This is a genomic window from Dactylosporangium sp. NPDC048998 (assembly GCF_043197855.1).
In the GTDB taxonomy this organism is placed as follows: domain Bacteria; phylum Actinomycetota; class Actinomycetes; order Mycobacteriales; family Micromonosporaceae; genus Dactylosporangium.
Map to the genome: position 1 here is coordinate 56,000 of NZ_JBICTV010000024.1, position 56,680 is coordinate 112,679.

At 72.3% G+C, this 56,680-nt stretch carries 49 protein-coding genes (2 of these 49 cut by a window edge); 24 read left to right on the forward strand and 25 right to left on the reverse strand.

Going from position 1 to position 56,680, the window contains the following annotated elements:
- A protein-coding gene (locus ACGFI8_RS35610) for a S9 family peptidase (RefSeq protein ID WP_392811360.1) crosses the window boundary here: on the forward strand, positions 1-1,730 show its 3' portion. The gene continues 349 nt to the left of window position 1, outside the view; the window shows 1,730 of its 2,079 coding nt (coding positions 350-2,079); its start codon lies beyond the left edge, outside the window; its stop codon occupies positions 1,728-1,730.
- Positions 1,731-1,873: 143 nt separating this feature from the next.
- Here the strand turns inward: ACGFI8_RS35610 and ACGFI8_RS35615 are convergent, their stop codons facing one another.
- The 8 genes from ACGFI8_RS35615 to ACGFI8_RS35650 all read right to left on the reverse strand — a co-directional run bounded on the left by ACGFI8_RS35615 (position 1,874) and on the right by ACGFI8_RS35650 (position 14,290).
- Positions 1,874-2,842 carry a threonine/serine dehydratase gene (locus ACGFI8_RS35615; RefSeq protein ID WP_392811362.1) on the reverse strand — a complete coding sequence of 323 codons (969 nt, stop codon included), beginning with the start codon at positions 2,840-2,842 and terminating at the stop codon, positions 1,874-1,876.
- A 71-nt stretch (positions 2,843-2,913) separates the two neighbouring features.
- On the reverse strand, positions 2,914-3,882 hold the full coding sequence (locus ACGFI8_RS35620; protein WP_392811363.1) for a TAXI family TRAP transporter solute-binding subunit: 969 nt from the start codon (positions 3,880-3,882) through the stop codon (positions 2,914-2,916).
- Between the two features lie 8 nt (positions 3,883-3,890).
- Entirely contained in the window at positions 3,891-4,301 is a 411-nt protein-coding gene (locus ACGFI8_RS35625) for a roadblock/LC7 domain-containing protein (RefSeq protein WP_344610691.1), read from the reverse strand.
- Complete coding sequence (locus ACGFI8_RS35630; protein WP_392811364.1) at positions 4,301-6,886, reverse strand: nitrate- and nitrite sensing domain-containing protein; 2,586 nt, start codon at positions 6,884-6,886, stop codon at positions 4,301-4,303. The genes ACGFI8_RS35625 and ACGFI8_RS35630 overlap by 1 nt, the downstream gene beginning before the upstream one ends.
- A 305-nt stretch (positions 6,887-7,191) precedes the next feature.
- Entirely contained in the window at positions 7,192-7,632 is a 441-nt protein-coding gene (locus tag ACGFI8_RS35635; protein WP_392811365.1) for a hypothetical protein, read from the reverse strand.
- A 102-nt stretch (positions 7,633-7,734) separates the two neighbouring features.
- Entirely contained in the window at positions 7,735-7,959 is a 225-nt protein-coding gene (locus ACGFI8_RS35640) for a hypothetical protein (protein WP_392811367.1), read from the reverse strand.
- A gap of 50 nt (positions 7,960-8,009) precedes the next feature.
- Positions 8,010-13,754 carry a pullulanase-type alpha-1,6-glucosidase gene (gene pulA, locus ACGFI8_RS35645; protein ID WP_392811369.1) on the reverse strand — a complete coding sequence of 1,915 codons (5,745 nt, stop codon included), beginning with the start codon at positions 13,752-13,754 and terminating at the stop codon, positions 8,010-8,012.
- Between the two features lie 86 nt (positions 13,755-13,840).
- The gene (locus ACGFI8_RS35650) at positions 13,841-14,290 is read right to left on the reverse strand and encodes a MarR family winged helix-turn-helix transcriptional regulator (RefSeq protein ID WP_392811370.1); all 450 of its coding nucleotides are present in this window, start codon (positions 14,288-14,290) and stop codon (positions 13,841-13,843) included.
- A gap of 75 nt (positions 14,291-14,365) precedes the next feature.
- On the opposite strand from ACGFI8_RS35650, the gene ACGFI8_RS35655 reads away from it, so the two are divergent.
- The 5 genes from ACGFI8_RS35655 (at position 14,366) to ACGFI8_RS35675 (ending at position 18,640) form a co-directional block, all read left to right on the forward strand.
- Positions 14,366-14,707: a PadR family transcriptional regulator gene (locus ACGFI8_RS35655; protein WP_392811372.1), complete on the forward strand. Its 342-nt coding sequence runs from the start codon at positions 14,366-14,368 to the stop codon at positions 14,705-14,707.
- Positions 14,704-15,186: an HAAS signaling domain-containing protein gene (locus ACGFI8_RS35660; protein WP_392811374.1), complete on the forward strand. Its 483-nt coding sequence runs from the start codon at positions 14,704-14,706 to the stop codon at positions 15,184-15,186. The genes ACGFI8_RS35655 and ACGFI8_RS35660 overlap by 4 nt, the downstream gene beginning before the upstream one ends.
- 805 nt (positions 15,187-15,991) lie before the next feature.
- Entirely contained in the window at positions 15,992-16,540 is a 549-nt protein-coding gene (locus tag ACGFI8_RS35665) for a hypothetical protein (RefSeq protein WP_392811376.1), read from the forward strand.
- Positions 16,541-16,574: 34 nt separating this feature from the next.
- Positions 16,575-17,009 (forward strand): YbjN domain-containing protein, encoded by a 435-nt coding sequence (locus tag ACGFI8_RS35670; protein ID WP_392811377.1) that lies wholly within the window; start codon positions 16,575-16,577, stop codon positions 17,007-17,009.
- Between the two features lie 74 nt (positions 17,010-17,083).
- Positions 17,084-18,640 carry an aldehyde dehydrogenase family protein gene (locus tag ACGFI8_RS35675; RefSeq protein ID WP_392811379.1) on the forward strand — a complete coding sequence of 519 codons (1,557 nt, stop codon included), beginning with the start codon at positions 17,084-17,086 and terminating at the stop codon, positions 18,638-18,640.
- Positions 18,641-18,749: 109 nt separating this feature from the next.
- Here the strand turns inward: ACGFI8_RS35675 and ACGFI8_RS35680 are convergent, their stop codons facing one another.
- Entirely contained in the window at positions 18,750-20,084 is a 1,335-nt protein-coding gene (locus ACGFI8_RS35680) for an MFS transporter (RefSeq protein ID WP_392811381.1), read from the reverse strand.
- Positions 20,085-20,103: 19 nt separating this feature from the next.
- Here ACGFI8_RS35680 and ACGFI8_RS35685 point away from each other — a divergent pair, with 19 nt between their 5' ends.
- Both ACGFI8_RS35685 and ggt read left to right on the forward strand, forming a co-directional pair.
- Positions 20,104-21,090 (forward strand): GlxA family transcriptional regulator, encoded by a 987-nt coding sequence (locus tag ACGFI8_RS35685; protein WP_392811383.1) that lies wholly within the window; start codon positions 20,104-20,106, stop codon positions 21,088-21,090.
- Between the two features lie 6 nt (positions 21,091-21,096).
- Positions 21,097-22,935 (forward strand): gamma-glutamyltransferase, encoded by a 1,839-nt coding sequence (gene ggt, locus ACGFI8_RS35690; protein ID WP_392811384.1) that lies wholly within the window; start codon positions 21,097-21,099, stop codon positions 22,933-22,935.
- A gap of 118 nt (positions 22,936-23,053) precedes the next feature.
- Here the strand turns inward: ggt and ACGFI8_RS35695 are convergent, their stop codons facing one another.
- From ACGFI8_RS35695 to ACGFI8_RS35710, 4 genes are all read right to left on the reverse strand, one after another.
- The gene (locus tag ACGFI8_RS35695) at positions 23,054-25,090 is read right to left on the reverse strand and encodes a glycosyl hydrolase family 28-related protein (protein ID WP_392811385.1); all 2,037 of its coding nucleotides are present in this window, start codon (positions 25,088-25,090) and stop codon (positions 23,054-23,056) included.
- A gap of 265 nt (positions 25,091-25,355) precedes the next feature.
- Positions 25,356-26,624, reverse strand: coding sequence for an adenosylmethionine--8-amino-7-oxononanoate transaminase (locus ACGFI8_RS35700; protein WP_392811460.1), 1,269 nt, complete (start codon positions 26,622-26,624; stop codon positions 25,356-25,358).
- A 68-nt stretch (positions 26,625-26,692) separates the two neighbouring features.
- Positions 26,693-27,100 (reverse strand): VOC family protein, encoded by a 408-nt coding sequence (locus ACGFI8_RS35705; protein ID WP_392811386.1) that lies wholly within the window; start codon positions 27,098-27,100, stop codon positions 26,693-26,695.
- An 83-nt stretch (positions 27,101-27,183) separates the two neighbouring features.
- On the reverse strand, positions 27,184-28,152 hold the full coding sequence (locus ACGFI8_RS35710) for a DUF5937 family protein (RefSeq protein ID WP_392811387.1): 969 nt from the start codon (positions 28,150-28,152) through the stop codon (positions 27,184-27,186).
- Between the two features lie 79 nt (positions 28,153-28,231).
- On the opposite strand from ACGFI8_RS35710, the gene ACGFI8_RS35715 reads away from it, so the two are divergent.
- The 3 genes from ACGFI8_RS35715 to ACGFI8_RS35725 all read left to right on the forward strand — a co-directional run bounded on the left by ACGFI8_RS35715 (position 28,232) and on the right by ACGFI8_RS35725 (position 32,021).
- Entirely contained in the window at positions 28,232-29,485 is a 1,254-nt protein-coding gene (locus ACGFI8_RS35715; protein WP_392811388.1) for an MFS transporter, read from the forward strand.
- 458 nt (positions 29,486-29,943) lie between these two features.
- On the forward strand, positions 29,944-31,158 hold the full coding sequence (locus tag ACGFI8_RS35720) for an RNA polymerase sigma factor (RefSeq protein ID WP_392811390.1): 1,215 nt from the start codon (positions 29,944-29,946) through the stop codon (positions 31,156-31,158).
- 56 nt (positions 31,159-31,214) lie between these two features.
- Positions 31,215-32,021: a hypothetical protein gene (locus ACGFI8_RS35725; RefSeq protein ID WP_392811392.1), complete on the forward strand. Its 807-nt coding sequence runs from the start codon at positions 31,215-31,217 to the stop codon at positions 32,019-32,021.
- Positions 32,022-32,073: 52 nt separating this feature from the next.
- Here ACGFI8_RS35725 and ACGFI8_RS35730 read toward each other — a convergent pair whose 3' ends face one another.
- The 5 genes from ACGFI8_RS35730 to ACGFI8_RS35750 all read right to left on the reverse strand — a co-directional run bounded on the left by ACGFI8_RS35730 (position 32,074) and on the right by ACGFI8_RS35750 (position 37,457).
- Entirely contained in the window at positions 32,074-32,535 is a 462-nt protein-coding gene (locus tag ACGFI8_RS35730) for a DUF1996 domain-containing protein (protein ID WP_392811394.1), read from the reverse strand.
- Positions 32,536-32,539: 4 nt separating this feature from the next.
- Positions 32,540-34,033: an NADH-ubiquinone oxidoreductase-F iron-sulfur binding region domain-containing protein gene (locus ACGFI8_RS35735; RefSeq protein WP_392811395.1), complete on the reverse strand. Its 1,494-nt coding sequence runs from the start codon at positions 34,031-34,033 to the stop codon at positions 32,540-32,542.
- Positions 34,030-35,220, reverse strand: a complete 1,191-nt coding sequence (locus ACGFI8_RS35740) for a hypothetical protein (protein WP_392811396.1) — start codon at positions 35,218-35,220, stop codon at positions 34,030-34,032. The genes ACGFI8_RS35735 and ACGFI8_RS35740 overlap by 4 nt, the downstream gene beginning before the upstream one ends.
- 550 nt (positions 35,221-35,770) lie before the next feature.
- Complete coding sequence (locus tag ACGFI8_RS35745) at positions 35,771-36,232, reverse strand: MarR family winged helix-turn-helix transcriptional regulator (RefSeq protein WP_392811398.1); 462 nt, start codon at positions 36,230-36,232, stop codon at positions 35,771-35,773.
- Between the two features lie 67 nt (positions 36,233-36,299).
- The gene (locus ACGFI8_RS35750; protein WP_392811399.1) at positions 36,300-37,457 is read right to left on the reverse strand and encodes a glutathione-independent formaldehyde dehydrogenase; all 1,158 of its coding nucleotides are present in this window, start codon (positions 37,455-37,457) and stop codon (positions 36,300-36,302) included.
- A gap of 60 nt (positions 37,458-37,517) precedes the next feature.
- Here ACGFI8_RS35750 and ACGFI8_RS35755 point away from each other — a divergent pair, with 60 nt between their 5' ends.
- The 7 genes from ACGFI8_RS35755 to ACGFI8_RS35785 all read left to right on the forward strand — a co-directional run bounded on the left by ACGFI8_RS35755 (position 37,518) and on the right by ACGFI8_RS35785 (position 43,632).
- Positions 37,518-38,888 carry a glutamate decarboxylase gene (locus ACGFI8_RS35755; RefSeq protein WP_392811401.1) on the forward strand — a complete coding sequence of 457 codons (1,371 nt, stop codon included), beginning with the start codon at positions 37,518-37,520 and terminating at the stop codon, positions 38,886-38,888.
- Between the two features lie 12 nt (positions 38,889-38,900).
- Complete coding sequence (trxA, locus tag ACGFI8_RS35760; protein WP_392811402.1) at positions 38,901-39,371, forward strand: thioredoxin; 471 nt, start codon at positions 38,901-38,903, stop codon at positions 39,369-39,371.
- Positions 39,368-41,218 (forward strand): glycoside hydrolase family 15 protein, encoded by a 1,851-nt coding sequence (locus ACGFI8_RS35765; RefSeq protein WP_392811403.1) that lies wholly within the window; start codon positions 39,368-39,370, stop codon positions 41,216-41,218. The genes trxA and ACGFI8_RS35765 overlap by 4 nt, the downstream gene beginning before the upstream one ends.
- Before the next feature lie 153 nt (positions 41,219-41,371).
- A complete protein-coding gene (locus ACGFI8_RS35770; RefSeq protein ID WP_392811404.1) occupies positions 41,372-41,989 on the forward strand; it encodes an Hsp20/alpha crystallin family protein in 618 nt (205 codons plus the stop codon).
- 25 nt (positions 41,990-42,014) lie between these two features.
- Positions 42,015-42,776, forward strand: coding sequence for a DUF2267 domain-containing protein (locus tag ACGFI8_RS35775; protein ID WP_392811406.1), 762 nt, complete (start codon positions 42,015-42,017; stop codon positions 42,774-42,776).
- A 67-nt stretch (positions 42,777-42,843) separates the two neighbouring features.
- The gene (locus ACGFI8_RS35780; RefSeq protein ID WP_392811462.1) at positions 42,844-43,335 is read left to right on the forward strand and encodes a general stress protein; all 492 of its coding nucleotides are present in this window, start codon (positions 42,844-42,846) and stop codon (positions 43,333-43,335) included.
- Between the two features lie 3 nt (positions 43,336-43,338).
- A complete protein-coding gene (locus tag ACGFI8_RS35785) occupies positions 43,339-43,632 on the forward strand; it encodes a hypothetical protein (RefSeq protein WP_392811408.1) in 294 nt (97 codons plus the stop codon).
- Between the two features lie 35 nt (positions 43,633-43,667).
- Here ACGFI8_RS35785 and ACGFI8_RS35790 read toward each other — a convergent pair whose 3' ends face one another.
- Positions 43,668-44,576, reverse strand: a complete 909-nt coding sequence (locus tag ACGFI8_RS35790; protein ID WP_392811409.1) for an expansin EXLX1 family cellulose-binding protein — start codon at positions 44,574-44,576, stop codon at positions 43,668-43,670.
- 128 nt (positions 44,577-44,704) lie between these two features.
- On the opposite strand from ACGFI8_RS35790, the gene ACGFI8_RS35795 reads away from it, so the two are divergent.
- Positions 44,705-45,205 (forward strand): DUF5709 domain-containing protein, encoded by a 501-nt coding sequence (locus ACGFI8_RS35795; RefSeq protein ID WP_392811464.1) that lies wholly within the window; start codon positions 44,705-44,707, stop codon positions 45,203-45,205.
- A 2-nt stretch (positions 45,206-45,207) separates the two neighbouring features.
- On the opposite strand, the gene ACGFI8_RS35800 is transcribed toward ACGFI8_RS35795, so the two are convergent.
- The gene (locus tag ACGFI8_RS35800; RefSeq protein WP_392811410.1) at positions 45,208-46,551 is read right to left on the reverse strand and encodes an NAD(P)/FAD-dependent oxidoreductase; all 1,344 of its coding nucleotides are present in this window, start codon (positions 46,549-46,551) and stop codon (positions 45,208-45,210) included.
- Between the two features lie 77 nt (positions 46,552-46,628).
- Positions 46,629-47,138, reverse strand: a complete 510-nt coding sequence (locus tag ACGFI8_RS35805; RefSeq protein WP_392811412.1) for a DinB family protein — start codon at positions 47,136-47,138, stop codon at positions 46,629-46,631.
- Between the two features lie 181 nt (positions 47,139-47,319).
- On the opposite strand from ACGFI8_RS35805, the gene ACGFI8_RS35810 reads away from it, so the two are divergent.
- The 3 genes from ACGFI8_RS35810 (at position 47,320) to ACGFI8_RS35820 (ending at position 50,027) form a co-directional block, all read left to right on the forward strand.
- Positions 47,320-47,898 (forward strand): RNA polymerase sigma factor, encoded by a 579-nt coding sequence (locus tag ACGFI8_RS35810; RefSeq protein WP_392811415.1) that lies wholly within the window; start codon positions 47,320-47,322, stop codon positions 47,896-47,898.
- Complete coding sequence (locus ACGFI8_RS35815) at positions 47,885-48,466, forward strand: hypothetical protein (protein WP_392811417.1); 582 nt, start codon at positions 47,885-47,887, stop codon at positions 48,464-48,466. The genes ACGFI8_RS35810 and ACGFI8_RS35815 overlap by 14 nt, the downstream gene beginning before the upstream one ends.
- Before the next feature lie 196 nt (positions 48,467-48,662).
- A complete protein-coding gene (locus ACGFI8_RS35820) occupies positions 48,663-50,027 on the forward strand; it encodes a S8 family serine peptidase (protein WP_392811418.1) in 1,365 nt (454 codons plus the stop codon).
- An 86-nt stretch (positions 50,028-50,113) separates the two neighbouring features.
- Here the strand turns inward: ACGFI8_RS35820 and ACGFI8_RS35825 are convergent, their stop codons facing one another.
- Entirely contained in the window at positions 50,114-50,908 is a 795-nt protein-coding gene (locus ACGFI8_RS35825; protein WP_392811420.1) for an LPXTG cell wall anchor domain-containing protein, read from the reverse strand.
- 271 nt (positions 50,909-51,179) lie between these two features.
- Between ACGFI8_RS35825 and ACGFI8_RS35830 the strand changes: the two genes are divergently transcribed.
- Positions 51,180-52,457: a lipopolysaccharide biosynthesis protein gene (locus ACGFI8_RS35830; RefSeq protein ID WP_392811422.1), complete on the forward strand. Its 1,278-nt coding sequence runs from the start codon at positions 51,180-51,182 to the stop codon at positions 52,455-52,457.
- A gap of 239 nt (positions 52,458-52,696) precedes the next feature.
- Positions 52,697-54,280: a BTAD domain-containing putative transcriptional regulator gene (locus tag ACGFI8_RS35835; protein WP_392811423.1), complete on the forward strand. Its 1,584-nt coding sequence runs from the start codon at positions 52,697-52,699 to the stop codon at positions 54,278-54,280.
- A 5-nt stretch (positions 54,281-54,285) separates the two neighbouring features.
- Here ACGFI8_RS35835 and ACGFI8_RS35840 read toward each other — a convergent pair whose 3' ends face one another.
- From ACGFI8_RS35840 to ACGFI8_RS35850, 3 genes are all read right to left on the reverse strand, one after another.
- Complete coding sequence (locus tag ACGFI8_RS35840) at positions 54,286-55,008, reverse strand: glycosyltransferase family 2 protein (RefSeq protein ID WP_392811424.1); 723 nt, start codon at positions 55,006-55,008, stop codon at positions 54,286-54,288.
- A 170-nt stretch (positions 55,009-55,178) separates the two neighbouring features.
- Entirely contained in the window at positions 55,179-56,567 is a 1,389-nt protein-coding gene (locus ACGFI8_RS35845; protein ID WP_392811426.1) for a hypothetical protein, read from the reverse strand.
- A protein-coding gene (locus ACGFI8_RS35850; RefSeq protein WP_392811427.1) for a hypothetical protein crosses the window boundary here: on the reverse strand, positions 56,564-56,680 show its end. The gene runs 300 nt beyond the window's last position; the window shows 117 of its 417 coding nt (coding positions 301-417); its start codon lies beyond the right edge, outside the window; the stop codon is at positions 56,564-56,566. Before ACGFI8_RS35850 ends, ACGFI8_RS35845 begins: the two co-directional genes overlap by 4 nt.

Genomic DNA, 56,680 nt, shown 5'->3' on the forward strand with positions numbered 1-56,680 from the left:
ACGGCGCCGCGCTGCCGGGCGAGGAGATCCTGCTCGACGGCAACGAGCTGGCCGGCGACTCCGAGTTCTTCGCCCTGGGCACGTTCGACCTCAGCGTCGACGGAAACCTGCTGGCGTACAGCGCCGACTTCTCCGGCGACGAGCGCTTCACGTTGCGGGTCAAGGACCTGCGCACCGGCGAGGTGCTGCCCGACGTCATCGAGGACGCCTTCTACGGCTCGGCCTGGTCGGCGGACGGCTCGACGCTGTTCTACGTCAGGGTCGACGAGGCCTGGCGGCCCTACCGCGTGTGGCGGCACACGATCGGCACGCCGGCCGGCGACGACGTGATCGTGCACGAGGAGCTCGACGAGCGGTTCTGGGTCGGCGTGGAGCTGACCCGCTCCGAGCGGTTCCTGCTCATCGACATCCACAGCAAGCTCACCAGCGAGGTGCTGGTGATCCCGGCCGACGCGCCGGCCACCGCGCCGCGCTCGATCGCGCCGCGCCGGCAGGGCGTCGAGTACTCGGTGGAGCACCACGGGCACCGGTTCCTGATCCTGCACAACGACGGCGCCGAGGACTTCGCGCTGTCGTACACCTCGGTCGACAACCCCGGCGACTGGACCACGCTGATCGAGCACCGGCCGGGCACCCGGCTGCTGCAGGTCGACGCGTTCTCCGGGCACCTCGTCGTCTCGCTGCGCCGCGACGGGCTGACCGGCCTGCGGGTGGTGCCGCTGCACGGCGCCGCGCCGTACGACATCGTCTTCCCCGAGCCGCTGTACTCCGTCGGGCCCGAGGCCAACCTGGAGTACGACACCACGTCGTTCCGCCTGCACTACGTGTCGATGGTGACGCCCGACTCGGTGTACGACTGCAACCTGGACAGCGGCGAGCTCACGCTGCGCAAGCAGAAGCCGGTGCTCGGCGACTTCGACGCGTCCCGCTACGAGCAGCACCGCGAGTGGGCGATCGCCGACGACGGCACCCGGGTGCCGATCTCGATCGTGGCCAAGGCCGGCACACCGCGGGACGGCTCGGCGCCGGCGGTGCTGTACGGCTACGGCTCGTACGAGTCGTCGATGGACCCGTGGTTCTCGATCCCGCGCCTGTCGCTGCTGGACCGCGGCGTGGTCTTCGCGATCGCGCACATCCGCGGCGGCGGCGAGATGGGCCGGCGCTGGTACGACGAGGGCAAGCTGCTGGCGAAGAAGAACACGTTCACCGACTTCCTCGCCTGCGCCGAGCACATGGTCAAGGCCGGCTGGACGGCGCCGGAGCGGCTGGTGGCCCGCGGCGGCTCGGCCGGCGGTCTGCTGATGGGCGCGGTGGCCAACCTGGCCCCGGGGGCGTTCGGCGGGATCGTGGCGCAGGTGCCGTTCGTCGACGCGCTGAACACCATCCTCGACCCGTCGCTGCCGCTGACGGTCACCGAGTGGGAGGAGTGGGGCAACCCGCTGGAGGATCCGGAGGTGTACGTCTACATGAAGTCGTACACCCCGTACGAGAACCTCGCCGCCGTGCCGTATCCGGCGATCCTGGCGGTGACCAGCATCAACGACACGCGGGTGCTCTTCCACGAGCCGGCGAAGTGGGTGGCCCGGCTGCGCGCGGTCTCGCCGTCGTCGCACGTGCTGCTCAAGACCGAGATGGGCGCCGGGCACGGCGGGCCGAGCGGGCGCTATGACGCCTGGCGCGAGGAGGCCTTCATCACGGCCTGGCTGCTCGACCGGGTCGGGAAGGCCTGAATCCACAGCGTTGTCCACAGGCGGCGCGCCTGCCTGTGGACAACGCGCCGGCCGCCTGTGGATAACCGCCGGACGACCGCCCAGGGCAGGGCGTAACGGCCCCTATCCACACAGGCGTTACCCACAGGCTGTGGATAAGTGCCTCAGGCCCCGAAGAGTCGGGCCGCCAGCTCGGGCGCGATGTTGCCGCCGCTGATCACCGCGACGGTGCGGCCGGCGGGCAGCTCGTCGCGGCGGTGCAGCACCGCCGCGGTGGCCACAGCGCCGCTGGGCTCGACGATCAGCCGGGCCTTGCGCGCGAGCGTGCGGACCGTGTCGAGGATCTCCTCCTCGCTCACGGTGACGATGGCGTCCAGGTAGGTCGACAGGTGCGCCAGCGTCAGCTCGGACAGCGCGGTGCGCAGCCCGTCGGCGACGGTGCTGAGCATCCGCTCCTCGGGCCACACCCGGACCATGCCGGCGGCGAGGCTCTCGGCCGCGTCGGCGGCGACCGCCGGCTCCACGCCGATCACGGCGACGTGCGGGGCCAGCGACTTGACCGCGGTCGCCACGCCGGAGGAGAGCCCGCCCCCGCCGACCGGCACCACGACCACGTCGACGTTGGAGAGGTCCTCGAAGATCTCCAGGCCGACGGTGCCCTGCCCGGCGATGATGTCCGGGTGGTCGTACGGCGGGATCAGCGTCAGCCCGCGGTCGGCCATCAGCTGCTTCGCCACCACCTCGCGCTGCGACTGGGGCACCAGGATGACCTCGGCGCCGTAGCCGCGCGTCGCCTCGATCTTCAGCGGGGTGGAGACGTCGGGCATGACTACGGTCACCGGCACCCCCAGCGCCCGGCCCGCGTAGGCGAGGGCCTGGCCGTGGTTGCCCGACGAGTGGGTCACCACGCCCGCGCGGCGGCGCTCCAGGTCGAGGCGGTGCAGCGCGTTGGTGGCGCCGCGAAGCTTGAAGGCGCCGATCGGCTGCAGGCTCTCGGGTTTGAGCCACAGCTCCTCGGCCCACGGGCTGGGTAGCAGCGGGGTGCGCACCACGAGACCCGAGACGCGCGCGGCGGCGTCTCGGATGTCGTCCAGGTGAACAAGGTTTTGCTTGGTGCCGGTCACGTCGCTCATCCTGACATCACCCGACCTGGTCCGCCCTCGTCGCGGACGCCGAATGAGAGATCCATAACGCGCGAGCCGCACTAGCCGCTGCTGTAGAAGCGGGCTGCGCCGGGGTGCAGCGGTATCGGATCGGTCTGCGTCGCGGTGGTCTTGTCGTAGTTGTTCCCCTCGGGGTGCACCTTGCCCAGTTCGGGCTGGTACTCGAACAGCACCTTGGTCAGGTCGTGGGCGAGCTGCTCGGGCATGTCGGGCGAGACGACGATGAAGTTGCCGATGACGATCGTGTCGATGTCGGTGGGGGTGTTGTACGCCGCCTTCGGGATCTTCGCGCCGGCGTAGATCGGGCCGTAGCGGTACATCAGCGGCTGCAGCAGCGAGTTGAGCGGGAGCAGGATGAATCCGCCCGGCGAGCTCTTGAGCAGGTCGCTGATGCCCGGCGTGGGGAGGCCGCCGGTGAAGAAGAAGGCGTCGGTGGTGCCGCTCTGCATGCTCTTGGTCGTCTCGGGCAGCGAGAGACGCTGGCGGACGATGTCGGCGTCGGGGTTGATGCCGCCGGCGAAGAGGACCCGGCCGGACACGATGTCCACGCCGGAGCCCGCCGAGCCGGTCGAGACGCGCTTGCCGCGCAGGTCGGAAAACTTGTTGATGTTGGCGGACTTGCGCACGACGAGGTGGATGTAGCTCTTGTACACCCGGGCCAGCGCGACGACTTTCTGCGGCTCGCCCTCGAAGGGACCCTTGCCCGCGTAGGCGTCGGCGGCGACGTCGGCAAGGGTCAGCGCGATGTCCATGTCGCCGCTCGCGACGCGCCGGATGTTCTCCCCGGACGCGCCGGTCGGCTCGGCGCGGGCCTCATAGCCGGGCACGTGCTTGGAGATCAGGTCGGCGTAGCCGCCGCCGATCGAGTAGTACACGCCGGTGCTGTTGCCGGTGGCGATGAAGAGCCGGCCACCGTGCCAGAGCCCGGCGCCGGGCCGCTGGGGCAGGCTGGAGCAGGCGGCGAGCAGCAGCGCCGCCGCCAGCACCAGCGCCAGATTCCTGATCTTCAAACGGATCATCACCTGGACAGTGCGTCACGCGGGAGCGGGTCGAGGGCGTCGGCGACACGGTGGACCAGCATGGCGGTCTCGTAACCGACCTGGCCCAGGTCGCAGCCCGGCGCGGCCAGGACGCCCAACAGGGCCCGGTCGCCGACGGACATGACGATCATGACGCCACCATCCATGTCGACGATGGTCTGACGCACGTGGCCGGCCTGCATGACGCGGGCGGCGCCGAAGACCAGGCTCGCCAGCCCGCTGATCACCGCGGCGAGGTGATCAGCCTGATCCACCGGCAGGTCGGCGGAGGCGGCCAGGCGCAGCCCGTCACCGGAGACGGTGATGGCGTGCGCCACGTCGGGGACCTGCCGCGCGAAGCTCACCATCAGCCAGTCGAGCTGTCCGGCGCCGTGCGGTTGCTGAGACATCATGAATCCTCTTGTCCTGGGGCTGTGCTGTTGGTACGTCGTGCGGCGGCCGAGACGCCCTCGGCGAACGCGGACAGTCGCGACCGGATGAGCTCCGGGTCGACCGGCGCGCCGCCACGGGACTCGGCACGTGGTTCGGCGGTTTCCGGCACGAGCTGTGCGCCGGGACGACGGCGAGGAAGATGCTCTTGCTCCGACATCGGGCCACCTCCGGCACTGGACAGGCCCCCGAGCCGTGGCGGCCACGTGCCGGGGGTTCCCCAGGTGGGTTGAGCGCTGTACTGCGGCGGCGCGGGCCGGTCGGCCGGCGCCGGGGCGACGGGGGCCACCTGGGCCACGCCGCGCGGCGGGTTGTGGCCGCCCGGCTGGACCGTCTGGGGCGCGTGAGGCGGGGTCCAGCCGCCGCTCGCGGGAGATCCGGAGCCACCGGCCGATCCACCGGAGGCGAGCCCGGAACCGGCGCTGTCGCCGGTGCTGCTCAGGTACGGGCGGAACCAGGGCGTCGCGCCGGCGGGCGCGGCGGCGCCCGCGTGCACGGCCATGGGGATGGCCGGCTCGGGTCGGCGCTGCTGCGGCACTTGGGGCTGGGTACGGCCGATCGGCGCACCGACCGTGGAGGGGACCTGCACCGGCCGGGACGGCGCCTGCACCGCCGGGACCGTCTCCACCCGCGCACCCCGACCCGCGGGCAGCGCGCTCATCTGCTCCAGCAACCGGTGCGGCAGCGCGACGTACGCGACGGTGCCGCTGCCGGTGCCGTGCAACTGCACCCGAATGCCATGCCGGGCGGCGAGGTGGGAGACCACGTGCAGGCCCATGGTGCCGGCCGCGGCGCTGCTCAGAACGCTCGGCACGGCCAGCCGCGAGTTGATCTCGGCGAGGCGGGCCGGGATGATGCCGATGCCGCGGTCGTGGACGCGGATCAGCGCGCCCTCGATGGTCGGCCGCGCGTCGACGACGACCTGCTCGGTCGGCGGCGAGAAGGCCGTGGCGTTTTCCAGCAGCTCGGCGAGCAGGTGCACGAGGTCGCCGACGACCGGGCCGGAGATGGCCAGGTCGGCGGGCTGGAACTCGACCCGGGCGAAGTCCTCGATCTCCGACGCGGCGGCCGAGATGACGGCGCCGAGCTGCACGGCCGCGGTCTGCGGGCGGCCGGGCTCGCCGCCGGAGAGGACCAGCAGGTTCTCCCCGTTGCGGCGCAGGCGGGCGGCGAGGTGGTCGAGGGCGAAGAGCCGGGCCAGCACGTCCGGGTCGGTCTCGTCGCGCTCGAACTCGTCGAGCAGGCGCAGCTGGCGGGTGATCAGGGTGCGGATGCGGCGGGCGAGCACCTCGGCCATCCGGGCCACGTCGACGCGCAGCTCGGCCTGCTCACCGGCCAGGCGCAGCGCGGTGTGGTGCACCGTGCCGAACGCCTCGGCCACCTGGCCGACCTCGTCGTTGAGGCCCGCGATGCCGCGGGTTACCGCGGCCGCGGTCTGGCCGCCCTCCATCAGCGACGGCGCGGGCGCGGCCGAGCCTGCGGTGACCGAGCTGATCGCGTCGGGCAGGTCGCGGCGGGCGACCTGCAGGGCCGCGCCGCGCAGCAGGTTGAGCCGGCGGGCGGTGCGCACGGCGAGCACGATCGCGATCGCCAGGGCGGTCAGGCCGAGCAGGGCGGTGCCGAGGCCGGTGGCCCAGGCCTGCCGCGCGGCGTTGACGGCGATCTGCTCGGCGCGGGCGTCGAGCTCGTCGGCCAGCTCGACGCTGACGATGTTGACCCGGCGGATCACCCCGCTCTGCGCCACGAACCAGGCATCGGCGTCGCTCCGCAGGCCGGACGAGTCGCGCTCGGCGTTGCGGGCCGCGGCGCCCATGCTGTCGGCGTTGTCGATGTCGATGCCGCGCATCTCCGTCTGGTACAGCGCGAGCTGCTCTGGCGTGGCCACCCGCCGGAACTGCGCCTCACGCTGCGCCCGCGCGCCCTGGACCTGCGAGAGGCTGCCGAGGTCGCCCGGCTGCAGGTTGCCGCGGCCGAAGACGGTGCGCAGCAGGTCACGCTCGACCGACGAGTAGTGCTCCATCGCGGCCGTGGCGGCCAGCGCGCGGGCCGTGTTGGCCAGATCGATGTTCTCGATCTGGCCCGGAACGGAGTCGGCGACGGCGAGCAGGGCGTCGGAGAGGCCGCCGTAGACGATGTCGGTGACGATCACCATCGTGGCGGTGCCGTTGTCGACGGCCTGCCGGGTGAACGGCAGGTGCGCGTAGTTGTCGCGGGCGACACGCACCGGCGTGGTGAGGGCGGGCACCGCGTCGACGGCCCTGGCGGCGTTGGTGAAGAACTGCGCCGCGGCTTCGTCGGTGCGGGCGCGCTGGGCGGTGACGAGCGGCGAGGCGCCCTTGCCCGCGCGCTGGCCGGCCGCCGCGGTCTCGGCGAGCTCGCGCTCGAGCTCGTGCACGAAGAGGACGGCGCTGCCCGCGGTGAGCGTCAGGGCACGGGCGTGGCCGGCGTCGCGGGCCGCGGAGACGGCGCCGGTCGTCTGGATGCTGGCGAGGACGACGAGGCCGACCATCGCGATGACGATCGGCGCCAGCAGCTGTGTGCGCACGGAGCGCAGACGGCTGGGGCGCGGGCCACCACCGCGGCGGTGCCCGGCCACCGAAGTGTCCGTGCCCGCCGTGCGGCGCGTCCGGCCGCCAGAGCCGGCGCCGTGACGCGGCACGGGGGCGCGGGATTGGCCGCTGCCTGCCAACGCCTGGCCTCCTAACAGTAGCGGCTCCATAGCGGAGCGTGCCTGCGAGAGCGCTCCAATGCAGTGACGTCATCGGATCCACTACGGAACACGATCAGGCACGCTACTGGAAGAGGTCGGATCCCTAAAGAGTCCTTAGCCGAACGGCCTAGTCGTTCTGACTATGCGTGACGCTGACGTTGCGCAAACAACCACATGGCAGCCCCGGCGAGCACCACGACGACGCCGAGACCGATCCATGCGATCCATGGCCCCGCGCCGCGCGACGCGCGAGCGGCCGGCTCGGGGCTCGCCGAGGGGCTCACAGAGGGTGCGCCGACGGTCGGCCCCGGCGTGGACGCGGACACCCCGGCGGACGGCGTCCCTGGGGCCGCCGGGGATGTCTCCAGGTGCCGGCCGGAGGGCTCCGGCAGCGTCGCCAGCGGCGGAATCGCGCCCGGCCCGGTCGGCACCGCGGTGATCCCTGGCAGCGTCGGCGACGGGCCCGGCGGCTCCATGATCGCCGGTGGGCCGGGCAGCGGCGGGCCGGGCGGCGGCGCCGGGCCGGGTGCGGCGCCGACCGCGAGGCCGCCGATCAGCAGCGCGATCAGCAGCGGCTTCACGCCGGTCCCAACGGCATCGTCGGGACCGGCTTGAGCCTTTTGCGGCGATGAAGGCCGCCTTTGCTGAGATTCTGCCGAGCGGCTTAAGCCCGGCTTTGCCGGTCAGCGGCGCCGGTCGTCGCGCACCCGGACCGGCACCGCCTCGCGCTCGGGGAGGTTCTGCACGAACTTGCCGAACAGCGCGGCGGAGATGACCACGCAGACGGCCAGGACCGTCGCGGCGGTCAGGGCGGCGCGCGAGGTCGCCACCCAGCCGGCGTCGGCGAGCAGGACGAGCAGCCACATGACGGCCGTCGCCTTCATGACGCGGTTGCGGTATCGACTCATGCAGGGGTGGTTACCCCGGCCGCGCCGCCCTCACTCCTCTCGAGCAACCCTCAAGCGGCCTGAACGAAGACCGCTACCGTGCGTGCCGGGACCGTGAACGATCCGTGTGTGCTGTCGAATGTGGACTGGCGGGCCACCGGGTCCACCGAGGCGGCCTGCACGGGGTGCAGCGCCACCTGCGCCCCGCGGTAGGCCGCGACCGTCTGCGTCGTGGCCGTGGCGCCCGCGTTGAACACGACCACCACCGACTTCCAGCGCCCGTCCAGCCCGCGCGCGTCGAGCACCATGGTGATGACGCCGGGGGTGGCCTGCGCGCCGGAGAGCGGGAAGCTCAGCCGCTGCTGGACCTGCGCCGCGCTGCTCAGCGCGAACACCGGCGAGCCGGCCCGGATGCGCAGCAACTCCTGGAAGCGCGCCGAGGCCAGGTCGATCGCGGAGCAGCCCGGCACGAGCGCCGGGTCGGCCAGCAGCGGCTGGGCGTACTGCCACTTGTCCCGGTTGTCGGCGGCCGGCGGCAACCCGGCGCCGAAGCCGTTGCCGGCGGCGCAGTCCCACCTGATCTGGTTGAACCAGTCGCCGGAGTTGAACGAGTTGCGGTCCAGCGACTTGGAGCGCAGCCGGTCCGAGCCCGCGGTGACGAACCCGACACCCTGCCCGAACACCGTCGTGGACAGCGCCAGGACCTGTAGCCGGGCGCGCTGCTCGGCGGTCGTGCCGGCGGGCAGCTTGTACGCCATCGCGTCATACAGGATCTCGTTGTCGTGCGCGTCGACGTATGTCACCGCCTCGCTCGGCGAGCGCGTGTAGCCGGCCGGCGAGCCGTTGTAGTCGACCTGTGCGCCGGTGACCCGGTGCCCGGTGGAGTCGGTGAACTCGTACGCGGCCAGGTTGCCGGTCAGCCCCACCTGGATCAGGTCCTGGTAGTGCAGCAGCCGGGCCCGCTGCTGGTCGGCGGTGCCGTTGACCGGGTCGCCGTTGGGGTCGGTGTACAGGCCGGTGGCGAAGCCCTGGACGCGCGGGTTGCCGTCGAACGGCCCGCCGCCGCGCACGGCGTCGCGGAGCCGGTCGTTGAACGTCGCGACGCCGGTGCCGGCCATGTTGGCCTGCGTGGCCTGCACGAACCGGGCGTTGTCGGCCACCTCGCCGAAGTTCCAGCCCTCGCCGTACAGCAGGATCTTCTTGCCGTCGACCCCGTCCTTGGCCACGGTGAGCTGATCCAGGGCGGCCCGCACGGCCAGGATGTTGGCCTTCGGGTGGTGTCCCATCAGGTCGAAGCGGAAGCCGTCGACCTTGTACTGCTTGGCCCACTGCACGATCGAGTCGACGACGAGCTTGCCCATCATCGCGTTCTCGGGCGCGGTGTTGGCGCAGCAGGTGGAGTTGGCGACCGTGCCGTCGTCCAGCAGGCGCTGGTAGTACCCCGGCACGATCTGGTCGAGCACCGAGTACTGGTCGGTGCCGGCCGCGGTGGTGTGGTTGTAGACGACGTCCATCACCACGCGCAGGCCGGCCTGGTTGAGCCCGGCGACCATCTGCCGGAACTGCGTGATCCGCGGGGTGCCCTGCGGATCGGTCGCGTACGAGCCCTCCGGCGCGTTGTAGTGGAACGGGTCGTAGCCCCAGTTGTACCCGTCACGGTCGGCCACCTGCGCGATGCAGGCCTGCTGCTGCGACGAGTCCGGCGGCAGCGCCGCCAGGTCGCACGGCGGCTGCGCCTGGTCGGAGCGCACCTCGGGGATGGTGGAGATGTCGAAGACCGGCAGCAGGTGCACGTAGGAGGTGCCGGCCTGCGCCAGCTGCCGCAGGTGCTGCATGCCGGCCGAGCCGGACTGGGTGAAGGCCAGGTAGGTGCCGCGCTGCTCGGCCGGCACCGTGGTGTCGGCGATCGAGAAGTCGCGCACCGACAGCTCCTGGATCTGCGGTCGCGACGGGGCCGACGGCTTGCGCAGGTCGCTCCAGCCGGCCGGGCGCAGCCCCGGGTCGGACAGGTCGGCGATCTGGCTGTGCGTGCCGTTGGCCGACAGCGACACGCTGTAGGGGTCCGTGACGCTGGCCGTGGTGACGGCGCGGACGGCGGGCTGATAGGCGGTGACGCGGAACTTGTAGTAGCGGCCCTTCCAGGACTTGTCGCCGGTGACGCTCCAGACGCCCGTGCGGTCGTCGCGGGTCATTGCCACGATGTCCGGATTTTTGTTGATGTCCTGGTAAAGCTCCAGGGTGAGCTGCTGCGCGGTAGGCGCCCAGACGCTGATCGTGGGGCGCTGGCCGTCGAACGTGGGGCCGAGCCTCGCGCTCAGCGCCGCGCCGTAGAGGTCGTCGAGCGCGCCGGCCAGCTGGACCCCGGTCGCCTCGGTGACCTGCCCGGCGACGTCCCGCTCGACCGCCACGACCTGCCCGCGCAGGGCCGCGGCGAGCGCCGCGCGGTCGCCGTCGACGTGGAAGGTCTGGTACGCCCACAGGTGCGGGAACTTCGCCCGCTGCGCCTCGGTCAGGTTGCCCGGCACGGTGCTCATCGCGAGCTTCGTGCCGTTGCCCACGACCTGGCCGTCGACGACCTGCAACCCGCCGGCCGGCGCGGACCACAGCTCGTAGCTGTGCCCGTCCGTCGGGCCGGCGCGCCAGGCCACAGTGTTGCGGTCGATCCAGACCGCCTTCGCCTTGTTCACGTCGGTGTCCGGCGTGCCCTGGGCCGGGATCGGCAGCAGGTACTTCTCCTGGCCCGACAGGATCCACACCTCGTGGCCGACGGTGACCAGGTCGAGCGTCTGGTCGGCCGGGAGGTCCTTGGTGTCGCCCTTGTGCACGATGTAGTTGAGCAGCGGCGCGTTGTCGGCCAGCGGCACGGTGAACCGCACGCCGAACGCGTCCGTGCCCGACGGCATCATCGGGCTGCCCCAGTCCGTGCCGGCCGCGGCGCCGGTCCACAGGTGCAGGCCCCAGCCGTCATAGTCGCCGCCGGGGCGGCGGTAGTGCAGCACGGCGGTGTGCTCGGCCGCGGCCCGCGTCGGGTGCACGGTCGCCTCCCCGGAGCGGATCCACGCCTCGCCCTGAATGCTGGGCAGGACCGACTGGTCCGGGCCCGGATCCTTGGCGTCGCCCTTGTGCACGATGAAGTTCACCGGCTTCGCGGGGTCGGTCACCGGCACGTGCCAGTACGCGCCGAAGTCGTCGACGCCGTCCGCCGGGCGGGGGCTCGCCCAGTCGGTCGCGGTACCCGGGGCAAGGCCGTCTCCCCAGAGGTGCAGACCCCAGCCGGTGTAGCCGCCGTCCGGCCGTCCATAGTGGACCGACACGCTGCCGGTGGCGGCTGCCTGGGAGGTGTAGATGGTCGCATCTCCTTGTTTGAGCCAGATCTCCGGATGCTTCGTCGGGTCGAGGGAGCGGTCCGCGGTGACGTCCTTCACGCCGTTGGCGTCCACCACCAGGAAGCCGACGTTCGCGGCCCCCGGCTTCAGCTTGACCCATGCGAAGCGTCCGTACGAGTCCTCTCCGGCGAACGGCGCGCCGGCGGGCCAGCTCATCGGGTCCTGGATGTCGCCCCAGGCGTACAGGCCCCAGTTGGTGTAGTCGCCGGCCGGGCGCTGGTAGTGCACGATCGCGTAGTCCGCGGACGCGGCGCTCGGCGGAGTGCCGACCCTCGTTTCGATCTTGGCTTCGGCCGTGCGTCCGGCTCCGTCCCGGACCACCGCCTTGTACTCGAGCTTCGTGCCGGCCGCGAGCCCGTCGAGGTCATGGTAGGCGGCGTACGGGCCGGCGTGGTCGGTGCCGAGCAGCTTCCAGTTGCCGTTGCCGACCCGCGCCGCGAAGGTGACGGTGGACAGCGGGTCGCCGGTGACGTTCGCGCGCACCTCGGCGATCGTGGCCGGGGCCGGGTCGACCTGCAGCGAGATCGCCGGGCGGGCCGTCGCCCCCTTGATCGCGCCGCGCGCTTTGAGGACCACGGTGGTCAGCGGCGGGACGCTCAACTGCAGCGAGCCGTCGCCGGCGGTCCCGGCGATGGGCCCGGTCGACGGGTAGATCTGGTCGAACGTCGTGGTCGCCATGTACGTCGGGACCGTGATCGTCTTCGTGCCGGTGCCGTTGTTGCTCGCCACGACGTACTCGACGCGCTGGTCGGGGTCGATGCGCGAGAACGCGAAGACGTTCTGGTCGGCGTACCGCGTGATCTGGACGCCCTGGCGCAACGCGGGGTTCTTCTCGCGCAGCCGCGCGAGGCTCGCGATCGTGCGGTAGATCGGATGGCTCGTGTCGTAGTGCGAGACGGCGTGCGTGCTGTCGGTGCCGAGCAGATCGTCGTCGAGGTAGTCGGCGGTCCGGCTGGCGAACATGTCCTGCCGGGCGTCCTTGTCCCCGCCGGCGCCGGTGAAGCCCTGCTCGTCGCCGGAGTACACGACCGGCTGGCCGCGGGTCAGGAACATCAGCTCGTGGCCGAGCTCGTCGCGGCGCAGGTGGGTGGCCGGGTTGGTGCCGCCGGTGGCCACGAAGTAGCCGATGCGGCCCATGTCGTGGTTGCCGAGGAACGTCGGCAGGAACTGCGCGCTGGTGCCGGCGGACGTGTACAGGTCGTCCTGGGCGTACAGATCGGCGAGCTCCTGGCCCGAGCCGCCCCGCGCGACGAAGTCGGCGGCGGCCTGCTGGAACGGGAAGTCCAGGGTGGCCGGCAGGCGCCCCTTGCGCACGTAGGTCGAGTCGAAGGCCGGGTTCGCGTCGTACACCTCGCCGAACATGAAGAAGTCGGGCTTCTTCGCCTTGTCGGCGGCGGCCTCCACACCCTGCGTGAACTGCGGCCAGAACTGCATGTCGACGTGCTTGGCCGTGTCGATGCGGTATCCGTCGATGCCGCTGTCCTTGACCCAGTCCGAGTAGATCTTCGTCATGCCCTGGACGACCTCGGGCCGCTCGGTCCACAGGTCGTCGAGGCCGAAGAAGTCGCCGTACTCGGCGTTCTCGCCGCTGAACGTGGAGTCGCCGCGGTTGTGGTACATCGTCGGGTCGTTCAGCCACGCCGGCTGCTTGACGGTCTTGTCCGCCTCGCTCGGGAACACCGGTGTGTAGGGGAAGGACTGCAGATTGATCGGCGGGAATCCGTGGGTGCCGTCGGCGTAGTTGCGGTCGTCGAACTTGTTGCCGTTCGCGTCCTTGTACGGGTAGTCGGTCTTGTTACGGTACGAGTACTGGTTCTGCGCGTACCGGATGACGTCCGCGGTGTGGTTCGTGATGACGTCGAGGTAGATCTTGATCCCGCGCTGGTGCGCAAGCTTCGTCAGCCGCTTGAGGTCGTCCTTGGTGCCGAAGTGCGGGTCGATCTGCGTGAAGTCGGTGATCCAGTACCCGTGGTAGCCGGCCGAGATGTCGTTGCCGCTGCCCTGCACCGGCCGGTTCTTGAACACGGGCGCCAGCCAGATCGCGGTCGTGCCGAGGCCCTGGATGTAGTCGAGCTTGTCGATGACGCCCTTGAGGTCGCCGCCGTGGTAGAACCCCTTGTCGGTGGGGTCGTAGCCGGTGCTCAGCCGGTCGCCCGACAGCCCGCCGGTGTTGTTGGCCGGATCGCCGTCGGCGAAGCGGTCGGCCAGGACGAAGTAGAACTGCTCGGCGTGCTGCGGCCGCGGCCCGTCGAGGAGGCTGGCGATCGACGGCTCCTTGGCCCACTCGGGCACGCCCTCGGAGTAGCCGGTCGGCCGCTGCGGGACGTCCGGCGTCCGCGGGTTGTCGCCCGGCACCGCGGCGAACACGGCGAGGGCGGTCAGAACACCGAGCGCGATCTTGGTCAACGTGACGGATCTGGCGGAGCGCATGGCGGGGCCTTCCTCGAGGACAACGAGGTCTCTGGCGAGGCTTGGCACCGTATCGACCGGCAAAGATCCTTACAAGGCTTGACTTTCTATGTTTTCAGGGTTTCGGAGATCGCCTGGCTGATCCGCCTCAGCTGATCGACCTGCTCGGGCGTCAGCGCGTCGAAAAGGTGGGCGCGGACCGTCTCGACGTGCCCGGGGGCCGCCGCGACCAGCGCCTCGAAGCCCTCGTCGGTCAGGTCGGCGAACTGGCCGCGCTTGTCGTCGTCGCAGTCGCGCCGACGCACCCACCCGCGCGCCTCGAGCTTGGTCACGGCGTGCGAGAGCCGGCTGCGCGAGGAGCGGGTCTGCAGGGCGAGCTCGCTCATGCGCAGCGACCGCCCCTCCGACTCCGACAGGACGACGAGGATCTCGTAGTAGGCGTGGGGCATCCCGGCGTCGTGCTGCAACTCCCGGTCGAGCCGGTCGATCAGTAGCGTGGTCGCGCTGTAGAAGGCGCGCCAGGCGGCCTGCTCTTCCTCGTCGAGCCAGCGGGTCATGCCATGTATTTTTGCACGTTCGGAAACGAATCCGGTCGTTGTTAGTACCTTGCGCCGCAAGGTACTGTGTCAGACATGGATACACCCGGCTCGTTGTCCACGGCGCTACGCCGCGGCACATTGGAGTTCTGCGTGCTCGCCCTGATGGAGCAGGGCGAGCAGTACGGGGTGGAGCTCGTCCGCCGCCTGGGGGCCGAGCGCACGCTGACCACCAGCGAGGGGACGCTGTACCCGCTGCTGGCGCGCCTGCGCCGGGCCGGCTGGGTGGAGACGACGTGGCGCGAGTCCCCGAACGGCCCCCCGCGGCGCTACTACGCGCTCACCCAGCACGGCCACCAGGCGCTGCGCCATTTCCGCGAGGAGTGGACGTCTTTCCGCGACACAGTTGACCGAATTGTCGGAACGAGGGCGGCATGAACACCTACGATGACCTGGTCAACGACTATCTCCGCGCCGTCGAGCAGGCCTTGGCCGGCGTCCCCGCCAACCGGCGCGCCGAACTGCTCGCCGACCTGAGCGAGCACATCGCAGCCAAGCGGGCGGAGCTTTCCCCGGACCGCGAGACCGAGGTCGAGGTCCGCTCGATCCTGGAACTCCTCGGCGACCCGGAGGAGGTGGCCGCGGAGGCGCTGGTCGACGCGGAGTCCCCGCCACCGATCCTGATCCAGCCGAAGAAGCGCTCGACCGCCCTGATCTGGGTGGCACTGACGATCGCCGCCGTGGCCACGATGTGCGTGGTGGCGGGCCTGCTGGGCATGGTGCTCTTCTGGTCGAGCAGCAGCGTGTCGAGCGACGGCACCGTGACCCAGCCAGAGGTGACGGTGGTGACGGGCCCGCCGATGTCGGACCCGGCCACACCAACCCTGTCCACCCCACCGACCCCCACGCATTCCTGACGCGCGACCGGGGCTCTCGCACCACACGGCGCGTCGGCCCCGGCATTCAACCCGCCGACTCCGTGTTGGTCTGACCGGCGGCCTGCACCGCCTTTGCCCCGATCGAGCCCGGACGGCAGCACCCGCGGGTCCGTGCGCGGGGACCGCGCGCCAGGGTGTGAGCGCCGGGCCTGCTGGCTTGCGAGCATGGCCCCGCCTCCACCGGCCCGCGGGGGGGGCGGGGCCGCGCGCCAGGGTGTGAGCACCGGGCTTGCGAGCGCGGCCCCGCCCCCCGCGGGCCCGCGCTCACCGCCCGGACCACCGCGCCGCTGTGATCGCGACCCAGCGACCGCGGCTCGGATCGCCGCACCCCCCGAGCCCAACACCTTCCGCCTGGCCCCGTCACCCCAGGACCCCGGGACCCCATCGCCCCCGGGACCCGCACCCCCGAACCTCCGCACCCCGCGACCGGCCCGGACCCCCGCGCCCGCCGTCGGCCCCCACCGACCCGAGCGCGACCGAGCCGGTCAGGCGCGGCCGGATAAGCGGCCACGGGGCCCGGCGAGACCCCGCGACCGCGGCTCCGCGATGACGCCGCCGAGCGGAGCGCGCCTGTGCACGTTCCGCTCGGCGGCCACCGTCCGCATCGCCCCGTTTCCCCCGTCCTCCGATGCGGACGCTGCCACCGGCCAATCGGTTGCGTGCTAGGCACGCGACCGCCCCCCGGTCCCCGAACGCCGTGTGGCTCGTCGGTCCAGATCAGCGTATCTAGACGTCTAGGTCAGCGCAATTGTTGATTTGCGGAATTGTGGTCTAGCCTTGCCGCGTGCGGGGCCGCCTCTTTCCAGTCAGTGATGACTGGTATGAATGGCGCCAGGACGAGCCGCCACTGGCCGGGACCGTGCTGGTGCGGGTCGGCGTCGGGGCGGGCGGCCGGCTGGTGCTGACCGGCCTGCGCATCGAGGGCACGCCGAGCGCCGACCTGCTGCGGGCCATCCCCGTCGGGCGCATCGAGGCCGCCGCCAACGCGCAGTTGGCCGCCGTGCAGGCTGTTCGCGGTACGACCCCTGTTGTCAACACCCGGGCGAGGCCCGTCGCGCCGCCGGTCGCCGAGGACGTCGGGTGGGAGATGATCGAACCTTCCCTGGCCGTCACGCGCTCGGCACCGGCCGAGACCTCGCGGCTGCGCGGGCGGCCCGACGTCTTCTATCGACAGGTCGCCGACGTGTATCTCACGTTCGCGCAGGCCTCGCCGCGGCCCGCCTGCGACCTCGCCGATCAGCACGGGGTGCCGGTGAGCACGGCGCACCGGTGGGTGAAGGAGGCCCGGCGGCGCGGGTTCCTGCCGCCCGGGCGGCCGGGCAAGAGTGGCTGAGGCCGGGGGTGCGGGCCACTTGTATCGTGAACGCGTGTCGATAGACGACGCCTTACGGGCGAAGGTGCATCGGCTGGTCACGGAGTACCTCGGCGGCCAGGAGGTGCCCGCCGACCTGGTGGCCGAGCCGGCGGCCATCCGCAGCGGCACCGCGGTGGTTTACCTGCGCCTGATCGCGAGCGAGCCGCCGCTGGTGCGGGTCTTCTCGCCGATGCTGCGCCAGTTGGGCCGGTCGCCGCAGCTGCTGGCCGAGCTCAACGACCTCAACGGGCGGCTCAACTTCATCCGGCTGTTCTGGCGCGACGACTGCGTGTTCGCCGCGGTGGAGATGCTGGCCTCGACGCTGGACCCGATCGAGCTGAGCAACGCCTGCGACTGGGTGGCCGACACCGCCGACTACTACGACGAGCGGCTGCGCGACCAATTCGGCGGGCATCTGGCGTTCGACCCAGCCGAGACGCAGAGTTAGGATAGTTCCACCCAGCGTCACCGCCCGGCCGGCCCGCTCCAAAACTGTCGGACCCCCGCGCCAAGATAAGCCCTATGAACCGCGTCATCGTTTCGACCGTCGGCGGCAAGCCCGTCGCCGCCAATGATCATCGCGTGCCATCGCTCAACCCGTCCCGGCTCGACGACGTCGTGGCCGAGGTCGCGTTGGCCGACGCCGACACCTTCGTCGCCGCCTGCCGTTCCGCCCGTCGCGCGCAGCGGGCCTGGGCCGACGTGCCCGCGCCGGTCCGCGGCCGGGTCGTGGCCAACCTCGGCCGCCTGGTCGAGGCCAACTTCGAGGCGCTGGCCGCGCTGGTGACCCGCGAGGTCGGCAAGACGCTGACCGAGGCGCGCGGCGAGGTCCAGGAGATCGTCGACACCTGCGACTTCTTTCTCGGCGAGGGCCGGCGGCTCTACGGGCACACCGTGCCGAGCGAGATGCCCGACAAGCAGCTGTTCACGTTCCGGGTGCCGGTGGGGGTGGCGGCCATCGTGACCGCGGGCAATTTCCCGGTGGCGGTCCCCAGTTGGTACGTCGTGCCGGCGCTCCTGTGCGGCAACGCCGTCGTCTGGAAGCCGGCCGAATACGCCGCGGCCTGCGCCGACGCGTTCGCCGAGCTGATCCGCCGGGCGGGCGTGCCCGACGGCGTGTTCGAGGTGGTCCACGCCGATGGCCCGACGACGTACGCGGGGCTCGAGGCAGGGTTGCGCGAGCAGCTGATCGACAAGATCGGGTTCACCGGGTCGTCGGAGATCGGCGCGCGGATCGGCGAACTGGCCGGGCGGCACCTGCAGAGCGCATGCCTGGAGCTCGGCGGGAAAAACCCGATGGTCATCACCGAGGACGCCGACCTCGACCTGGCGGTGCACGGGGCGCTGTTCGCGGGGTTCGGCACGGCGGGGCAGCGCTGCACCTCCCTCGGCACGCTGATCGTCCACGACGACGTCCTGGATGAGTTCACCCGCCGGCTCGAGGACGCGGTGCGCGGCGCGGTCGTCGGCGACCCGACCGACCCCTCGGTGCTGTACGGGCCGCTGATGAGCGAGCGCTTCGCCGAGCGGTACGAGAGCTATCTCGACTGGGTCGAGGAGCACCACCGGGTGTCGGGGTCGACCGGCGTCGGGCGGATCTCCGCGGACAACCCGCGCGCCGGGTTCGTGGGCGACCCCGCGGCCGGGCTGTTCTACCACCCGGTGCTGGTGCACGGGGTACGGCCCGAGGACAAGGTGTTCCAGCAGGAGACGTTCGGGCCGCTGGTGGGCGTGACGCGGTACTCGGCGCTCGAGGAGGCGATCGAGCTGGCCGACGCGCCGGGATACGGGCTGTCCGCGGCGATCTACACGACCGACCCGCGCAAGGCGTTCGAGTTCCGGCGGGGCACCCGGGCGGGGATGGTCAGCATCAACAACTCGACGTCGGGCGCGGAGGCGCACCTGCCGTTCGGGGGCAACGGGCGGTCGGGCAACGGGAGCCGGCAGTCCGGGGTGTGGGTGCTCGACCAGTTCACCCGGTGGCAGTCGATGAACTGGGACTACTCGGGGCGCCTGCAGCGCGCCCAGATGGACACCCTGACAATTACCCCGGATCTGAATTATCGGCTCGGCCAGTAGCGCCGCCGCACCTGACCGACTCAGAGCGACCGCAGATCAGGGAGTGAACCAGCGAGCGGCCGGGCCCCGAGGGCCCGGCCGTGACGCATAGTGACGCATGGGTGAGAGGTCAGGCGGCGACGGCCGCCACCTGGGACTGCGGCGTAGGGGCCGGGGTCTCGCGCCGCGCCTTGAACAGCATCAGCGACAGCGCGGCCGCCGCGATGGACAGGCCGCCCGCGATGTACCAGGCCAGGTCGTAGTTGCCGAGCCGGTCCCGCAGGATGCCGGTCGAGGTCGCCGCGATCGCCGCGCCGAACTGGTGTGACGCGAACACCCAGCCGAAGACGACGGGGCCGCTGGCGCCGAAGTACTCGCGGCACAGCGCTACGGTCGGCGGGACCGTCGCCACCCAGTCCAGGCCGTAGAACAGGACGAAGACGAGCATGCTCGGGCGGACGGTGGCGGCGAAGAGCGCCGGCAGGACGAGCAGCGAGAGGCCGCGGAGCGCGTAGTACCAGCCGAGCAGCACGCGGCTGTCCATCCGGTCGGTCAGCCAGCCCGAGGCGACGGTCCCGGCGATGTCGAAGAGGCCGATGAGGGCGAGGAGCGAGGCGGCGGTGGGCTCGGCCATGCCGTGGTCGTGCGCGGCCGGGATGAAGTGGGTCCCGATGAGGCCGTTGGTGGTCGCGCCGCAGATCGCGAAGCCGCCCGCCAGCAGCCAGAACGCCGGGGTACGGGCGGCCGTGCGCAGGGCGCCGAGCGCCCGCCGGGCCGCGCCCGTGGTGGGCGTGGGTGGCGGGGTGACGTCGCCCTCCGCGCCGTAGGCGGTGACGCCGAGCTCGGACGGGTGGTCGCGCAGGCGCCAGAGCACCAGCGGTACCACCGCGAGGGCCGCACCCGCGACGGTCAGCGCGGCCGAGCGCCAGCCATGGTGCTCGACGAGGAGCGCCAGGACGGGCAGGAAGACGAGCTGGCCGGCCGCGCCGCCGGCGGTGAGCACGCCGGTGATCAGGCCGCGGCGCTTGACGAACCAGCGGCCGGTGACCGTGGCCACGAACGCGAGCGCCATCGAGCCGGTGCCGAGGCCGACGAGCACGCCCCAGAGCGCGATCAGCTCCCAGCTGTGCCGCATGAACACGGTCAGGCCGCTGCCGGCGGAGACGAGCAGCAGCGCGTACGCCACGACCCGCCGGATGCCGAAGCGCTCCATCAGGGCGGCCGCGAAGGGCGCGGTCAGGCCGAAGAGCAGCAGGTTGATCGACACGGCCAGCGAGATAGTCCCCAGCGGCCAGCCGAACTCGTCGTGCAGCGGATGGATCAGCACGCCCGGCGTCGCGCGGAAGCCGGCGGCGCCGACCAGGGCGACGAACGCGACGACGGAGACCAGCCAGGCCGGGTGGAGTCGTTTCACAACAACATTGGAGCGGATTCGGTACCTCGCGGCGAGTGGCCCGGCAGCCATAGTGCGCAAGAATCGAGCCATGACCGAGCAGCACCTCGTTGCCCTCGTGGCGCTCGAAGGGGTCGTCCCGTTCGACCTCGGCACGCCGACACAGATCTTCGGCACCGCTCGCGACGAGCACGGCCACCGGAAGTACGACATCCAGGTCTGCAGCCCGGGGGGCCTGCCCGTGGTCACGGCGGCCGGCTACCGGGTAACGCCCGACCACGGGCTGGAGCTCACCGAGCGCGCCGACACCGTGATCGTGGCCGGCATCTCCTTCGGCGGCCCGGTGGAGGACGGCACCGTCGACCCGCCGGTGGCCGAGGCGCTGCGCAGCGCGCACGCGCGCGGCGCCCGGGTGATGTCGATCTGCACCGGCGCGTTCGTGCTCGCCGCCGCTGGCCTGCTCGGCGAGCGCCCGGCGACCACGCACTGGTGGTGGGCGGAACGGTTCCGGGAGCTGTTCCCGCAGGTCAAGCTCGACCACGACGTGCTGTTCGTCGACGACGGCGACCTGCTCACCAGCGCCGGGGTCGGCGCGGGCATCGACCTGTGCCTGCACGTCGTGCGCACGGACTTCGGCAGCGAGGTCGCCAACCGGGCGGCGCGGCGCAGCGTGGTCCCGCCGTACCGGGAGGGCGGCCAGGCGCAGTACATCGAGCGCCCCCTCCCCCGCCCGGCCGACGCGACCCTGTCCGCGACGCGCGCCTGGGCCGTGGAACGACTGGACGCGCCGCTGTCGCTGCAGGAGATGGCCGGGCACGCGAGCATGAGCGTGCGCACGTTCACCCGGCGCTTCCGCGAGGAGACCGGGGTGAGCCCGGCGCGCTGGCTGCTCCAGCAGCGGGTCGACCACGCCCGTGCCCTGCTGGAGAGCACCGACCTGCCGGTCGAGGTCGTCGCCCGCCGCTCGGGCCTGGGCACGGCCGCGGGGCTGCGCCAGCACCTGCAGAGCACGATCGGGGTCGCTCCGAGTGCGTACCGCCGCACGTTCCGGGTTGTGCCGGAGGGCGCCGGCGGGTAGGCAGGGATGAGTGATCGCCGTCGATCCCTATGGGAGGTACCCGTGCGAAGGCTCATCCCACTCCTACTGGCCGCCGTCCTGCTCGCCCCGGCCGCGCCCGCGGCCGCGGCCGGGACGGCCGGCGCGAGACCGTCCGGCCCCACCGCGACCGGCTACGGCGGGGCGGTCGCGTCGGTCGACGCCACGGCCACCGCGGCCGGCCTGCGGGTGCTGCGCGACGGCGGCAACGCGGTCGACGCCGCGCTCGCCGTGGCCGCCACGCTGGGCGTGACCGAGCCCTTCTCCTCCGGCATCGGCGGGGGCGGGTTCTTCGTGTACTACGACGCCCGCACCGGTCGCGTGTCCACGCTCGACGGCCGGGAGACCGCGCCGCGCTCGATGGGCGAGAACGCGTTCGTCGACCCGGCGACGGGGCAGCCGTACGCCTTCCAGGAGGCCCGGGTCAGCGGGCTCTCGGCCGGCGTCCCGGGGTCGCTGGCCACGTGGGACGCCGCGGCGCGCCGCTGGGGCACCCGCCCGCTGTCGGCGGCCCTGCGCCCGGCCGCCCAGGTCGCGCGCGACGGCTTCACCGTGGACGCGACCTTCGCCCAGCAGGTCAGCGACAACGCCGCCGCGTTCGCGCAGTTCGAGCCGACGGCGAGGCTGTTCCTGCCCGGCGGCGCGCCGCCCGCGGTCGGCAGCACGCTGCGCAACCCCGACCTCGCCGCCACGTACGACCTCATCGCCCGCCGGGGCACCGGCGCGTTCTACGGCGGCGAGATCGGCCGCGACCTCGTCTCCGCGGTGCAGCGCCCGCCGGTGGCGTCCAGCCCGTCGCGGCCGTGGCAGTACCAGATCCGCCCCGGCGGCATGACGCTGGACGACCTGCGCGCCTACGACGTGCGGCGCCCCGCGCCCACGCACGTCACGTACCGCGGCTACGACGTCTACGGGATGGCCACGCCGTCCTCCGGCGGCTCGACCGTGGGCGAGGCCCTCAACATCCTCGAACAGTCCGGCGTGCAGTCCGGCGAGTACGGTCTCGACAAGACACAGGCCCTGCACCGGTATCTCGAGGCGAGCGCCCTCGCCTTCGCCGACCGCAACCGGTACGTCGGCGACTACACGCCCCGCCCGCTGCTCGACGCCCTGCTGACCGACGGCTTCGCGGCCGAGCGCGCGTGCCGGATCGACCCGGCCCGGGCGCTCGCGAAACCGGTCGCCCCCGGCGTGCCCGACGGCCGCTACAAGCAGCGGTGCGACACCGCGACCGGCGGCGCCGCGCCCGACAAGGGGCAGTCCACGACCAACCTGACGGTCGCGGACCGGTGGGGCAACGTCGTGGAGTACACGCTCACGATCGAGCAGATCGGCGGCAACGGCATCGTCGTGCCGGGCCGCGGGTTCCTGCTCAACAACGAGCTGACCGACTTCAACTTCACGCCGACCCAGGGCACCGCCGCCGACCCCAACCTGCCGGGCCCCGGCAAGCGCCCGCGCAGCTCGATGGCGCCGACGATCGTGCTGCAGCACGGCCGGCCGTTCCTGGCGCTGGGCTCGCCCGGCGGCTCGACGATCATCACCACCGTCCTGCAGATCCTGGTCAACCGGCTCGACCTCGGCATGACCCTGCCTCAGGCGGTGGCCGCGCCCCGCGCCTCCCAGCGCAACACGGCGTCGGTCACCGCCGAGCCGGCCTTCATCGACTCGCCCGAGGGCCAGGCGCTGGGCCTGCTCGGACACGCGTACACCCCGATGGCCGAGATCGGCGCGGCCACGGCGATCGAGTTCCTGCCGCACGGCCGGCTGCTGGCCTGCGCCGAGCCGGTCCGCCGCGGTTCGGGCTCCGCGGGGACCGTGCACTGATATTTACGAAATATCCGATACATCCGGACGCGCCAGCGTCTGGACGTATCGGATCGGGTCGAACGCGAAGGCGCCCCCGCCGGAAACCCGGCGGGGGCGCCCCCTCATCCCCAGGACGTCACCACGGCTGCGGAGCCGGGGGAACCACGACCGGCGGGCGGTCGTCGCAGGTGATGGTGTTCGGCAGCTCCCACGACGCCAGCCACGGGCCCGTGGTGCCGCCGCCGTCGTTGCCGCCCAGGTCGACCAGGGAAAACTCCGAGCCGGCCGGGGTGAAGTGGAACGAACCGCAGTTGTTCACGCCCACCGCGCCCACGTTGCGGGCGTCGACGTTCTCGAAGGTCGCGGAGCCCGCGGCCCGGGCGCTGACGACTGACGTGCCGGTGCCGTCGACCTTGACGTCCTTGAAGTGGACGTTGGTGATCGAGTACTGGTCCTTCACCGGCCAGTCGGCGACCAGCATGATCGCGTTGTAGGTGTTGTCGAGGAAGTTGTCGCCGACGACCTGGACGTTCGCGTCGAGGTTGCCCTCGAGCGCGAAGAGCCAGATCGCGCCCAGGCCGATGTTCCAGTTGAGCTCGTAGGTCCCGGCCCGGACCGTGGTGTTGTTCGTGATGTTGATCGTGCCGGCGAAGGGCTGCGCGCCGAAGCGGGTGCCCAGGTGCAGGCCGCTGCCCTCGCGGATCGGGTCGGCGACGAGGTTGCCGGAGACCGTGATGTCCTTGCCGCCGTAGATCGCGATGCCGTTGGCCAGCGTCGGGGTCTGGACGGTGTTGTGGTCGAACGTGTTGTTCGCGTTCGACGTGGCCTCCGACCACATCGCCAGCGCGTCGTCGCCCGTGTTGCGGAAGAAGCTGTTCGACACGGTCGAGTTGGTGACGCCGGTGTGGAAGTTCAGGCCGTCGGCGATCTGGTCGACGACCGTGGTGTTGGTGATCTTCGTGTTGTTCATCGGGCCGTCGAACCACAGGCCCACCTTCGTGTGCTGGATGTACAGCCCGTCGATGGTGGAGTCCGACATCGCCCCGCCGATGCCGTTGACCTGGTCGGTGTCGATGCGCTCGCGCACGTCACCGATGATCGAGAACCCGGAGAGGTGGACGTTGCGGCTGCCGCCGTCCTGGGCGTACTTGCCGTAGAAGCCGACCCCGGTGTGGATCGACTTGTCGGGCAGGGGCTGGCTCAGGGCGACCTCGTGGCCCTTGATGATCGTGTACCACGAGCCGGCGCCCTCGATCGTCACGTCGTCGACGACGATGTGCCGGTTGACCTGGTACGTGCCCGGGGGCACGTAGACCTTGAGGTGCGTCCACTTGGCGAAGGCGATCGCCATGTCGAACGCGTCGGCCGAGTCGCGCTTGCCGGTCGGGTCGGCGCCGAAGAACAGCACGTTGGACGCCAGCAGGTTGACCTTCGGGGCGCCCACGATCTGGGAGTCGAGCAGGTCGATCACGGTCCAGGCGGCCTTGCTGCCGGCCGGAACCTGGAGCCGGACCTTGTCGCCGGCCTTGTACGTGTTGCCGAGCAGCAGCCGCTGCTCGTCGTAGAAGTGGAACGGGCGGAACGGCTTGGTGATCTGCGGCGTCGGCGTGGTGCCGGCCGGCACGCAGCCGCACTCCGTGATCCACCAGTCGGGGTGCAGCAGGCCCGCGTTGGGGTCGTTGGTGAACGGGTACTGGTTGTACAGCCAGGAGTACTGCGACGTCAGCGTCATCGTCTGCTTCGACTTGCCGTTGACCGTCACGTCGAGCGGCGCGGTGATGCCCCCGCCGTTGGGCGCGTCCGGGATGCTGTACCGCACGTTGATCGCGTTCGCCGCGCTCGGCAGCGTGAACTCGACGTACTGCCCGGGCGTGAGCTTGACCGCCGACCGGCCGGACGCCTCCGCGGCCAGCGTGTACGCCGCGCGGTCCGGGCCAATGACCACCCCGTTGGTCTTGGCGTTCTCCGCCTCCTGCTCGGCGAAGCCGACGCTCGCGCCCCGGCCCGCGACGAGCGCGGGGTCCAGGGCCGCCCGCGTGACGACCGGCCCCGCCGACCCTGCCGGCGCGGCGAGGGCGGCGGTGCCACCGGCGACGATGACCCCGAGGCCTACGGCGGCCGCGGCCGCCGCCGCGGACCACCGCGGTGGTGCTCCTGTGGTGCTCCGTGACATCGATTGACTCGTTTCTCTCGGAAAGCGCTCTTCCTGGTTGGCGAACGCACCGGTCGCATCGAGGTGGGCGGACGTCGAGCGGGGTGATGGGGTGTGCACCTCGGACGCTCGAGGCGGGTGGGCGGACGCCGTGAGTGAAGTGACAGTAGGGCCGCCGTACCCCATTACACAAGGGCTCGCGAAATAATTGCGTAACGTTGCGCCCTTCTTGCACAGCAAGGCGCGCGGGATTGCAGTGCGATGTCCCAAATGGACGGTGCGGGCGTTATGCGGCGGCGGCCGCGGCCACCACGGCCGCGCAGACGCGCTCGAGGTCGTCGTCGCCGGTGACGTACGGCGGCATGGTGTACACGAGATCGCGGAACGGCCGCAGCCAGACCCCATGGCCCACCGCGGCCTTCGTGGCCGCGGCCATGTCGACCTCGTGGTCGAGCTGCACCACGCCGATCGCGCCGAGCACGCGCACGTCGCGGACCCCGGCGACCTCGCGGGCGGGCGCAAGCCCGTCGATCAGGCCGGTCTCGATGCGCGTCACCGTGGCGGCCCAGTCGCCCGAGAGCAGCAGCTCGATCGAGGCGTTGGCCACCGCCGAGGCGAGCGGGTTGCCCATGAACGTCGGCCCGTGGGCCAGCACCGGCGTCTCGCCGCGGCTGATGCCCCGCGCCACCCGGGGCACGCACAGGGTCGCGCCCATCGAGAGGTACCCCCCGGTCATCGCCTTGCCGATGCACATCACGTCGGGCGTGACGCCCGCGTGGCCGGCCGCGAACAGCGCGCCGGTGCGGCCGAAGCCGGTCGCGATCTCGTCGAAGACGAGCAGGACGTCGTGCTCGTCGGCGAGCTCGCGCAGCGCGGTGAGATATCGGGGGCTGTGGAAGCGCATGCCGCCCGCGCCCTGCACGACCGGCTCGACGATGATCCCGGCGATCTCGTCGCGCTGCCGGCGCAGGGTCTCGTCCAGCCCGGCGACGTAGGCGGGGTCGTACTCCACCGGCGGCATGGGTACGAACACCTGCTCGGGCAGCACGCCGCGCCACAGGCTGTGCATCCCGCCGTCGGGGTCGGTCACCGACATCGGGTGGAACGTGTCGCCGTGGTATCCGCCGCGCCAGGTCAGCATCCGGCGCTTCCCGGGGCGGCCGAGCGACCGGTGGTACTGCAGGCACATCTTGACCGCGACCTCGACCGCCACGGACCCGGAGTCGCAGAAGAACACGTGCCGCAGCGGGTCGGGCGTGATGTCGACGAGGGTCTTGGCCAGCCGGACGGCCGGCTCGTGCGTCAGCCCGCCGAACATGATGTGGCTCATCCGGCCCAGCTGGTCGCGCACGGCGGCGTCGAGGACCGGGTGGGCATACCCGTGGATCGCCGCCCACCACGAGGACATCCCGTCGACGAGCTCCTCGCCGCCGGCGAGGGTCAGCCGTACGCCCGACGCCGACGAGACCACCAGCGGGCGCTGGGTCGCCGGCATCGGCGCGTAGGGGTGCCAGACGTGCTCGCGGTCGAGCGCGGCCAGCTCGTCGGGGTCCATGGGCCCCATCGGCTCCAAAGCCATGGACCGACGATATGCCGTGCCCGCGGGCGGGCCGCGGGTCAGCCCTAGGGCTGGGTGATGTTCACCATCCACTGGATGCCGAACTGGTCGACGCAGGAGCCGAACTCGTCGCCCCACATCTGCTTCTCCAGCGGGATGGAGACCTTGCCGCTGGCGGAGAGCTTCTCCCAGTAGCGGCGCAGCTCGGCGCCGTCGTCACCGCTGAGGCTGATCGTGATGTTGTCGCCCGGCGTGACCGTCATGTTGGGCGGCGTGTCCGACGCCATGAGCGTGTAGCCGCCCGGCGTCTCCAGCATCGCGTGCATGATCTGGTCGGCGATGCTCGCGTCGTCCGAGCCGTATTCGCCGAACGTGTTCATGCGCAGTTCGCCGCCGAAGACGTTCTGGTAGAACTCCATCGCCTGTCGGGCGTTGCCCCGGAAACTGATGTACGGGTTGAGCCTCGATGCCACAGCAAACTCCCTTGGTCGTGTGACCTGCGATACCCGCAGCCTAGTGCGCAAAGGCCGCTCGCGCGGCCGCTCGTCACGCATCGTCACCCCACGCCGCTGCTGGCGGCCAGCGCGTCGCCGAGCGGGGTGCGGCGGTAGAGCACCGAGCGCCCGGCCCGGGCCGGGTGCACCAGGCCCGCCCGGCGCAGGATCGCGAGGTGGTCGCCGACGGCGCCGACGGCCAGGCCCAGCCGGGCCGCGAGCTGCGTCGTGCTCGCCGGGGCGTCCAGCGCCACGAGGAGCCGGGCCCGCGAGCGGCCGACGAGCTCGGCGAGCGCGCCGCCGCCGGTGGGCGCCTCCCACAGGGCGGCCACGCCGCGGGCCGGGTAGACGAGCGCGCGCCGCCACGGCGGGTCGGTGAACGTGCTCACGCCCGGCCAGATCAGCGCGGACGGCACCAGCAGCAGGCCCGTGCCGTCGGAGGGGACCGTGGCCGCCCCGAAGCGGTCGCCCATCTCGATCGCGCCGTCGTGCCAGCGCACGTCGCGGTGCAGGCCGTTGAACGCGGCCGCCCAGCCGCCCTCGCCGAGCCGGCCGGCGCGGTGCACGACGTCGCTCTCGCAGATCGCGCGCAGCTGCGGCCAGTCGGGGGCGAGCAGCGCCAGCCACGCCGACTCGAGGGCTGCGGCCAGCCGGTTGACGACGTCGGCGGAGTGGAGCACGCGCAGTACCGAATCCGGGATCCTGGGACCCTGGGCCAGGGCCCGCGCGATCTCCCGGCGCGCCACCGGCAGCGGCGTGGCCCGCACCGCGGCGAGGTCGGCCTCCCAGGTCTGCTGCATGCCTGGCGGCGGCCCGACGAAGTCGGCGCCGTAACGGGCGGTGTGCAGCGCGACGACGGCGTCGAGTTCGGTCTCGGCGCGCAGCCGTTCGTACACGGGGCGCAGCCGCGCGAACGGGCCCAGTGGCGCCAGGCCGGCGAGCTTGCGCAGCAGGGCGCCGAGTTCGAACAGCGGCGACACGCCGAAGCGGGTGTGCAGCAGGTCGGTGGCGTCGACCTCCAGCCGGAGCATGCCCCCGACCTTACGCCCGACCTTACGTCGAGGGACGAAAACCTCACCCCGGACGTCGTACCTCCCGGAGCCTGACGGCATGACGACGTACACAGCGGTGCTGCGCAACGACACGTTCCGGGTCCTGCTCGGCACCCGCACGCTGAGCATCCTCGCGGACACGCTGCGGATCGTCGCGCTCTCGCTGCTGGTCTACGCCACGACCGGCTCGCCGGCGCTGGCCGCGCTCGCCTACGGCATCGGGTTTCTGCCGCAGCTGCTGGGCGCCGGGCTGTTCGGGGCGCTCGCGGACCGGGTGCGCCCCCGGCGCCTGATCGTGCTCGGCTACCTCGCCGAGGCGGGCGCCGCGGCCCTGCTCGCCGCGGCGCCGCTGCCGGTGTGGGGCTCCCTGGCGCTGGTCGCCGCGGCGGCGCTGCTGATCCCGATCTTCGCCGGGGCGCAGAACTCGCTGATCGCCGAGGCGCTCGCCGGCGACGCGTACGTGCTGGGCCGCTCCCTGGCCAACATGGCCTCGTCGCTGGCCCAGCTCGTCGGCATGGCCGGCGCTGGGCTCGCGGTCGCCGCGCTCGGCGGCCGGCGGGCGATGCTGCTCGCCGCGCTCGGCCACGTCGTCGCGGCGGCCTGGACCCGCCTCGGCCTCGCGGACACCCCCGCGGTCTCGCGGGTCCGGGGCGGGCTGGCCGCGGCGAGCTGGCGGGGCAACCTCGAGCTGCTGCGCGACCGGACGATCCGCCGCCTGCTGCTCATCCAGTGGCTGCCGCCCGCGTTCATCACCGGCGCGGAGGCGCTCATGGTCCCGTACGCGGCCGGGCGCGGCTTCCCGGTCGGCGTGGCCGGCTGGCTGCTGGCCGCGATCCCGGTCGGGATGATCGCCGGCAACGTCGTGGTCGGCCGCCTGGTCCGCCCGGCGTGGCGGGAGCCGCTGGTGCCGGTCCTGATCGCGCTGATGGGGCTGCCGTGCCTGGCCTTCGTCGCCCCGGTGCCGTGGCCGCCGCTCGCCGCCGCGCTGGTCGTGGTCGGTGCCGGGTTCGCGTTCGGCCTCGGCGTGCAGGAGGCGTTTCGCGACGCGCTGCCGGCCGACGGCCGCGGGCAGGCGTTCGGGCTGCTCACCACCGGCCTGATGACCGCGCAGGGGCTACTGCCCGCGCTGGCCGGCCTCCTGGCGGAGGTGCTGCGCCCCGGCACCGTCATCGGGCTGCTCGGCGCCGCGACGCTGCTCGGCGCGCTTGGTGCGGCCCCAGGGCTTGTACGTCGACAGGATCGTCGAGAACACCAGCAGGGAGCTGGAGACCGCGGGCGCGATGACCAGGTTGAGCCGCTCCCGCTGGGGTAGCAGGGCGCCCAGCTCGGCCTGGACGAGGTTGGGGTACAGCGCGAACGTGACGAGCCCGAGCATGACGGTCACAATGCCGAGCTTCACCGCCACCCACCACCACTTGACGAGCCCCCACGGAGTGCCGACGGCGTTGACCACGCCGACCAGCCACACCACGAATGTCAGCGGCACGAACAGCACCCGCCCGACGAGCGCCGCGGCCGGGTACACCACGTCGCGGTCGGCGGCGCCGGTTAGGCCGGCGATGCCGAGCGTGAGCAGCACCAGGTCGGTGCCGAGCCACCCGACCGCGGTGGCCACGTGCAGCGTCAGGATCGCCTTGCGCCATTTCGGTGTGAATCGCACGGCCTCCAGCCTGGCAAAGACGCGGCCCCGCGTCGTGGCCCGCGGGGCGTAATCGCGTGTACGCCCAGTGTCGTACGTTGACCGGCCGGGCGCGGTCCGTGGTGGTGTAGTTGTTGGTTGTGACGGTCGAGGACGAACTGCGCGCGCTCGCCCCGCAGGTGCTGGGCATCCTGATCCGGCGGTACGGGCAGTTCGACGCCTGCGAGGACGCGGTGCAGGAGGCGCTGCTGGCCGCCGCGCTGCAGTGGCCGGCCGAGGGCGTGCCGGCCAACCCGCGCGGCTGGCTCATCACGGTCGCCGTGCGCCGCCTCACCGACCAGTTCCGCTCCGACGACGCCCGCCGGCGGCGCGAGCTCACGGTCGCGGTCCTGGAGCCGGAGCCGCCCGACGAGGTGCCGGAGCGCGACGACACGCTCACGCTGCTGTTCCTGTGCTGCCACCCGGCGCTGTCCGCGGCCTCCCAGCTGGCCCTCACCCTGCGCGCGGTCGGCGGCCTGACCACGGCCGAGATCGCGAGCGCCTTCCTGGTCCCCGAGGCCACGATGGCCCAGCGCATCAGCCGCGCCAAGGCGAAGATCAAATCGGCCGGCGCCCGGTTCGCCCCGCCGCCGCCCGAGGAGCGCCAGCCCCGGCTCGAGGTCGTCCTGCAGGTGCTGTACCTCATCTTCAACGAGGGGTACACCGCCTCCTCCGGCGCGGACCTGCAGCGCGGCGACCTCACCGCGGAGGCGATCCGGCTGACCCGCGAGGTGCACCGCCTGCTGCCCGCCGACGGCGAGGTGGCCGGCCTGCTCGCGCTCATGCTGCTCACCGACGCGCGCCGCCCGGCCCGCACGCTGCCGGACGGGACGCTGGTCCCCCTCGCCGAGCAGGACCGCTCGCGCTGGCTGCGCCCGATGATCGACGAGGGCACGCAGCTCATCACGCGCACGCTGCCCCAGGGGCCGCCCGGGCCGTACCAGCTGCAGGCCGCGATCGCCGCCGTCCACGACGAGGCCGCGCGGGCCGGCGAGACCGACTGGCCGCAGATCCTGGCGCTCTACCAGCTGCTGACCCGGGTGGCGCCCAACCCGATGGTGACGCTCAACCACGCCGTCGCGCTGGCGATGGTGAAGGGGCCACAGGCCGGCCTGCACCTGCTCGCCGCGCTCGACGACGACGACCGGATGGCGTCTCACCACCGGCTGGCGGCGGTGCGGGCGCACCTGCTGGAGATGACGGGCTCGCGCGCGGAGGCCCGGACGTGGTATTCGCTGGCCGCCCGGCGCACGACGAGCCTGCCGGAGCAGCGGTACCTGGAGCGGAAGGCGGCATGCCTGACCTGACCTGAACTGACCTGACGAGCGCTACCCGGCGAGCAATACCCCTCTACGATCGACGAGTGCTGTACGTCGTGTTCGACGACACCGGCCGCTGCCTCGTCTCGCGCGACGATCCGGCCCCGCCCGGGCGGGCCGAGCGGGCCGACTACGACGGCGTGGTCGCCGTCCGGCTCACCGGCACGCCGGGCGAGGACTGGGCCCGCGACGCCCCGGACCTGCAGGGCACCCGGCTGCTCACCGGCAGCCTGCTGGCGATCGTCGTGGGCGCCACGCTCACCGCCTCCGCGCTGGTGACCCCCTGGGTCGCCCTGCCCGCCGGGGCCGCGGCCACGGTGTACGTCGGCCGCCGCCACAACGCCGCCGTGGCCCGGCTCGAGCGGCGCTGGGCCAACCGGCACCGCATGCTCGCCACGCGCGCCGAGGTGGCCCGCTTCCGCCGCGCGTTCGACGCGGCGCGGACGGTGCTGGTGGCGTGGCCGTTGCTGGCCGAGCTCGTGCGGATCCCGTCGCCGCGGGCGGAGGTGTCGGCGTCGCTGTGGACCCTGGCGGGCCTGCTGCACGACCACGCCGACCTCGCCGAGCAGTACGCCGGCCTCAGCGACGCCCGCTACGGCGCACTGCCGCCCGACGCGCGGGTGCGCGCGGGCCTCGAGGACCGCCTGACCCGGATCGACGCCGCGCAGCGCGCCCTGAGCGCCGAGATCGACCGCCGGATCGAGTCGCTGACAAACCTGGCCAGCCGCTGCGCCGCGTTCGAGCGGACCGAGGCCGCGCCGGACGAGATCCGCGACCTGGCCGAGCGCACGGCGGCGATCGTCTCGGCCTACCGGGAGCTGAACGGCGCCACACAGCAACAGGCCGGATAGATTCGGCGCACTCGCGCCGGATCTATCCGACCTGTCAAGGGCAGCCGGAGCTTCAGCAGCGGCGGCCGCTGTTGATGCACCCGACCACGAAGTTCATCAGCTGCGGCGCCATCACGTTGGCGAAGTCGCCGTGGTCGGTAATCGGCGAGTGCAGCTGCTCCGGGAACGAGTCCAGCGCGAAGGTGCCGGCCGCCTGCCGGTCGTACGAGATCGTCATCCGCAGCCGCGGCACGGCCGAGGTCCGGCGCGGGCACTTGCCGTCGGCGTTCGGGAAGACGATGTGCGAGCGGTGGTTGGCGCTGTCCGTGTTCTTGCCGTCCCAGCAGCTCGGGAAGTCGAGGATCCGCTGGATCTGGCTGCCCTGCGGGCACACCGGGTACTTCGTCGTCGTGCGGTTGGTGAGCCGGGCGACGAAGCGCAGCAGCGCGTCGGCGTGCTCGCGGTACAGGGCGCACAGGAGCTCGTCGTCGGGGTCCCGTCCCTCGGCCTCGTGCCGCCCGGTCGCCTCGATCATCACGTCACCGTTTCGCGGCCGCCATGCGCAGCGCGAGCGCCGGGCACACCGCCACCGCCTGCACGGCGAGGGGCTCGAGCCGCACCGGTACCGGTGCGTCGGGGAAGGCCGGATAGCCGTTGCCGTCCAGCCTGATGAGGTCCGGCGCGACGTCGGCGCACAGGCCGTGCCCGTCGCAGCGGGACCAGTCGACGTGCAGCCGCCGCGTGCCGCCCTCCTCGCGGGCGGTGGGCACCGGCAGCACCCCGGCGACCGGGCGCCCGCAGTCGCCCGCGCGGGCGTGGCGGGCCAGATCGTCGGCGAAGACCTCCAGGGCGGAGGTGGCGAATCCGGCGGTACCGTCGGGATGGCTGCACGCACCCCGGCCCTTGACCGCCGCCGCGGCCGCCCGCACCACGCCCGGATCGCCGGCTCCCGACGCCACGCCGTCCACGGCCCGGGCCAGGTCCGGCAGGCCCAGGCGGCACGGGCCGCACTGCCCGGCCGACTCGGCCGCGAGGTAGCGCACCACGCGGGCGACCTCGCCCACCGGGCACGTGTCCGGCCCGATCGGCAGCACGATCCCGGCCCCAAGCGCCCCGCCGACGGCGGCCATCCCGCGCCGCGAGACCTCGGCCCGGCAGGCCGTGGCCATGTCCAGCCAGCGCCCGTGGAATCCGCCGGAGAGCACGGCCGGCCCGGCGGGCACCGCGCACAGGTCGAGCACGTCGGCGAGCGGGGTGCCGGTCGGGCACTCAACCACGGCCGGCTGCCGCGCGCTGCCAGTGACGCTCAGCAGCACCGTGCCGGGCTCGTCGCCGCCGACCTCGCGGTAGCGCCGCGGCCCGATCCGGGCGGCGATCGCCAGCTGTGCGAACGTCTCGGCGTTGGACAGCAGCGTCGGCTGCCCGGCCACGCCGCCCTCGCTCGCGCGGCGCTTGATGCCCGGCGGGATGTGCGGCAGGCCGTTGATGCCCTGCACCAGCGCGCCGCCCTCGCCGGAGATGAACCGGTGCGGCACCCGCACCACGCGCGCCGGCACCGGCACGTCGCGCTCGGCGAGGGCGGAGAGCAGCGAGGCCTCGCCGATGCCGTCGTCGGCGACGCACAGCACGATCTCCACGGCCCGCAGCGCCCAGGCGACCAGCGCGGCGCCGTCGAGGATCAGGTGCGGGGCGCGGGTCAGCAGGACCTTGTCCTTCCAGGCCGCGGGCTCGCCCTCGGTCGCGTTCACCACCACGAACGGCGCGAGCATGCGCCGCTCGACGGCCTCGGCGACGGCGCGGACCTTCTTGGCGAACGGGAACCCCGCCCCGCCGCGCCCGGTCAGCTTGATGTCCTCGGCCAGCTCGATCAGCGTGCGCTGGGACAGCGGACCGACGGGGCCGTGCACCCGCAGGTGGTCGCGTAGGTCGAGCCGCTCGGCGCGGTCCAGGCCCGCGGTCAGCCGGGCCGGGCCGAGCGCCAGCACGGTCGGCACCGGCACCGCGGCGACGCTCCCGCGGCCCCGGCCGCTCATCGCGCCTCGCCCCGCAGCCGGGCCCAGTACTCGACGTCGTCGTCATCGGCGCGGTACCGGCGACCACCACCCTGCTGGCGGGCGGCCTGCCGCGCCTGTTCCCGCCGGTCGCGCTCCTGGCGGCGCAGCTCGCGCCGGGTGTCGAGGTTGACCAGCGTGGGCGTGTCGTCGTCGTCGGCGTAGCGGTCCTGCTCGGCGGCCGCGGCCGAGCGCCGGGCGGCGAACCGGTCGCGCAGCGTCATGCCGGGCTCCTTGTAGGCCGGCTCCGGCTCTGCGTACGTCGCGTAGGGGTCGTAGTCGTCGTACACCGCGGCGGAGCCGCGGTACGTCTTCGGCGCCGGCTCCGGGTCGTCGTACGGCACGGCCGTCACCGGCACAGAGGTGACCGGCACAGAGGTCACCGGAGCGGGCTCGGCCGGCTCGCGGCGGTAGTCGGCGCGCAGGTCCGCCGCCACGCCCTCGGCCCACATCCGGTCGGCCGGCGGCGCGTCCCAGCGGAAGCGGGATGAGCGCGCGGCGCGCCGCTCGAACCCGGACGGCCTCGACCGCCCGATCGGCGCGATCTCGGTGGTGGTGCGGTCGGCGGCGAGCTGCTGCCGGCGCCGGCCGCGCTCCGCGGAGAGCCGCAGGCCGAGCGCGATCGTGGTCAGGAACAGCAGCATGAGGTAGCTGGCGGTCACCCACACGGCCGGCGGGCGCCCCGCGTTGAGCCCGTGCCACACCGCGACGGGCCACGACAGGTACGCCACGGCGTGCAACGGCCGCCAAAGCCACGGGCGCCCGTTCTGGGCGAAGCGGGACCGGACGATGCCGGTCCACATCACCAGGACCATGAGGTACGCCGCGACGGAGCCGGCCCCGATCGCGAACGGCGCCGTCGTGAACGGCACCAGTGCGCCGAAGATGCCCACCCGCCCGGCGACCAGCTCGGCGCCGATGTGCAGGCCGAGGCAGGAGATCGCGACGATGCCCAGCGTGCGGTGCACGGACTGGACCCACACCCGGTGCCGGGCGACCAGCACGATGCGGTCGGTGGCGACCAGGCCGACGATCACCGTCAGGGTCAGCGACACGAGCGTGAAGACGCCGCAGTAGAAGACCAGAAAGCCGAAGAGCTGGCTCAGCGTCTCGCGCCCGCCGCCGGTCAGCACCCCGAGCAGCAGCAGCCCGGCGAGGGCGGCCAGCACGACGTTGACCGCTGAGGGGGGACGGCTCTGAGTGGATCGACCGCGGCCTGAGAGAGCCCCGCCGGAAGCCGGTGGGCGCGGCTGAACCATTGCAGTTCCTCAATCCTGTGCGGTGATTTCCGGCGATTTCCATCTGCCGCCGCATCCAACCTAGGCAGGCCCGATGGAACCGGTCAATTTAAGTTTGATCGTGCCTTTCGCCCCCATCAGAGCATGATCCAGACCCGTTTCTTGAAGTGTCTTTAACTCTTTTTATAGATCAACAAGGCCCCGGCCTGGGTCCTTGGGCCCAGAGACTGGGTGGATATGTCGGATTTGTCGACCATGCCCGGCACACTCCGGGCGGATCGAAGAATGTCGTCATCGATCCGCTTCGAACAGTAACCTGAATGCTTTCGTGAATCCTCACTTAAGTGGCCGTTAGGGCTTCTTTCGGCCGGCCGACGTGGTCGCACCGGTTGTCCGGGTCCGAACGAACACACACCCCGTCCACAGCCTGTGGATAGAACATGTGTACGGACGACGTCAAGCGGATGTCGCTGAACGACGATCAGGCCTGAGCGCCGCGCTGCCGGGCGGCGACCCGGCGCAGGACGCCCTTGAAGGCGGCGTACGCCTCCTCGCCCACGGCCTCGGCGTGCCCTCGCTCGATGTCGGCCATGATCGCGTCCGAGCGGCGCATCTCGTCCAGCCCGCGCTCGGTCGGGACGATGAGCTTGGCCCGGCGGTCCTGCGGGTCGGGGCGCCGCTCGACGTAGCCGAGCGCGGCCAGTTCGTCGACCAGCGTGCCGATGACCTGCTTGTGCTGGCCCGACAGGTATGCCAGGTCGGTGGCCCGGCTGCCCTCGGCGTCGAGGTGGGCCAGCACCGCCCCGTGCCGGGGGCGCAGGTCGGGATAGCCCTCCTCGCCGAGGCGGCGGAAGAGCTCCTTCTGCAGCGCGAAGAGCACCTGCGCGGACAGCACGCCGAGGTCGGGGTCGGCACGCTTGCGGGCACTACGGGAAACGGTCACCGATCACGACTATATGCCGGCCGGGACGCCCGCGACCGGCGTGATCCGCCGCCGCGGCGGCCCGGGCTCAGATGTTGTCGGGGTGCAGCACGACCGTCGTCCACCCGTTGGTTCGCTTGTCGAAGTGGTCGTAGCCGGCGGGCGCGCGGTCCAGCGCCAGTTCGTGCGACACCACGAAGGACGGCTTGGCCCGCCCCTCCTCGATGAGCCGCAGCAGGGAGCGGTTGTAGTTCTTGACGTTGCACTGGCCGGTGCCCATCGACTGGCCGCGGGTCCAGAACTCGCCGTAGTCGAAGCCGAGCTCGCCCTTCTCCCGGTAGTTCGGATCGGGGCTGCCGGGGTCCTTGCGGATGAAGACGCCGACGACGCCGATGGTGCCGGCGAAGCGGACCGACTGCACGAGCGAGTTGAGCGTCCGGTTCGGCTGCTCGTGCTCCTGCGGGTCGTGCGCCTGGTAGCCGACGCACTCGCAGCCGCGGTCCGCGCCGAGGCCGTTCGTCTCCTCCATGACCCGGTCGATCACGGACTCCCTGGACTCGTCGATGGTGATCGCCCCGATGGTCTCGGCCAGCTCGAGCCGGTCCTTGTGGTGGTCGACGACCATGACCTTGCTGGCGTTCTTGATGCCGGCCGACAGCGCCGCCATCTGGCCGACCGGCCCGGCGCCGTAGATGACGACGGTGTCGCCGGGCTGGACGCAGGCGAGCTGCGTGGCGTGCCAGCCCGTCGGGAAGATGTCCGCCAGCATTACGTACTCGCGCTGCCAGTCGCGATCGTGCGCGTTCTGCGGCAACACCAGGCAGTTGAAGTCGCCGTACGGCACGCGCAGCAGCTCGGCCTGCCCGCCGTTGTAGGGGCCCATGTCGGCGAAGCCGTACGCGGCGCCGGCCATGCGCGGGTCCGGGTTGGTGGTCAGGCAGAACGCGGTGAGGCCGCGCTCGCAGTTCGCGCAGAAGCCGCACGAGATGTTGAACGGCACGCAGACCATGTCGCCGACGCGAACCCGGTCCACGGCGGCGCCGACCTCGATGACCTGCCCGACGTTCTCGTGGCCGAGCACCCGCCCGGTCTCCATGTCGGTCCGCCCCTCGTACATGTGCAGGTCGGAGCCGCAGATGTTGGTGGTCGTGATCTTCACGAGGACGTCGGTCGGGCGCTCGATGCGGGCGTCCGGTACGTCCTTGACCGCGACGCTGCGCGGCCCTTCGTAGACAACAGCTCGCATGCCCGGACCACTACCCGCCTGCCCCGGTTTGCCACCAGGGGCCCGGGGTAGCGCGCGGGGATGAACGACCGATCCCCGGTGCTCTCGGTGAACCCGGTCTTCACCCGGGAGCCCGTGCGCATCCCCCGCGACCGCCTCCCGGGCGGCGAGCTGGACCCGCAGGTCGCCTACCAGGTGGTCCACGACGAGCTGCTGCTCGACGGCAACCCGCGGCTCAACCTGGCCACATTCGTCACCACGTGGATGGAGCCGGAGGCGACCCGGCTGGTGTCGGAAAGCCTGGACAAGAACCTCGTCGACCGGGACGAGTACCCGCGCACCACCGACCTGGAGGCCCGCTGTGTGCGGATGCTCGCCGGGCTGTGGCACGCGCCCGACTACCGCGCCGCCCCCGGGGCCTCGACGGGCGGATCGAGCGAGGCGTGCATGCTCGGCGGGCTGGCGCTCAAGCGAAGATGGCAGCACGCCCGCCGCGCTGCCGGCCGGCCCGCGGACCGCCCGAACATCGTGATGGGCATCAACACGCAGGTGTGCTGGGAGAAGTTCGCCAACTACTGGGACGTCGAGGCGCGGCTGGTGCCGATGGAGGGCGACCGCTTCCACCTCTCGCCGGAGGAGGCGGTGGCGCGCTGCGACGAGAACGCGATCGGCGTCGTCGCGATCCTCGGCTCCACGTTCGACGGCAGCTACGAGCCGGTGGCCGGCATCTGCGCGGCGCTGGACGAGCTGGAGCGGCGCACCGGGTGGGACGTGCCGGTGCACGTGGACGGCGCCTCGGGCGCGATGGTCGCGCCGTTCTGCGACCCGGAGCTCGAGTGGGACTTCCGGCTGCCCCGGGTGGCGTCGATCAACGTCTCCGGGCACAAGTACGGGCTGGTGTACCCGGGGCTGGGCTGGATCGTGTGGCGCGACGCCGGCGCGCTGCCCGAGGACCTCGTGTTCCGGGTCAACTACCTCGGCGGCGAGGTGCCCACGTTCACGCTGGACTTCTCGCGGTCGGGCGCGCAGGTCGTGGCGCAGTACTACAACTTCCTGCGGCTGGGCTTCAGCGGGTACCGCCGGCTCCAGCGGTACAGCCGCGAGGTGGCGATGCTGCTCGCGGAGCGCATCGCGGGCCTCGGGCCGTTCCGGGTCCTGACCCACGGCGCGCAACTGCCGGTGACGGCGGTCGCGCTGCACGACGACGTGCTGAACTACTCGGTCTTCGACGTCTCGCTGGCGCTGCGGGAGGCCGGCTGGGTCGTGCCCGCCTACACGTTCCCCGAGCACCGCACCGACCTGGCGGTGCTGCGGATCGTGGTGCGCAACGGCTTCACCCACGACCTCGCCGACCTGCTGCTGGCCGACCTGCACCGGGCCCTGAATCGACTGGAGCGGCAGGCGTCGCCGGCGCACGACGCCCGCTTCTCGTCCTTCGCACACGGCATCTAGGGAGCCTTCGCCATGGACACCGTGATCACGTCGTGCCCGCACTGCGGGAAGAAGAACCGGCTGCCGGCGAGCGGGCCGGGCGCGCCGCGCTGCGGCAACTGCCGGCACGCGCTGCCCTGGATCGTGCCGGCCGGCGACGACTCCTTCGCCGAGGTCGTCGAGCACTCGTCGATCCCGGTCGTGGTCGACCTGTGGGCCACCTGGTGCGCGCCGTGCCACGCGATCGGGGAGGCTCTCGAGCAGCTCGCCGCGGACCTGGCCGGCCGGCTGAAGGTCGTCAAGGTCGACGTCGACGCGTCGGCGCGCACCGCCGCGCGCTTCGACGTCCAGTCGGTGCCGACGGTACTGCTGTTCGACGGCGGCCACCTGGTCTCCCGTCGCATCGGCGCCGTGCCCGCCGCCCAGCTGCGGCAGTGGGTCGAGCAGACGGTCGAGCAGACCCGGGCGGCACCGTCGGCACCCGCGGGCGGCGCAGGGTCGTGAGGGCGCTGTCGCCGTTCCCGCCGATCGAGTCGTACGGCTTCCTGTCCGACTGCGAGACGACCGCGCTCATCGCGCCGAGCGGCAACGTCGAGTGGCTCTGCCTGCCGCGGCTCGACTCGCCCAGCGTCTTCGGCGCGCTGCTGGACCGCGGCGCGGGCGGGTTCCGGCTGGGCCCGTCCGACCTGCGCGTGCCCGCGGCGCGGCGGTACCTGCCCGGCACGATGGTGCTGGAGACGAGCTGGGGCACGCCGACCGGCTGGATCGTCGTGCTCGACGTGCTGCTCATGGGGCCCTGGCACCACGACACGGAGCGGTCCGTCACGCACCGGCGGGCGCCGACCGACTACGACGCGGAGCACGTGCTGCTGCGCATGGTCCGGTGCGTCAGCGGGGAGGTCCAGATCACGCTCGACTGCGAGCCGATGTTCGACTACGGGCGGATGCCGGGCCGGTGGGAGTACCGCGGGCCGGGCTACCACGAGGGCAGCTGCCAGGCCGACGGCGGCGGCGTCGAGCTGCGCCTCACCACCGACCTGCGGCTGGGCTTCGAGGGCGGCCGGGCCATCGCGCGCACGCTGCTCAAGGACGGCGACACCCGCTTCTGCGCGCTGTCGTGGACCGAGCACGAGCCGCCGCACGACCTCGCCGAGGCCGAGCGACGGCTGGTGTGGACCGCCCACCACTGGCAGCACTGGCTGGCCCGGGGCCACTTCCCCGACCATCCGTTCCGGGCCGACCTCGAGCGCAGCGCCCTGACGCTGAAGGGGCTGGTGTTCGCACCCACCGGCGCGCTGGCCGCGGCGGCCACGACGTCGCTGCCGGAGACGCCGGGCGGCGAGCGCAACTGGGACTACCGGTACTGCTGGATCCGCGACTCCACCTTCGCGCTCTGGGGCCTGTTCACGCTCGGGCTGGACTGGGAGGCCGACGACTTCCGCCGGTTCATCACCGAGATCGCCAACCGGTACGTCGACCTGCAGGTCATGTACGGCGTCGGCGGCGAGCGCGACCTGGCCGAGCACACGCTGGAGGATCTCTACGGCTACGAGGGCGCGCGCCCGGTGCGGGTCGGCAACGACGCGTACACCCACCGCCAGCACGACGTCTGGGGCGCGATGCTCGACTCGGTCTGGCTGCACACCAGGCACCGGGACCGGCTCGACGAGCGCATGTGGCCGGTGCTGGTGCACCAGGTGGAGACCGCCGTGCAGCACTGGCGCGAGCCGGACCGCGGCATCTGGGAGGTCCGGGGCGAGCCGCGGCACTTCACGTCGTCGAAGGTCATGTGCTGGGTGGCGCTCGACCGCGGCGCCCGCCTCGCCGAGTTGCGCGACGACCGCCCGCTCGCGGAACGCTGGCGGGGCATCGCCGACGAGATCCGCGCTGACGTCGTCGAGCACGGCGTCGACGAGCGCGGGGTCTTCACGCAGCACTACGACACCACCGCCTTGGACGCCTCGGTGCTGCTGGTGCCGCTGGTCAACTTCCTGCCGGCGCACGACGATCGGGTGCGTGCGACGGTGCTCGCGATCCAGGACGAGCTGACCGTCGACGACCTGGTGCTGCGGTACCGCACCGAGGAGACCGACGACGGCGTGAACGGCCGCGAGGGCACGTTCACGGTCTGCTCGTTCTGGCTGGTCTCGGCCCTCGTCGAGATCGGCGAGACGGAACGCGCCCGCCGGCTGTGCGCCAAGCTGCTGTCCTTCGCCGGCCCGCTCGGCCTCTACGCCGAGGAGATCGACGCGCACAGCGGGCGGCACCTGGGCAACTTCCCGCAGGCGCTCACGCACCTGGCGCTCATCAACGCGGTCTTCCGCGTCATCCACGCCGAAGAGGGCCACTGAGGACGGGGACCGCGTTCATGTGCGCCTCATACGCACCAGGGGAAGCCCACCACCCGGTTGGCGGCAGAGGCTGGAAAGGCGGCCCCGGGACCGATGCGGCCCGCGGGGCCACCACAGCCCGCGACATCGCTCCAGGAGGGAAATCGATCAGCCATGACTATCGCACCCTTCGGGTCCCGACGCCGCCGCGGCGGCGGTCAGCTTGCGGCGATCCCGTACCGCTGGGATCCACGCCGGGAGATCGATGAGATCAACAGCAGGTTCGGCCAGCTGATGCAGGCGTTCATGGGCGAGAGCCCGGCGCTGGCGGCCGGCATCTCGGCGCTCGCGCCCCCGATCGACGTCGAGGAGACCGAGAACGCCTACATCGTCGACATCGACCTGCCCAACGTCGACCCGTCCGACGTCAGCCTCGAGATGCGCGGCGAGGAGCTGCGGATCTCCGGCACGTTCCAGCAGACCGACCGCGGCGGCGTGGTACGCCGGCAGAACCGGCCGACGGGCGAGTTCGAGTACGTCGTCGACCTGCCCGGCGACGTCGACGCGGAGCGCGTCGAGGCGACGTACACCAACGGCGTGCTGACGGTCAGCGTTGCCAAGGCCCGCGACGCTCAGCCGCGCCGCATCGAGATCCAGCGCAAGGCCGCACAGCAGGGCCAGCCGGGCCGACCGGGCCAGCCGGGCCAGCCGGGTGGTCAGCCGGGGCAACCGGGTCAGCCGAGGCCGACCGCGCCGCAGGGCCAGCAGACCCAGCAGGGGCAGCGGCGGTAGCAAGGCATTTGGTGGTGTGATCCCGATGGCAGTCGGGTTGGAACAGCTGTTGGCGCCGGTACGGGAGAGCCTCGGCGACGACGACGCCGCGCGACAGGCCGTCGCCGCGACGCTGCAGACGATCGCCGAACGGATCGGCAGCGACGAGGCGAGACATCTGGTCCCGGCCCTGCCGGAGGCGGCGGCGTGGCTGTTCACCTCCGGGCCCGCGCAGGGCTTCGACCCGGTCGAGTTCGTGAGCCGGGTCGCACGCCGGGAGGGCGCGCCCCGCGAGGTCGCCGAGCGGCACGCGTCCGTGGTGCTGACCGCGCTCGGCCAGACGCTGGACGACGAGGCCTACCGGCACCTCACCGAGCGGCTGCCGCACTCGTACGCCCCGCTGCTGCCGAGGGGCGAGTACGCCGGCGGCGGCGCCGCCCCGGACGAGTTCCTGACGACGGTGGCGACCCGCGCCGGGCTGCCACCGGCGGAGGCCGAGCGGGGCACCGAGGTGGTCCTGGAGACCCTGGCCCGGCGCATCGGCGGCGACGCCGACCACCTGACGACCTTCCTGCCGGTGCGGCTGCACCCCGCGCTGCGGCGCGGGCGGGCCGCACCGGCGCCCGACCTGGCCCCGGGCGATTTCGTCGCCGAGGTGGCGCGGCGCACCGGGCTGTCGCCGCAGGGTGCGACCCGGCTCGTCCGGGCGATCCTGTCGACCCTGCGGGAAATGGTCGGCGCCAAGGATTTCTTCGACGTGCAGGCGCAGCTGCCGGGCCGGTACAGAGGGCTGCTGCAGGCACCCTGACCGAGCGAGAGAGGTTGTTGCGATGGCCGGGACGAGCCACCCGAACACGCCTCGGGACGTCGGCAAGATGTTCCCCGGCAACCGTCCGTACCCGAGGCCGGGCGCCGATCGTGACACGCCGCCGCGCGCGACGGTGACGGTCGCGTCCTACCCCGAATACCTCGACGCCCAGCGTGCCGTGGACCGGCTCTCCGACGCGGGTTTCCCGGTCGACCGGGTCGCCATCGTCGGCGAGGACATCCGCCTGGTCGAGCGGGTGCTGGGCCGCATGACCGTCGGCCGGGCGGCACTCGCGGGCGCCGGCACGGGCGGGTGGTTCGGCCTGCTCGTCGGCGTGCTGCTGGGCATCTTCGCGGTGGGCGCCTGGTGGAAGGTCGTGGTCTTCGCCATCGTCGCCGGCCTGCTGTGGGGCGCCGTGTTCGGCGCGATCGCCCACGCCATGACCGGCGGCCAGCGAGACTTCGCGTCCGCGAGTGAGCTGCAGGCCGCCACGTACAAGCTGGTGGTCGACGCCGAGCACGCCGACCGGGCGCGCCAGCTGCTCACCGAGGGGAGTTGAGCCATGAAGTCACTTACATCGATCATTGCCGCCCCGCCCGGCTGGTACGCCCGGTGGCGTTTCGGCACACACAACACCGTGTCGTACCCCATCACGACGTGGGCGCTGGCCAGGGACACCGGCAGCGAGCACACCGTTGTCGTGGGGGTGGACACCAACGGGATGTGGCCCGGCGGGGACGACGAGCGGCCCGGCGGGGAGTTTCTGCGGTACATCTACGAGCCAGTCGAGGCCGGGACGCCGGACGACGTGTTCAACCCGGTGAAGAGCCCGGCCGACCTGGCGTCGGTCGGCTGACCGCCCCCGATCGGGCAGTGCTGGTCCGTGGCCGATCAGCAGTGCCGGCCGGTGGCGGCCCCGGTGGCGGCCGGATCCGCCGCCGGCGATGTCGTGGCGAGTTCCAGCGGGGCGCCAAACGAGCCCTCCGCCGCGGCGGCGAGGGAGGCGGCCGGCGACGCGACCGCCGAGGCCGCCGCGGACGTGCGGGCCGGCCCGGTCGTCTTCGCCGCGGTGGTGCCGGCCGCCGCGGCTCCCGGGCGCTGCACGGTGCCGGGGGTCAGCGTGATCCCGCTGAGCGTGGTGCGCCGGCCCGCGGTGTCGGTCACCCGGACCGTGAACGGCCCGTTGCCCGCGCCGCTCTCGGCGATCCAGTAGTTGTAGTCGGTGTGCCCGAGCGCCTTCCAGGCGCCGCCGGACTGCAGCTCGGCGCTCGCCAGCGGGTTGCTCGTGTTGTCGAAGCGCAGCGCCAGCCAGTACCGCGACGAACCTTCCTTGACCCGGACCGTCATCGGCCCCGGCACCGGCGGGTTGGCGACCTGGCTGTACGTGACCTTGATGATCCCGGCGCTCACGTCGCCGATGCGGGCGAACGCCTGCCTGCTCAGGTCGATGTGCCCGGCCGCGCACTCGGGGCACCGGTCGGTGACCTTGACGCGCACGGTCCCCTTCGGCCCTGTGACGTCGAGGTACCCGCCGCAGGCCGCCCCGGCCCGATACTCGGCGTTGCCGAGCGCGACCACCAGCGGCTCGGACACCTTGTCGAACGAGCAGTTGCCGCTGCCGTCGGCGGCATAGTAGGTCGCCTGCCCGGAGGTGGCCGCGACGGCCGCGCAGGCCGCCCCGGACGCCTGCGCGACGAGCGCCACGGTCGCGGCGCCGGCCACGACGACGCCGGCCCCGGCGATCACCCAGGTACGCCGGCCCCGCCACCACGGCACGGCCGGCACGCTGTCGTCCACCACGCCGGCATCGTATCGACGCAGCACGGGCCGCACCCGCAAGCAAAGCAAACCTTAAAGGTCGACCCAACATCGTTACAGACCGTGACGGAAAGGTGTCGGTGCGGGTGAAGCCGGGTAGCCGGGCAGGTATGCGCAGGGACTGCTACCCGCGGCCCGTCTCCGACCCGGAGGCGCTCGGGCTACCCGGTACCGCGGACCCCGACTCCACCGCGTGGGACGACGTCGACTCGCCCCGCATCGCCGACGGCCCCGACCCCGGCCCGCTCCCGCTCGACCGCGACGACACGCCGGTCGCCGTGGACCACTACGGCACGACGGCCTGGGAGGCGCGGGCCGGCGAGCCGCTGGCGCTCAAGCTCGACCGGGAGGTGCCCGAGGACGACGGGTCCGGCGGGCCGGCGCCGGACGAGGAGGACGAGGACGTGCCGGCGCTGCCGCCGCACTCCCACGCCTCCGTGTACGACCTCGGCGGCGGCCTGCGCGACGAGCTGGTCGGCCGGCTCGTGCAGCCCGGCGAGGGCGGCCTGCGCGACGACGAGCCGGACGCGATCGCGCGCGACGCCGGGGCCGCGGGCGGCGGGCCGAGCGCCGAGGAGCTCGCCATGCACCCGATACGGGCGCCGGACTGACGCTACGGCAGCTTCTCCTGGTACTCCCGCATCGCTTGGTACTCCCGCATCGCTCGCCGCGCGAACACCTGCTGGAAGGTCGAGACGCGCTCCGAGCGGCCGCGGCCGATGAAGCTCACGAACCAGTGCATGACCGCGGTGACCCGGTTCTTGAAGCCGACCAGGTACAACAAGTGCACCACGAGCCACAGTAGCCAGCCGAGCAGGCCGGAGAAGTGGAACCGGCCGACGCTCGCCACGGCCGAGAAGCGCGAAATGGTCGCGAGGCTGCCCTTGTCGTGATACTTGAACGGCTGCCCGGTCGGCTCGCCGGCCAGGCGCTTGCGGATCTGCCCGGCCGCGTGCCGCCCGCTCTGGATCGCCACCTGCGCCACGCCCGGCAGCTTGTCCATCGCCATCATGTCGCCGATCGCGAAGATCTCCGGGTGCCCGGGCACGGTGGTGTCCGGGTTGACGACCAGCCGGCCGGCCCGGTCGGTCTGCGCCCCGGTCGCCTCGGCGAGCTGCCGGGACAGCGCGGGCGCGGCCACGCCGGCCGCCCAGATCTTGGTGACCGACTCGATGCGGCGCCGCCCGTCCGACGTCTCCACCTCGATGCCGGTCTCGTCGACGTCGATGACCTTCGTGTTGAGCTCCACCTCGACGCCGAGCTTGTGCAACTGGCGCAGCGCCTGGGTGGAGAGGTGGTCGCCGAACGTGGACAGGACCGTGGGCAGCGCGTCGAGGAGGATGATGCGCGCCTGCCGAGGGTCGATGTTGTGGTACTGCCCCGGCAGGTGCCGGTGCGCGAGCTCCGCGATCTGCCCGGCCATCTCCACGCCGGTCGGGCCGGCGCCGACCACGACGAAGGTCAGCAGGCGCTCGATCACGGCCGGATCGGTCTCCAGCTCGGCGAGCTCGAACGCGCCGAAGATGCGCCCGCGCAGCTCGAGGGCGTCGTCGATGCTCTTCATGCCGGGCGCGAACTCGGCGAACTCGTTCTTGCCGAAGTACGACTGCGACGCGCCGGCCGCCACGATCAGCGAGTCGTACTCCACCTCATAGCCGATCCCCGGCGCGACAACGGAGACCTTCCGGGCCTGCGGGTCGACTCGCGTCACGGTGCCGAGCAGCGTCTTGACGTTCTTCTGCCGCTTGAGGATCTCCCGGATCGGCGGCGCGATCTCGCCCTCCGACAGGATGCCGGTCGCCATCTGGTACAGCAGCGGCTGGAACAGGTGGTGCGCGGTGCCGTTGATGAGGGTGATGTCGACCGGCGCGCCCTTGAGCGCCTTGGTCGCGAACAGCCCCCCGAATCCGGCGCCGACGATGACGACCCGGTGCCGCTTCTCCGCACGCTCTTCCATGTGCATCTCCCGATGGGGCATTGGACCGTGCAAATCAAGTACACCACCACACGCGGCCCGCGGCGGTGTGTCGTCCACTACGCGGGCAGCAGCCCGCGCACGTACGCGGCCTGGCCCACGTGCTGAGTGTCGTCGTCGAGCACGCTGACGAGCCGCACACCGAGCGACACCGGCGGGTCCCACCGCTCGTCGACGATCCGGTCGAGGTCCTCGGGCGCGAGCCGGGTCAGGAACGCGTGCGTGCGGGCGTACACCGCGTCGAAGTACTCCAGCAGCGCGTCCGGCGACTCCGGGCGTACGGCCGCCACCTGGTCCGGGGTGTGCCCGTAACCGTTGTCGTGGGCCTGCGCCTTGAGCCCGAACCGCGACGCGTGGTCGCCGGTCATCCACAGCTGCTCGGCCCCGTCCAGCAGGTCGGTGACATGGTCGTCCTGCACCCGGGTGAGGTGCCAGACCAGCCAGCCGATCGAGTTGGCGCCCGGCCTCGGCGCCCAGCACAGCTGCTCGGCGTCGAGCCCCTCGACGGCGCCGCGCACCAGCTCGGGCAGCCGCCCGAAGCCCTCGACCAGCAGTTCGTTCACCTGCATCGCCCTCGTCCCCCTTCCGGTTCACCCAAACGGTCATTACCCATCTCTGGACGACAAATTAGCCCATGCGCGGGGAGAGTTGGCCGGGCTGCTCCTGGCCACCGCGGCAAGTCGTGTAACGCCGGCGGGCGAACCGCCCAAGTACGCGGTGAAGGGCACGCTTACTAGTCCGGGAGGTGCAGTGGGAGTAACGAAACCGGAGTTCGCGCGAAGTCCCGAGGCGTTCGAGGCGTTCTACCGGCAGTACGTCGGGGACGTGAGCCGGTTCGTCGCGCGCCGCGTCGACGATCCGTACACCGCCGCCGATCTCACCGCCGACGTGTTCGTGGCGGTCATCGGCTCGGCGCACACCTACCGGCCGGAGCGGGGCAGCCTGCTCGGGTGGGTGTACGGGGTCGCGCACAACGTGGTCGCGGCCGAGCGGCGCCGGGCGTGGCGGGAGAGCGCGGCCGGGCGACGCATCGCCGGGCGACGGCTGCTCGAGCCGGCCGACATCGCGCGGCTCGAGGAGCGCATCGACGCCGAGAGCGCGGCCCGCCGGGTGTATCGCGCGCTCGAAGGGGTGCCGGAGAGCACCCGCCGCCTGCTGGAGCTCGTCGCCGTCGACGGGCTGTCCACGGCCGAGGCGGCCGCGGCACTGGGGGTTTCGCCGATCGCCGCCCGCGTGCGGCTGCACCGGGCGCGCAGGCAGCTGCGCGACCTGCTCGAGGAGTCCGTCGCATTCGTCGGTACCGGAGGTGGCATTCATGGTTACGCGTGAGAGCGGCTTCGAGGAGCGGCTGCTCAACGAGCTCAAGGCGGTCGTCGCCGAGCGGACGCAGGAGACGGGGGCGGTACCCGCGCGCCGCGGCCGGCGGCGGCTCGTCGTCGCCGGGGTCACGGCCGGGGTTGCCGCGGTGGCGGTGGCCGCGACGGCGGCGGTCGAGTCGAACTCGGCGGCTTACGCGGTGGAGCGCGACCCCGACGGCTCGGTCCGGGTCTCGATCTTCGACTACCGCGACCCGGAGGGGCTGCGGCAGCGGCTCGCCTCGTTCGGCGTGCGCGCCGCCGTGAACTTCCTGCCGGCGGGGCAGGCCTGCCGCGAGCCGCGCGCCGACTACGTGCCGCGGGACCGGATGCCGCTCGCCCTCGTCGACTTCTCGCCGCTCGGGAGCGACCGGAGCTACTTCCGGGTGCGCCCGCAGTACATCGGCGAGAACCAGACGTTCGTGTACACCGTCCAGGTCGACAAGCGCCGGCACGAGCAGCGCTTCGCGATCCGGCTGGCGAACGGGCCGGTCGCGCCCTGCACGCCGGTGCCGGGCGACGTGGTGCCGTCGCACCGGTGAGCGGCGCGGCGCTCGCGTGGTCACGCATCGAGTAGACATCGTCACGTGACGGTGGCGAGATTATTCCGGGCTGATTCACGTTTTGAAAGCCCGTGAATATCGATCGAGGGTATCGACAAGGGTTTCAACCGATGCAATGAGGGTGGGCGACGCGCTGCGATGAGCTGGTCACTGATTGCCTGCACGAGAGGTGTCGATGAAGCTCATCTCGCTCGTGTCCCGCGTCGCCGTCGCGACCGTCGTGACCACCACCGTGGCCGGCTTCGCGGCCGTGGCCACCCCGGCGGCGGTCACGGCCGCGCACCGGCCGGCCTTCAAGCTCCGCCCGGCGATCACCGGACACGTCCAGAAGGTGTCCCGTACCGCACCGCTGTCCACGTCCGACTGCCTCGCGCAGATCGGCATCCACTGCTACTCGCCGCTGCAGTACCGCACGGCGTACAACCTCAACCCGCTGTACGCCCGCGGCATCACGGGCAAGGGGCGCACCATCGTCATCGTCGACTCGTTCGGTTCGCCGACGATTCAGCACGACCTCGAGGTGTTCGACGCGCAGTTCGGGCTGCCGAACACGACCGTGCAGGTCGTCAAGGCCGGCAACGTCCCGCCGTTCGACCCGGCCAACGCCGACCACGTCGGCTGGGCCCAGGAGACCACGCTCGACGTGGAGTACGCCCACGCGATCGCGCCCGACGCCAAGATCGTGCTCGTGGAGACCGCGGTCGCGGAGACCGAGGGTGTGACCGGCCTGCCAGAGATGATGGACGCCGAGAAGGCGCTCATCGACAAGGGCGTCGGGGACGTCGTCTCGCAGAGCTTCGGGGCCACCGAGAACACGTTCCCGGGCTTCGACAAGGGCGACTTCTCCAGCCTGCTCAAGCTGCGCTACGCCTACATCGACGCGGCGCTGCACGGCGTCACGGTGCTCGCCGCCTCGGGCGACGCCGGGGCGACGGACTACCAGGACAACGGCGAGGACCTCTACACCTATCCGGTCAACTCCTGGCCGTCGTCGGACCCGCTGGTCACCTCGATCGGCGGTACACAGCTCAACCTCGACGACTCGGGCAAGCGCATCTCGCCCGACGTGGTGTGGAACGACGGCTACGGTGCCGGCGGCGGCGGTCTGTCGCACGTCTTCCCGCGCCCGCTGTTCCAGGCCGGGGTCCGCTCGGTCGTGGGCAACCACCGCGGCACGCCGGACATCTCGATGAGCTCCGCGGTCGACGGCGGCGCGTGGGTGTACTACTCCTTCGTGGGCGCCAACTCGCCGTGGCACATCTTCGGCGGCACCAGCGAGGCGACCCCGATCTTCTCGGGCATCGTCGCGCTGGCCGACCAGCAGGCGGGCCGCCGCCTGGGCGACATCAACGCGGCGCTGTACCTGCTCGGCGCCGGCAGCACCCAGACCCACCTGCCGACCGGCCTGGTCGACGTGACCTCGGGCGACAACAGCTTCGAGGGCGTCACGGGCTTCCCGGCGGGCCCGGGCTACGACCTCAGCTCCGGCTGGGGCACGATCGACGCGAACAAGTTCGTGTCCGCGCTGGCACTGCTCTGACGCGCTGACGCGAGAACGGCGCGACCCCACGGGGGCCGCGCCGTTCTTGAGTTTCCTCGATGTTCCGGTCGAGCGCTTCCGGCCGGTCAGGCGACGAACTTGACGTTCTGCCGGCGGCGGTACACCACGAACAGCACGACGCCCGCGGCGACCATCGCGGCACCCGCGCCGCCGAGCAGCCAGGTGTCGGAGCCGGTCACCGGCAGCGGCGGGGTGGTGGGCGACGCGCTGAGCGACGGCCGGGGGGACGGCGACGCCGAGGCGCTGGCGGAGGGCGTGACGCTGGCGGGGCAGGCCCGGACCAGGTCGAAGGTCGAGCGCCCGCTCAGCAGCGGCTCGGTGATGGCGGCGCCCGCGAACAGGCCCCAGCCGGCCGGGGTCTTGACCCAGCCGCCGTCGGTGACCAGCTTGCCGGTGACACCGTCCGGCGCCGGGGCCTGCGGCAGTTGGATGGCGCCCTTCGTGGTCAGCTTCGGCTGGGTCTTCGCGGTCATCGCCTTGGCGAGGGCCTCCGGGTCATCCGGAGCGTCGCCCAGGTCGAAGGTGAAGACGCCGCCCGAGTTGAGGATCAGCGGGAAGATGTCGGTCGGCTCGTCGATGTCACCCTTGAAGAAGATCAGCAGGTACTGCAGGTCGGTGTACTCGCCCGCGGGCTTGCTGAACAGCCAGCCGTCCTTGCCGGCGACCGGGGAACCGGTGTCGATGCCGGCACAGCCCTTGTTGGGCGCCGTGGCGGCCCACACCCCGGTGTCGGGGATGTTCAAGATGGCGCCAGGAAAGTCGTCATCGCCCGCGGCGTGGGCCGGCGTGCCGAGCCCGCCGATGAACAGTGCCGTGACAGCGGCCGCGGCGGCGGCCCGGACGATCCCCCGAAGCTTCATAGAGTCCTCATCATTCGCAGGCTCACAATGACCTGGGAAATCTCCCAGCCTTCTCCGAGGTTCGCAACGCGCACTATTCGGACTTAATCGGCCCATAAGATTGCATGCGGGGCACCGGCACCCGACAGGTCTGTCCGAACGGCCGATGTCCCGCTCCGGGCCCCCATTACGGCGCGCTGCCGATCACCGACGGGCTGTTCACCGTCATGGCGACTGCCGTCGGTGGCGGTCGACGTAAAGTACGGACCATGCGAACCGCGGCCGGCGTGCCATGAGGGACGCCGACGCGGCGGTCGAGGCCCGGCCCGACAGCGGGGCAATCCCGGCCGAGGGCTCCGGGCCCGGCTACCGGAGGCTCGCCCGGAACTCGGCGATCGCGGCGGGGGCCGTCGTCGGCAACGGCCTGCTGAGCGCGGCGATCCTGGCGGTGTGCGCGGCGCACGGGCAGACCGGCGAGATCGCGGCCTACACGGTGGTCACCTCGGCGCTGGCCTTCGTGCTCATCATCGTCGGCGGCGGGTCGGCGCTGCTGTACCTCAACGGCACCGAGGAGCAGCGCTCGGCCGTGCGCAGCCAGTGGACGCTCGTGGTGGTGCCCGCCCTGCTGCTCGGCGCGCTGCTCGTCGGCGAGTTCTACCGGCGGCGGGGCTACAGCGCGCCCGCGTTGGCGGCGGCGGGCGTGGTCGTGCTCGGCAACGGCCTCGCCCAGCTGCAGGTCGCCGACTTCAGCCGGCAGATGCGGTTTCTCGCCAACGCCGTGCTGATCTGCGGCAGCAAGGCGTCGTCGCTGGTCATGGTCCTGCTCGGGGTGCCGCTCACCGTCGCGCTGGCCACCGCCGGGCTGGCGCAGCTCGCCGTCGGCGAGGTCATCCTCGGCAGGCACGGTTCGTTACGGCGCCACCACTTCCGGCGGCTGTCCCTCCGGCACGCCCGCTCGGCGTACGGCTCGGGCCGGCACCTGTTCGGCTTCGCCGTCGGCGACCTGTACGTGGCCCGGCTGCCCACGGTCGTGCTGTCGCTGGTCGCGACGCCCGCGGTCATGGGCAGCTTCGGGGCGGTCGTCACCGCGTACCAGGCCATCGGCGGTGTGATGCAGTCGGCGCTGCAGGTCCCGATGGTCGCCCGGGCGCGCAACCGGCTGGGCATCGAGCACTCGAGGCACCCCGCCCACTTCTCGGTCGCGGTCGCGCTGGCCTGCGCGATCCCCATGGCGGCGGCCGTCGCCTGGCTCTCACCCTGGCTCACCGGCACGCTCCTCTCGCTGCCCCACCGCCAGGCCGCCGAGTGGCTGGCCGTGTTCATGCTCGCGCTGCCGTTCATGGCGGTGACGCGGGCGTTCATGTTCGACGGCATCGGCGACGGCCACTACGGCCGGGCAACGAGGGCGGTCGTGCTGCTGGCGGCGCTGCTGACGGTGGCCGTCGCGGTCGGGGTGCCCCGGTTCGGGCCGCTGGGTGCGGCCGGCGCCACCGCGGCGGCCGAGATGCTCGCCCTCGCCGTCATCCTGCTCTTCGGGCGCCGCCTCGGCCTGTGGCAGACGACCGAGTAGGGCCTGAAGAAGGCTTGGTGAGCGGGGCGGCCCCCGTTGTGTCTCATGCCGCCCCGCAACCCGAGTGCCATCCTGGGGAGGAACGATGCCGTGGCGCTGCGGTCGCACTGCGGTGGACTGCCGTACCGCTGCCGTGACCCCGGCCAACCGCGCTGACCAGGGCGAGCGCGCACCCCCATCGGCGGGATCGCGGCCGTAGACTGAGCGCCGCGATGCGGGGGCCGAGGCGGAGGGGCGGGTTGGACGACCAGGCGGCAGTCGATCAACCGATCCGGTTCGAGATCCTGGGGCCGCTCCGGGCCTGGCAGGGCACGGAGGAGCTGGAACTCGGGCCGACCAAGCAGCGAGCCGTGCTGGCATTCCTGCTACTCAACGCCAACACGTCGGCCTCCATCGCGCACATCATCGACGCGGTGTGGGGCGACGAACCGCCGGAGAACGGCCCGAACGTGGTCCAGAAGTACGTCGGGGGCCTGCGCCGGATCTTGGAGCCGAACCGGTCGCCCCGCGCGCCGGGCCAGCTGATCAGCCGCACGGACGTCGGGTACCGCCTCTCGGTCGATCCCGACCACCTCGACATCGAGACCTTCCGCGACCTGGTCCGGGAGGCGCACGCGGCCCGCGCCGGCGGCGATCCGGCGACCGCCGCGGAGCTGCTCGTGCGGGCGAATGGCCTGTGGCGCGGGGAGCCGCTGGCCGGGTTGGCCGGGCCAGCGTTCGACGCGGCCCGCACCCGGCTGGAGGAGGACCGCGCGTCGGCCCTGGAGACGTGGGCCGACCTGGAGGTCACGTTCGGGGAACCGTCCCAGGTCGTGCCGGCGCTGCTGCGCCTGGTCGCCGAGTATCCGCTGCGGGAACAGCTGCGGTACCTGCTGATCCTGGCGCTGTACCGGGCCGGCCGGCAGGCCGAGGCGCTGGCGGCGTACCGCGAGGCCCGGCAGTTCCTCGCCGACGAGTTCGGGGTCGACCCCGGCGAACGGCTGCAGGACCTGCACCGCCGGATGCTGCGCGCCGATCCGGCGCTGGCGCCCTCGCCGGCGACGGTTTCGGCGGTCCCGGTCTCGCCGCCGGTGACCCTGGTGCCACTTCCCCCGCCGGTGGCCGCAATGGCGTTCCCGCCGCCGGCCCACCCGTTCGGCCGGGACAGCCCGCCCTGGTGGCAGGTGCTCGCCCGGGTGCTCGGCGCGCTCGTCCCGCTCTTGAGCTGCGGCTTCGGCAGCTGGGCGGTCATCGGCGTGTACGCCGCGCTCCGGCGCAGCATCCTGCAGGGGGTCGCGGCGGCCGGCTACCTGGTCCTGGTGTTCCTCGCCCTGGAGTACACCGGCCACGACGGCGACACGCTGGAGACGATCGGCGTGCTCTCGATGCTGGTCGCCTTCTTCGGCGGCGCGGTGCACGCCGGCGTGCTCGGGTGGCTCGGCCCGCGCCGGCGGGCGCCGGAGCGACTGGCACGGCAGGAGACGGCGCATGCCATCTTCCAGTACTCCCCGTCGATCGCCCGGCAGCTGCACATCGGTCGGCCGGACCTCCCGATGGTGCTCGACGACGGCGGCGTGCTCGACGTCAACACGGCGCCGGACTGGCTGATCGCGGCCCTGCCGGGCATCGGCCCGGCCGACGCGGCGGCCGTCATACGGGCCCGGAACGCCTACGGCGCCCTGCCGTCGCTGGACCACCTGCTGACGACCGCGCGCTTCAGCCGGCGCAAGGTTCGCATCCTGCGCGAGCTACTGATCTTCGCGCCGCCGCCGGCCGCGGGCGATCCCGGGCCCGGCCCGTTCACGACGGGGGCCGCGCCGGTTCCTCATGCCGCGGGCCGGTAGCCCGGTCAGGGCTGTTCGGGCTTCGTGGCCGCCACCGGTTTGGGGGGCTTGCGGATGCGCTCGCGGGTGAGGATCCAGAGGGCCTCCACGCCGTCGCGCCAGGTGATCTTCTTGCCCTGCTCGCGGGTGCGGGCGCGATAGGCGATCGGGATCTCGTAGGGGCGGATGCCCCGGCGCAGGAGCTTGCCGGTGACCTCGGCCTCCATGCCGAAGCCCTTGGACTTGACGGCCAGGGACCGGTACAGCTCGACCGGCATGAGCTTGAAACAGGTCTCCAGGTCGCTGAGGTAGCAGTTGAACAGGATGTTGGCGGCCGTGGTGACGGCCTTGTTGCCCATCACGTACCAGAACGAGAACGAGCTGTGGCTGCCGAACGTGCGGTTGCCGTAGACGACGTCGATCTGACCGTCGAGGACCGGCCTGAGCAGGCGCGGGATGTCCTCCGGGTCGTACTCCAGGTCGGCGTCGAGGATCACCATGTGGGTGCCCGTCGTGTGCTCGACGGCGGTGCGTATCGCGGCGCCCTTGCCCCGGTTCACCGGGTGCGTGACCGCCTGCAGCCGGGGGTCGGTGGCGCGGCGCAGGATCTCGGCGGTGCGGTCGCTGCTGCCGTCGTCGACCACGACGAGCTCGAAGTCGCACGGGTACTGCACGTTGAGCGCCTGTTTGAGCGCCTCTTCGAGGCGCGCCTCTTCGTTGAAGACCGGCATCAGGATGGACAGCTTCACGGTTGTCTCCGGGGAGGACGATTCAAGGGGGGAGGCCCAGCGGCTTGCGGGCAGCCAGCACCGCGACGCACCCGGCGACGGCCGACACGCTACCGGCACGGCACTGCGACAGCGATGCGGCGACCCCCGGACCGCGGCCTCCGTCTGCATGCTCACCGGGCAGATCCCGTTCAAACCGTCGCCGTGGTGACCGCTGCGCCTTCCTGACCGCCGGCGCCGGCGATCGCCGGGTTGCCGGCGGGCGGACCGTCCGCGACGGCGGGCCGGTGCCAGGCCACCACCGCCCAGCAGGCGGCGCTCGCGCAGGCCAGGACCACGATCGAGATCAGGACCCGGTCGACCGAGGTGCTCAGGTGCCACCGCAGCGGCATCGGCGTCACCATGTAGATCAGCGTCAGGGCGGCCCAGTACAGCGCGGCGACCGCCCACAGCCACAGGTCGCCGGCCAGCCCGAACTCCCGCCGGCGGCGGCGCAGGACCAGCATCCCGAGCACGGCGGCCGCGGCGGCGAACCCCACGACCCGGTCGACCCGGCCGGCCATCGTCGACAAGATCACCGGGAATCGCCCCACGGTGTCCGGATCGCCGTGCAGCAGTTCGCCGAACCGGCCGCCCGCCAGCACGTCCGTCCGCGCGCCGAGGACCCGGGCGGTGACCGACCAGACCCCGGCGGCCGCCACCGGCAGCCAGGTCCACCCGACCTGGCGGAGACTCCGGCGGTACTTCACGCTGCCCACCACCGCGAGCGCGACCACCATGCTCAGCCCCTCGTTCTTCATCAGCGCGGCGGAGCACAGCGGCAGCATCGTCAGCGGCAGGATCCGGCGATCGAACGGCTCCCTGCCGAACAGCAGCAGCACCGTGCCGGCGGCGAAGGCGGTCGCGCACATCGCGTCGCTGAACCCGGCGGTCGGTACCAACCACAGCGGGCTGAAGGCCGAGTAGCCGACCGCGATCGCTGCCGGCCACGACACCAGCGCCGGCCCGGACGCGGTGACCAGCCGGACGGCGTAGACCACCGCGGCGGTCGCGGCAAAGGTCACGACCCCGGTGACGATCCCGGCCGGGTAGAAGTCGCGCGTACCGAAGGTCTGCCAGACCAGCGCCACCGCCGAGGACGCCAGGGGCGGGTAGTCCTGGTGGCTGAACGCCAGGGCCTGGCTGCCGATCGCGTCCCGGGCAAACCCGCCGCCCTCGGCGAAGTAGCCCGCGTGCAGCCACCAGATGAAGTGCGCGTCCCACGACGTGGGCTGCTGGAAGATCGGCAGGAAGGGCGGCGTCAGCGGCACGGTCAGCAGCAGCGCGTCGCGCCACGAGCCGTGCGGCGCCCGCGGCCGGTCGCGCAGCCGCCACGCCAGAAACCCGGTCAGCACCAACACCGCCGCCACCCACACCAGCAGCGGCCCACCGAAGATCAACATCGGGATCACCGCGACGGCCGTGACCATCGCGCCCGCGAGCGGCGCGAGCACCAGCGCCAGCGGCAGCGCCCGGGTCAGCGCGAAGCCGAGCGGCAGCCCGACGACCATCAACAGCACGACACCGAGCAGGCTGGTCATCCGGCCACCGGCTTCCGGATCACCAGCCGGACGCCGTGGGGCGCGGCCCGGTCGAACTTCCGCCGCACCTCCAGGTCACCCTGCCCGGACACCACCACGATGCCGTGCAACGT

Bases quoted from the DNA above. Each gene is read 5' to 3' on its own strand.
- ACGFI8_RS35615 (WP_392811362.1), bottom strand. From the start codon at position 2,842: ATGAGCGACGTGACCGGCACCAAGCAAAACCTTGTTCACCTGGACGAC.
- ACGFI8_RS35625 (WP_344610691.1), bottom strand. From the start codon at position 4,301: ATGTCTCAGCAACCGCACGGCGCCGGACAGCTCGACTGGCTGATGGTG.
- ACGFI8_RS35640 (WP_392811367.1), bottom strand. From the start codon at position 7,959: ATGAGTCGATACCGCAACCGCGTCATGAAGGCGACGGCCGTCATGTGG.
- pulA (WP_392811369.1), bottom strand. From the start codon at position 13,754: ATGCGCTCCGCCAGATCCGTCACGTTGACCAAGATCGCGCTCGGTGTT.
- ACGFI8_RS35650 (WP_392811370.1), bottom strand. From the start codon at position 14,290: ATGACCCGCTGGCTCGACGAGGAAGAGCAGGCCGCCTGGCGCGCCTTC.
- ACGFI8_RS35655 (WP_392811372.1), top strand. From the start codon at position 14,366: ATGGATACACCCGGCTCGTTGTCCACGGCGCTACGCCGCGGCACATTG.
- ACGFI8_RS35660 (WP_392811374.1), top strand. From the start codon at position 14,704: ATGAACACCTACGATGACCTGGTCAACGACTATCTCCGCGCCGTCGAG.
- ACGFI8_RS35675 (WP_392811379.1), top strand. From the start codon at position 17,084: ATGAACCGCGTCATCGTTTCGACCGTCGGCGGCAAGCCCGTCGCCGCC.
- ACGFI8_RS35680 (WP_392811381.1), bottom strand. From the start codon at position 20,084: ATGGCTGCCGGGCCACTCGCCGCGAGGTACCGAATCCGCTCCAATGTT.
- ACGFI8_RS35685 (WP_392811383.1), top strand. From the start codon at position 20,104: ATGACCGAGCAGCACCTCGTTGCCCTCGTGGCGCTCGAAGGGGTCGTC.
- ggt (WP_392811384.1), top strand. From the start codon at position 21,097: ATGAGTGATCGCCGTCGATCCCTATGGGAGGTACCCGTGCGAAGGCTC.
- ACGFI8_RS35695 (WP_392811385.1), bottom strand. From the start codon at position 25,090: ATGTCACGGAGCACCACAGGAGCACCACCGCGGTGGTCCGCGGCGGCG.
- ACGFI8_RS35700 (WP_392811460.1), bottom strand. From the start codon at position 26,624: ATGGACCCCGACGAGCTGGCCGCGCTCGACCGCGAGCACGTCTGGCAC.
- ACGFI8_RS35710 (WP_392811387.1), bottom strand. From the start codon at position 28,152: ATGCTCCGGCTGGAGGTCGACGCCACCGACCTGCTGCACACCCGCTTC.
- ACGFI8_RS35715 (WP_392811388.1), top strand. From the start codon at position 28,232: ATGACGACGTACACAGCGGTGCTGCGCAACGACACGTTCCGGGTCCTG.
- ACGFI8_RS35730 (WP_392811394.1), bottom strand. From the start codon at position 32,535: ATGATCGAGGCGACCGGGCGGCACGAGGCCGAGGGACGGGACCCCGAC.
- ACGFI8_RS35735 (WP_392811395.1), bottom strand. From the start codon at position 34,033: ATGAGCGGCCGGGGCCGCGGGAGCGTCGCCGCGGTGCCGGTGCCGACC.
- ACGFI8_RS35750 (WP_392811399.1), bottom strand. From the start codon at position 37,457: ATGCGAGCTGTTGTCTACGAAGGGCCGCGCAGCGTCGCGGTCAAGGAC.
- ACGFI8_RS35755 (WP_392811401.1), top strand. From the start codon at position 37,518: ATGAACGACCGATCCCCGGTGCTCTCGGTGAACCCGGTCTTCACCCGG.
- trxA (WP_392811402.1), top strand. From the start codon at position 38,901: ATGGACACCGTGATCACGTCGTGCCCGCACTGCGGGAAGAAGAACCGG.
- ACGFI8_RS35770 (WP_392811404.1), top strand. From the start codon at position 41,372: ATGACTATCGCACCCTTCGGGTCCCGACGCCGCCGCGGCGGCGGTCAG.
- ACGFI8_RS35775 (WP_392811406.1), top strand. From the start codon at position 42,015: ATGGCAGTCGGGTTGGAACAGCTGTTGGCGCCGGTACGGGAGAGCCTC.
- ACGFI8_RS35780 (WP_392811462.1), top strand. From the start codon at position 42,844: ATGTTCCCCGGCAACCGTCCGTACCCGAGGCCGGGCGCCGATCGTGAC.
- ACGFI8_RS35785 (WP_392811408.1), top strand. From the start codon at position 43,339: ATGAAGTCACTTACATCGATCATTGCCGCCCCGCCCGGCTGGTACGCC.
- ACGFI8_RS35795 (WP_392811464.1), top strand. From the start codon at position 44,705: ATGCGCAGGGACTGCTACCCGCGGCCCGTCTCCGACCCGGAGGCGCTC.
- ACGFI8_RS35800 (WP_392811410.1), bottom strand. From the start codon at position 46,551: ATGGAAGAGCGTGCGGAGAAGCGGCACCGGGTCGTCATCGTCGGCGCC.
- ACGFI8_RS35805 (WP_392811412.1), bottom strand. From the start codon at position 47,138: ATGCAGGTGAACGAACTGCTGGTCGAGGGCTTCGGGCGGCTGCCCGAG.
- ACGFI8_RS35815 (WP_392811417.1), top strand. From the start codon at position 47,885: ATGGTTACGCGTGAGAGCGGCTTCGAGGAGCGGCTGCTCAACGAGCTC.
- ACGFI8_RS35820 (WP_392811418.1), top strand. From the start codon at position 48,663: ATGAAGCTCATCTCGCTCGTGTCCCGCGTCGCCGTCGCGACCGTCGTG.
- ACGFI8_RS35825 (WP_392811420.1), bottom strand. From the start codon at position 50,908: ATGAAGCTTCGGGGGATCGTCCGGGCCGCCGCCGCGGCCGCTGTCACG.
- ACGFI8_RS35830 (WP_392811422.1), top strand. From the start codon at position 51,180: ATGAGGGACGCCGACGCGGCGGTCGAGGCCCGGCCCGACAGCGGGGCA.
- ACGFI8_RS35845 (WP_392811426.1), bottom strand. From the start codon at position 56,567: ATGACCAGCCTGCTCGGTGTCGTGCTGTTGATGGTCGTCGGGCTGCCG.